This window comes from Halorussus ruber, assembly GCF_004765785.1.
GTDB classification, from domain to species: domain Archaea; phylum Halobacteriota; class Halobacteria; order Halobacteriales; family Haladaptataceae; genus Halorussus; species Halorussus ruber.
In genome coordinates this window covers 221,845-278,002 of the sequence record NZ_SBIT01000008.1, presented here as the reverse complement: position 1 = coordinate 278,002, position 56,158 = coordinate 221,845, and the positions used below count along the sequence as shown (strand labels likewise).

At 64.3% G+C, this 56,158-nt stretch carries 56 protein-coding genes and 2 tRNA genes (2 of these 58 running past the window's edge); 22 read left to right on the top strand and 36 right to left on the bottom strand.

Annotation, left to right across the window (positions count from 1 at the left end; genetic code table 11):
* The 8 genes from EPL01_RS14385 to EPL01_RS22060 all read left to right on the top strand — a co-directional run.
* Positions 1–426: the 3' portion of a Gfo/Idh/MocA family protein gene (locus EPL01_RS14385; RefSeq protein ID WP_135825968.1), read on the top strand. It extends 651 nt beyond the left edge of the window; the window shows 426 of its 1,077 coding nt (coding positions 652–1,077); its start codon lies off the left edge, out of view; the stop codon is at positions 424–426.
* Complete coding sequence (locus tag EPL01_RS14380) at positions 423–1,772, top strand: nucleotide sugar dehydrogenase (RefSeq protein ID WP_135825967.1); 1,350 nt, start codon at positions 423–425, stop codon at positions 1,770–1,772. Before EPL01_RS14385 ends, EPL01_RS14380 begins: the two co-directional genes overlap by 4 nt.
* Before the next feature lie 3 nt (positions 1,773–1,775).
* On the top strand, positions 1,776–2,210 hold the full coding sequence (locus EPL01_RS14375; RefSeq protein WP_135825966.1) for a hypothetical protein: 435 nt from the start codon (positions 1,776–1,778) through the stop codon (positions 2,208–2,210).
* Positions 2,207–3,268: a non-hydrolyzing UDP-N-acetylglucosamine 2-epimerase gene (wecB, locus tag EPL01_RS14370; protein ID WP_135825965.1), complete on the top strand. Its 1,062-nt coding sequence runs from the start codon at positions 2,207–2,209 to the stop codon at positions 3,266–3,268. The genes EPL01_RS14375 and wecB overlap by 4 nt, the downstream gene beginning before the upstream one ends.
* Positions 3,261–4,298: a polysaccharide deacetylase family protein gene (locus tag EPL01_RS14365; RefSeq protein WP_210424152.1), complete on the top strand. Its 1,038-nt coding sequence runs from the start codon at positions 3,261–3,263 to the stop codon at positions 4,296–4,298. The genes wecB and EPL01_RS14365 overlap by 8 nt, the downstream gene beginning before the upstream one ends.
* Positions 4,295–5,383, top strand: a complete 1,089-nt coding sequence (locus EPL01_RS14360) for a GNAT family N-acetyltransferase (protein ID WP_135825964.1) — start codon at positions 4,295–4,297, stop codon at positions 5,381–5,383. Before EPL01_RS14365 ends, EPL01_RS14360 begins: the two co-directional genes overlap by 4 nt.
* A 216-nt stretch (positions 5,384–5,599) precedes the next feature.
* On the top strand, positions 5,600–6,580 hold the full coding sequence (locus EPL01_RS14355) for a glycosyltransferase (RefSeq protein ID WP_135825963.1): 981 nt from the start codon (positions 5,600–5,602) through the stop codon (positions 6,578–6,580).
* A gap of 44 nt (positions 6,581–6,624) precedes the next feature.
* Positions 6,625–6,789: a hypothetical protein gene (locus tag EPL01_RS22060; protein ID WP_210424151.1), complete on the top strand. Its 165-nt coding sequence runs from the start codon at positions 6,625–6,627 to the stop codon at positions 6,787–6,789.
* A 566-nt stretch (positions 6,790–7,355) separates the two neighbouring features.
* Here the strand turns inward: EPL01_RS22060 and EPL01_RS21750 are convergent.
* Positions 7,356–7,523 carry a DUF7331 family protein gene (locus tag EPL01_RS21750; RefSeq protein ID WP_168215920.1) on the bottom strand — a complete coding sequence of 56 codons (168 nt, stop codon included), beginning with the start codon at positions 7,521–7,523 and terminating at the stop codon, positions 7,356–7,358.
* 664 nt (positions 7,524–8,187) lie between these two features.
* On the opposite strand from EPL01_RS21750, the gene EPL01_RS14350 reads away from it, so the two are divergent.
* The 4 genes from EPL01_RS14350 (at position 8,188) to EPL01_RS14335 (ending at position 13,846) form a co-directional block, all read left to right on the top strand.
* Positions 8,188–10,002, top strand: coding sequence for a hypothetical protein (locus tag EPL01_RS14350; protein WP_135825962.1), 1,815 nt, complete (start codon positions 8,188–8,190; stop codon positions 10,000–10,002).
* Between the two features lie 364 nt (positions 10,003–10,366).
* A complete protein-coding gene (locus EPL01_RS14345) occupies positions 10,367–11,833 on the top strand; it encodes a flippase (protein ID WP_135825961.1) in 1,467 nt (488 codons plus the stop codon).
* Positions 11,834–11,913: 80 nt separating this feature from the next.
* Positions 11,914–12,870 (top strand): GDP-mannose 4,6-dehydratase, encoded by a 957-nt coding sequence (locus EPL01_RS14340; protein ID WP_135825960.1) that lies wholly within the window; start codon positions 11,914–11,916, stop codon positions 12,868–12,870.
* Positions 12,871–13,084: 214 nt separating this feature from the next.
* Entirely contained in the window at positions 13,085–13,846 is a 762-nt protein-coding gene (locus tag EPL01_RS14335; RefSeq protein ID WP_135825959.1) for a helix-turn-helix transcriptional regulator, read from the top strand.
* 37 nt (positions 13,847–13,883) lie between these two features.
* Here the strand turns inward: EPL01_RS14335 and EPL01_RS14330 are convergent, their stop codons facing one another.
* The 9 genes from EPL01_RS14330 to EPL01_RS14290 form a co-directional block, all read right to left on the bottom strand.
* The gene (locus EPL01_RS14330) at positions 13,884–14,384 is read right to left on the bottom strand and encodes a hypothetical protein (RefSeq protein WP_135825958.1); all 501 of its coding nucleotides are present in this window, start codon (positions 14,382–14,384) and stop codon (positions 13,884–13,886) included.
* Positions 14,385–14,440: 56 nt separating this feature from the next.
* Entirely contained in the window at positions 14,441–15,196 is a 756-nt protein-coding gene (locus EPL01_RS14325) for a hypothetical protein (RefSeq protein WP_135825957.1), read from the bottom strand.
* The gene (locus EPL01_RS14320) at positions 15,196–15,813 is read right to left on the bottom strand and encodes a hypothetical protein (protein WP_135825956.1); all 618 of its coding nucleotides are present in this window, start codon (positions 15,811–15,813) and stop codon (positions 15,196–15,198) included. Before EPL01_RS14320 ends, EPL01_RS14325 begins: the two co-directional genes overlap by 1 nt.
* Positions 15,814–16,046: 233 nt before the next feature.
* Complete coding sequence (locus tag EPL01_RS14315; RefSeq protein WP_135825955.1) at positions 16,047–16,916, bottom strand: CheF family chemotaxis protein; 870 nt, start codon at positions 16,914–16,916, stop codon at positions 16,047–16,049.
* Between the two features lie 123 nt (positions 16,917–17,039).
* Positions 17,040–19,004: a methyl-accepting chemotaxis protein gene (locus EPL01_RS14310; RefSeq protein ID WP_135825954.1), complete on the bottom strand. Its 1,965-nt coding sequence runs from the start codon at positions 19,002–19,004 to the stop codon at positions 17,040–17,042.
* 120 nt (positions 19,005–19,124) lie between these two features.
* A complete protein-coding gene (locus tag EPL01_RS14305) occupies positions 19,125–20,345 on the bottom strand; it encodes a HEAT repeat domain-containing protein (protein ID WP_135825953.1) in 1,221 nt (406 codons plus the stop codon).
* An 85-nt stretch (positions 20,346–20,430) separates the two neighbouring features.
* Positions 20,431–21,024, bottom strand: coding sequence for an archaellin/type IV pilin N-terminal domain-containing protein (locus tag EPL01_RS14300; protein ID WP_135825952.1), 594 nt, complete (start codon positions 21,022–21,024; stop codon positions 20,431–20,433).
* 187 nt (positions 21,025–21,211) lie between these two features.
* A complete protein-coding gene (locus tag EPL01_RS14295) occupies positions 21,212–21,493 on the bottom strand; it encodes a DUF7521 family protein (protein ID WP_135825951.1) in 282 nt (93 codons plus the stop codon).
* 88 nt (positions 21,494–21,581) lie between these two features.
* Positions 21,582–21,920: an ArsR/SmtB family transcription factor gene (locus EPL01_RS14290; protein WP_135825950.1), complete on the bottom strand. Its 339-nt coding sequence runs from the start codon at positions 21,918–21,920 to the stop codon at positions 21,582–21,584.
* Between the two features lie 111 nt (positions 21,921–22,031).
* On the opposite strand from EPL01_RS14290, the gene EPL01_RS14285 reads away from it, so the two are divergent.
* A complete protein-coding gene (locus EPL01_RS14285) occupies positions 22,032–22,448 on the top strand; it encodes a chemotaxis protein CheW (RefSeq protein WP_135825949.1) in 417 nt (138 codons plus the stop codon).
* 144 nt (positions 22,449–22,592) lie between these two features.
* Here the strand turns inward: EPL01_RS14285 and glmU are convergent, their stop codons facing one another.
* Positions 22,593–23,789 (bottom strand): bifunctional sugar-1-phosphate nucleotidylyltransferase/acetyltransferase, encoded by a 1,197-nt coding sequence (gene glmU, locus EPL01_RS14280; protein ID WP_135825948.1) that lies wholly within the window; start codon positions 23,787–23,789, stop codon positions 22,593–22,595.
* Positions 23,790–24,226: 437 nt separating this feature from the next.
* On the opposite strand from glmU, the gene glmS reads away from it, so the two are divergent.
* Positions 24,227–26,050 carry a glutamine--fructose-6-phosphate transaminase (isomerizing) gene (gene glmS, locus EPL01_RS14275; protein ID WP_135825947.1) on the top strand — a complete coding sequence of 608 codons (1,824 nt, stop codon included), beginning with the start codon at positions 24,227–24,229 and terminating at the stop codon, positions 26,048–26,050.
* 78 nt (positions 26,051–26,128) lie between these two features.
* Entirely contained in the window at positions 26,129–27,076 is a 948-nt protein-coding gene (locus EPL01_RS14270) for a polysaccharide deacetylase family protein (RefSeq protein ID WP_135825946.1), read from the top strand.
* Between the two features lie 18 nt (positions 27,077–27,094).
* Here EPL01_RS14270 and EPL01_RS14265 read toward each other — a convergent pair whose 3' ends face one another.
* From EPL01_RS14265 to EPL01_RS14245, 5 genes are all read right to left on the bottom strand, one after another.
* The gene (locus EPL01_RS14265; RefSeq protein WP_135825945.1) at positions 27,095–27,430 is read right to left on the bottom strand and encodes a hypothetical protein; all 336 of its coding nucleotides are present in this window, start codon (positions 27,428–27,430) and stop codon (positions 27,095–27,097) included.
* A gap of 66 nt (positions 27,431–27,496) precedes the next feature.
* Complete coding sequence (locus EPL01_RS14260) at positions 27,497–28,336, bottom strand: BRCT domain-containing protein (protein ID WP_135825944.1); 840 nt, start codon at positions 28,334–28,336, stop codon at positions 27,497–27,499.
* A 440-nt stretch (positions 28,337–28,776) separates the two neighbouring features.
* Positions 28,777–28,864, bottom strand: a tRNA-OTHER gene (locus EPL01_RS14255).
* Between the two features lie 80 nt (positions 28,865–28,944).
* The gene (locus EPL01_RS14250) at positions 28,945–31,233 is read right to left on the bottom strand and encodes a PAS domain S-box protein (RefSeq protein WP_135825943.1); all 2,289 of its coding nucleotides are present in this window, start codon (positions 31,231–31,233) and stop codon (positions 28,945–28,947) included.
* Positions 31,234–31,375: 142 nt separating this feature from the next.
* Positions 31,376–32,230: a CheF family chemotaxis protein gene (locus EPL01_RS14245; protein ID WP_135825942.1), complete on the bottom strand. Its 855-nt coding sequence runs from the start codon at positions 32,228–32,230 to the stop codon at positions 31,376–31,378.
* Between the two features lie 138 nt (positions 32,231–32,368).
* Between EPL01_RS14245 and EPL01_RS14240 the strand changes: the two genes are divergently transcribed.
* Positions 32,369–33,397, top strand: coding sequence for a lysylphosphatidylglycerol synthase transmembrane domain-containing protein (locus EPL01_RS14240; RefSeq protein ID WP_135825941.1), 1,029 nt, complete (start codon positions 32,369–32,371; stop codon positions 33,395–33,397).
* A 26-nt stretch (positions 33,398–33,423) separates the two neighbouring features.
* On the opposite strand, the gene flaJ is transcribed toward EPL01_RS14240, so the two are convergent.
* From flaJ to EPL01_RS14165, 15 genes are all read right to left on the bottom strand, one after another.
* Complete coding sequence (flaJ, locus tag EPL01_RS14235; protein ID WP_135825940.1) at positions 33,424–35,160, bottom strand: archaellar assembly protein FlaJ; 1,737 nt, start codon at positions 35,158–35,160, stop codon at positions 33,424–33,426.
* Positions 35,161–35,370: 210 nt separating this feature from the next.
* Entirely contained in the window at positions 35,371–35,568 is a 198-nt protein-coding gene (locus EPL01_RS14230) for a hypothetical protein (protein ID WP_135825939.1), read from the bottom strand.
* 102 nt (positions 35,569–35,670) lie between these two features.
* Positions 35,671–37,464: a type II/IV secretion system ATPase subunit gene (locus EPL01_RS14225; protein ID WP_135825938.1), complete on the bottom strand. Its 1,794-nt coding sequence runs from the start codon at positions 37,462–37,464 to the stop codon at positions 35,671–35,673.
* A gap of 13 nt (positions 37,465–37,477) precedes the next feature.
* Positions 37,478–38,239, bottom strand: coding sequence for an archaellum protein ArlH (locus tag EPL01_RS14220; RefSeq protein ID WP_135825937.1), 762 nt, complete (start codon positions 38,237–38,239; stop codon positions 37,478–37,480).
* A gap of 2 nt (positions 38,240–38,241) precedes the next feature.
* Positions 38,242–38,688: an archaellum stator protein ArlG gene (locus EPL01_RS14215; RefSeq protein ID WP_135825936.1), complete on the bottom strand. Its 447-nt coding sequence runs from the start codon at positions 38,686–38,688 to the stop codon at positions 38,242–38,244.
* Complete coding sequence (locus EPL01_RS14210; RefSeq protein WP_135825935.1) at positions 38,689–39,138, bottom strand: archaellum stator protein ArlF; 450 nt, start codon at positions 39,136–39,138, stop codon at positions 38,689–38,691. It abuts the gene before it with no gap.
* The gene (locus EPL01_RS14205) at positions 39,122–40,585 is read right to left on the bottom strand and encodes a FlaD/FlaE family flagellar protein (protein ID WP_246045705.1); all 1,464 of its coding nucleotides are present in this window, start codon (positions 40,583–40,585) and stop codon (positions 39,122–39,124) included. Before EPL01_RS14205 ends, EPL01_RS14210 begins: the two co-directional genes overlap by 17 nt.
* 122 nt (positions 40,586–40,707) lie before the next feature.
* Positions 40,708–41,532 carry a CheR family methyltransferase gene (locus EPL01_RS14200; protein WP_135825934.1) on the bottom strand — a complete coding sequence of 275 codons (825 nt, stop codon included), beginning with the start codon at positions 41,530–41,532 and terminating at the stop codon, positions 40,708–40,710.
* Positions 41,529–42,080, bottom strand: a complete 552-nt coding sequence (locus tag EPL01_RS14195) for a chemotaxis protein CheD (protein ID WP_246045704.1) — start codon at positions 42,078–42,080, stop codon at positions 41,529–41,531. The genes EPL01_RS14200 and EPL01_RS14195 overlap by 4 nt, the downstream gene beginning before the upstream one ends.
* The gene (locus tag EPL01_RS14190) at positions 42,077–43,249 is read right to left on the bottom strand and encodes a chemotaxis protein CheC (protein WP_135825933.1); all 1,173 of its coding nucleotides are present in this window, start codon (positions 43,247–43,249) and stop codon (positions 42,077–42,079) included. Before EPL01_RS14190 ends, EPL01_RS14195 begins: the two co-directional genes overlap by 4 nt.
* Positions 43,250–43,628: 379 nt before the next feature.
* The gene (locus EPL01_RS14185; RefSeq protein ID WP_135825932.1) at positions 43,629–44,243 is read right to left on the bottom strand and encodes a chemotaxis protein CheC; all 615 of its coding nucleotides are present in this window, start codon (positions 44,241–44,243) and stop codon (positions 43,629–43,631) included.
* 2 nt (positions 44,244–44,245) lie between these two features.
* Positions 44,246–46,546, bottom strand: a complete 2,301-nt coding sequence (locus EPL01_RS14180) for a chemotaxis protein CheA (RefSeq protein ID WP_135825931.1) — start codon at positions 46,544–46,546, stop codon at positions 44,246–44,248.
* Between the two features lie 6 nt (positions 46,547–46,552).
* Entirely contained in the window at positions 46,553–47,590 is a 1,038-nt protein-coding gene (locus EPL01_RS14175; protein ID WP_135825930.1) for a protein-glutamate methylesterase/protein-glutamine glutaminase, read from the bottom strand.
* The gene (gene cheY, locus EPL01_RS14170; protein WP_135825929.1) at positions 47,587–47,949 is read right to left on the bottom strand and encodes a chemotaxis protein CheY; all 363 of its coding nucleotides are present in this window, start codon (positions 47,947–47,949) and stop codon (positions 47,587–47,589) included. The genes EPL01_RS14175 and cheY overlap by 4 nt, the downstream gene beginning before the upstream one ends.
* Positions 47,950–48,060: 111 nt before the next feature.
* A complete protein-coding gene (locus EPL01_RS14165) occupies positions 48,061–48,594 on the bottom strand; it encodes a chemotaxis protein CheW (protein ID WP_135825928.1) in 534 nt (177 codons plus the stop codon).
* Positions 48,595–48,662: 68 nt separating this feature from the next.
* Between EPL01_RS14165 and EPL01_RS14160 the strand changes: the two genes are divergently transcribed.
* The gene (locus tag EPL01_RS14160) at positions 48,663–48,863 is read left to right on the top strand and encodes a hypothetical protein (RefSeq protein ID WP_135825927.1); all 201 of its coding nucleotides are present in this window, start codon (positions 48,663–48,665) and stop codon (positions 48,861–48,863) included.
* A 343-nt stretch (positions 48,864–49,206) separates the two neighbouring features.
* Here EPL01_RS14160 and EPL01_RS14155 read toward each other — a convergent pair whose 3' ends face one another.
* Entirely contained in the window at positions 49,207–49,872 is a 666-nt protein-coding gene (locus tag EPL01_RS14155) for a DUF7500 family protein (RefSeq protein WP_135825926.1), read from the bottom strand.
* Positions 49,873–50,140: 268 nt separating this feature from the next.
* Between EPL01_RS14155 and EPL01_RS14150 the strand changes: the two genes are divergently transcribed.
* The 3 genes from EPL01_RS14150 (at position 50,141) to EPL01_RS14140 (ending at position 51,850) form a co-directional block, all read left to right on the top strand.
* Positions 50,141–50,362 (top strand): TrmB family transcriptional regulator, encoded by a 222-nt coding sequence (locus EPL01_RS14150; protein ID WP_135825925.1) that lies wholly within the window; start codon positions 50,141–50,143, stop codon positions 50,360–50,362.
* A gap of 325 nt (positions 50,363–50,687) precedes the next feature.
* Complete coding sequence (locus EPL01_RS14145; RefSeq protein ID WP_135825924.1) at positions 50,688–51,542, top strand: ubiquinol-cytochrome c reductase iron-sulfur subunit; 855 nt, start codon at positions 50,688–50,690, stop codon at positions 51,540–51,542.
* A 95-nt stretch (positions 51,543–51,637) separates the two neighbouring features.
* On the top strand, positions 51,638–51,850 hold the full coding sequence (locus EPL01_RS14140; protein WP_135825923.1) for a hypothetical protein: 213 nt from the start codon (positions 51,638–51,640) through the stop codon (positions 51,848–51,850).
* Positions 51,851–51,967: 117 nt separating this feature from the next.
* Here the strand turns inward: EPL01_RS14140 and EPL01_RS14135 are convergent, their stop codons facing one another.
* The 4 genes from EPL01_RS14135 to EPL01_RS14120 form a co-directional block, all read right to left on the bottom strand.
* Complete coding sequence (locus tag EPL01_RS14135) at positions 51,968–52,165, bottom strand: hypothetical protein (protein WP_135825922.1); 198 nt, start codon at positions 52,163–52,165, stop codon at positions 51,968–51,970.
* 255 nt (positions 52,166–52,420) lie between these two features.
* A tRNA-Thr gene (locus EPL01_RS14130) sits at positions 52,421–52,494 on the bottom strand.
* 19 nt (positions 52,495–52,513) lie between these two features.
* Complete coding sequence (locus EPL01_RS14125; protein WP_135825921.1) at positions 52,514–53,008, bottom strand: GNAT family N-acetyltransferase; 495 nt, start codon at positions 53,006–53,008, stop codon at positions 52,514–52,516.
* A gap of 32 nt (positions 53,009–53,040) precedes the next feature.
* Positions 53,041–54,240 carry a phosphoglycerate kinase gene (locus EPL01_RS14120; RefSeq protein ID WP_135825920.1) on the bottom strand — a complete coding sequence of 400 codons (1,200 nt, stop codon included), beginning with the start codon at positions 54,238–54,240 and terminating at the stop codon, positions 53,041–53,043.
* Between the two features lie 146 nt (positions 54,241–54,386).
* Between EPL01_RS14120 and EPL01_RS14115 the strand changes: the two genes are divergently transcribed.
* Together EPL01_RS14115 and EPL01_RS14110 are read left to right on the top strand one after the other, a co-directional pair.
* Positions 54,387–55,739, top strand: coding sequence for an ABC transporter substrate-binding protein (locus tag EPL01_RS14115; RefSeq protein ID WP_135825919.1), 1,353 nt, complete (start codon positions 54,387–54,389; stop codon positions 55,737–55,739).
* Between the two features lie 168 nt (positions 55,740–55,907).
* On the top strand, positions 55,908–56,158 hold the 5' end (the start) of the coding sequence (locus EPL01_RS14110) for an ABC transporter substrate-binding protein (RefSeq protein ID WP_135825918.1). 1,126 nt of this gene lie beyond the right edge of the window; 251 of the gene's 1,377 nt are visible here — the first part of the coding sequence; it begins with the start codon at positions 55,908–55,910; its stop codon lies off the right edge, out of view.

The following is a 56,158-nucleotide window of genomic DNA, read 5'->3' as shown; positions in this document are numbered from 1 at the left end:
GTGACCCAACAGCGGGTCCGAACGCTCTCGATTACCGCCGAGGAGTGCCGGGTCAACGTCGACTACATCGACCGGTCGGTCGAGATTCACCGCCACTCGCTGCCCGAATACATCGAGGACAACGGCGACGTGCGCTACCGCCACGAGTCCATCGTAGAGCGCCCGACGGTCCAGACCGGCGAACCGCTCAAGAACGAACTGGAAGCGTTCGTCACCGCGGCGACCGGCGAGGGCGACCCGGTGGTCTCTGGCGAGGACGGACTCAGAGTGCTGGAAGTCGCCCGAAAAATCGACCGCATCGCTGGCGGCGACGAGCAGAACACGACCGAAAGCGAGCAGGAAGCGGCTGAAGGCAAACAGGAAGCGGACGAAGACCAGCAGGAAGCGCCCGAGGACGAACAGGAAGCCGGGGTGAGCGCCCGGTGAGCCTGCAAGAAGTCGCGCATCTCTACGGCAACGACGCCCCGGCCGACGACCAGCGCGAGGCCTTCCGTTCGGGGCAGGTTCCGGTCGCGGTCTACGGCCTCGGCAAGATGGGCCTGCCCCTCGCAGCGGTCTACGCCGACGTGTCGGGCAACGTCGTGGGTGCGGACGTCGATTCGGAAGTCGTCGAGACCATCAACGCCGGGGAGTGCCACGTCAAGCGCGAACCCGGCCTGCCGGAACTCGTCGCCGAGACGGTCGCGTCCGGCGCGTTCGAGGCCACCGACGACCCCGCCGCGGCCGCCGACGACGCCGCGGTCCACGTCGTCATCGTGCCCACGCCCATCACCGACGACCACGAGGCGGACCTCTCCATCCTGCGGTCGGTCGCCGAGGACATCGGGTCTGGCCTCGACCCCGGCGACCTCGTCGTCGTGGAGTGTACCGTCCCGCCTAGAACGTGCGAGGACGTGCTTCAGCCGCTTCTGGAAGACGCCGCGGGCCACGGCGAGTTCGGACTCGCGTTCTGCCCGGAGCGGACCTCGAGCGGGCGGGCGCTCGAAGACATCCGGGGCGCGTACCCCAAGGTCGTCGGCGGCGTGGACGACGAGGCTACGCGAGTCGCAGAACTCGTCTACGGCGAAATCACCGACAACGAGGTGCTGGCCGTCTCGGACGCCACGACCGCGGAGGCCGTGAAAGTGTTCGAGGGCTTGTATCGGGACGTGAACATCGCGCTGGCCAACGAGTTGGCCACGCTGACCGACGAGATGGGCGTGGACGTCAACGAGGCCATCGAGACGGCCAACACCCAGCCGTTCTGCGACATCCACGCGCCGGGGGTCGGCGTCGGGGGCCACTGCATCCCCTACTACCCCTACTTCGTCATCAACGGGTTCGAGACCGACTCGCCCCTGCTGGAGACGGCCCGCGAGGTCAACGACTCGATGCCGTACTTTGCGGTCGAGACGCTGACCCGCGAACTCGACGCCGAGGGGAAGGACCCGGAGAACGCCACCGTAGCAATCCTCGGGCTGACCTACCGGCCCGGCGTCGAGGAGACCCGCGCCACGCCCGCCGGTCCCATCGCCGAAGACCTCCGGAATCTCGGCGCTGAGGTGCTGGCGGTCGACCCCATGCTCGACGACGCCGAGGCGTTCGACGCCGAAATGGTATCGCAGAATGAGCTTTACGACCGCGAACTCGACGCGGTGGTGCTGGTGACGCCCCACGACGAGTTCGAGACGCTCGCGTGGGACCGATTCGACCCGCTGGTGGTCGTGGACGGCCGCCAGAGCCTCGACTTGGGCGACACCGACCACCGGGTCTACACCATCGGGAGCGGGTAACCGATGTTCGCAGAGAACACCGTCGCCGCCGTGACTCGGGCCTCCTCGTCCGCGTTCTCGCTCCCGTTCCGGTGCGGGAGCGAGGCCGTCTCGCCAGAGACGGCCGGAAGCGGCGGAGAGAGCGCGGGCGAATCCGACGAAACCAGCGGCGCGGACGAAAGCAACGAATCGAATCGGGAAGAAAATGTATTCACAATCAAAACAATTACAAAAGGTAGCGAAACAATTATGAACATTGCTCGAACTGAGCGTCCGAGAGGGCGCGACTCCTCGACGGTACTGGGCGGAGCGGTGACGACCGCGCTGGCGGTCGTCTTCGACGCCGCGGAGAACGAACCCCTCCACGTGACGGGCGAGTCCGAGGAGGACCGCGGCGAAGACGAACTCGACGCCGACTCGCGCCGCGAAAGCGACGCCGAGGAGGTGAGCGGCCGATGAAGGTCCTGACCGTGGTCGGCGCGCGCCCGCAGTTCATCAAGGCCGCGGCGGTCTCCCGTGAACTCCGGCGCAACCACGACGAGGTCCTGATTCACACCGGCCAGCACTACGACGAGGAGATGTCCGACGTGTTTTTCGAGGAGCTGGGCATCCCGGAACCCGACGACAACCTCGCGGTCGGTTCCGACAGCCACGGTGCCCAGACCGCCGAGATGCTGGCCGGACTCGAAGAGCGCATCGAGGCCGAGGACCCCGACGCGGTGTTGGTCTACGGCGACACCAACTCGACGCTGGCGGCGGCTATCGCGGCCGCGAAGATGGACACCGACATCGCGCACGTCGAGGCCGGACTCCGGAGCTACAACCGGTCGATGCCCGAGGAAATCAACCGCGTGCTGACCGACCACGCCGCGGACCTGCTGTTCGCGCCCTCCCGGCGCGCTGTCGAGAACCTGCGCGAGGAGTCGGTGCCGGGCGCGGTCCACAACACCGGCGACGTGATGTACGACGCCGTCCTCTGGGCGCGCGACCGAGCCGAGGACCACTCCGATATTCTGGACGAGTTGGACCTCGAACCCAGCGAGTACGTGCTGGCGACGGTCCACCGCGCGGGCAACACCGACGACCCCGACAAACTCGCGGGCCTCCTCGACGCGCTGGCCGACGACCCCCGAGAGGTCGTCCTGCCCGCCCATCCGCGGACGATAAACCGTATGCAGGAATACGGAATCCGCGAGGACGCCGAAGAGAAGCTGACGCTCATCGACCCCGCGGGCTACCTCGACTTCGTGCGACTGCAGGACTGCGCCGACGTGGTGGCGACCGACTCGGGCGGCGTCCAGAAGGAGGCCTTTTTCCTCGACACGCCGTGCGTGACGATGCGCGAGGAGACCGAGTGGCGCGAGACCGTCGAGGCCGGGTGGAACACGCTGGTCGGCGCGGACGGCGAGGCGATTCGGCGCGCGCTGGCGACCGCCGACGCCCCCGCCGAAAAGCCCCGACCTTACGGCGACGGGGACGCCGCCGCGAACGTGACTCGCCTGCTGGACGATGCCTGAACGAGAGCCACATCAGTCGAATCCGAAGATTGCCGGTCGGCCCTCCGCCGTCGCGGACTCGGAGTTCGCGCTCCTGTTGACCCACGACGTGGACCGGCCGTACAAGTCGATTCAGTCGGCGTACCACGCCGTCGAACACCGCGATTTGAGCCAGCTGCGGGCGCTCCGGCCGAGCGTGAACCCGTGGTGGACGTTCGAGGACATCATGGAACTGGAGGAGTCGCTGGACGTGCGGTCGTCCTTTTACTTCCTGCGAGAGCGCCACCTCCTCGAACGCTCGCCGCGCGACTGGCTGAGTCCGTTCTACTGGGTCGAACACTTCGGTCGGTACAGCCTCGAAACTCCCGAGATGCTGGATTTACTGGAGCGCCTGAACGAGGGCGGATGGGAAGTCGGGCTTCACGGCTCGTACGACTCCTACGACGACAGGGACCGCCTCGAGACCGAGAAGACGATGCTGGAGCTGGCGCTGGGCGAGTCGGTGACCGGCGGTCGCCAGCACCACCTCAATCGCGGACCCGAGACGTGGGACCACCACCGCGACATCGGCCTGAAGTACGACGCCAGCCCCGGTTCCAGCGAGACGTTCGGCTTCGAGGAGTACCTTCCTTTCCGACCCTTCGACGACGAGTTCGTGGTCTTCCCGCTGACGGTGATGGAGTGCGCGCTGCCGGACCCCGGCGAGGAGTACGAGGCGGCGTGGGCCGAGTGCGAGGCGCTGCTCTCCGAGGCCGCCGAGAACGACGCCGTGATGTCTGCGCTCTGGCATCCAAGACTGTTCAACCGGACCGACTTCCCCGGCTACCGGCGACTCTACCGGCGACTCATCGAGACGGCCTTGGAGATGGGCGCGTGGGTCGGCGCACCCGCCGACTACTACGCGATGATGGACCATCCCGCCGAGGCGTCCGAGGCGGGCGACGAGGCGGAAGTCGTAGACGGCGAGAGCGCCGACAGGTGTCGCTTACGACCGGAACAGGCGGGGGATAACAAAGTGAAAACCGGCCTGAACACCGAGCCAACAGGATGAGAGTCGAGCAACTCGAACTGTCGGAGTGGGAGTCGGCGCTGCCGAGCGACGGATACGAAGTGTTCCACCGACCCGAGGCGTTGGAGGTGGTCGCGGACCACACCGACGCCGAGATGAAGCTGTTCGGCGGGTTCAAGGGCCAACAGCCCATCGCGCTGCTGCCCGTCTTCGTCCAGCGCAAGTCGGTCGGGACCGCGGTCACGTCGCCCCCGCCGAGTCTGGGCATCCCCCGGCTCGGGCCGATTCTGATGCCGACGAGCCCCAAGCGTCGCAAGCAGGAGAAAGTCAACAACGAGTTCACCGAGAAGGTCCTCCAGCAGGTCGGGACCGACCTCGACTTGGACCGGCGACTCGCGGAGGTCGGCGTCGAGTCGCCGATGGCCGAAAAGGTGGTGGACCGCCTCGACGTGGACTCGCGGCTGACCCTCTTTCGGATGGAGTGCAACGCGGCCTACGGCGACCCCCGACCCTACTCGTGGGGGAACCTCCAAGTCGAACCGAACTTTACCTACTTCCTCGACTTGGAGGGCCGGGAGGCCGAGGAGGTCAAAAAATCCTTCTCCAAGAGCTTGCGGCGAGAAATCGGCGACGCCGAGGACCTCGACGTGACCGTCGAGACCGAGGGGTTGTCGGGTGCCCGCGAAATCTATCGGGCCACCCAGCGCCGGTTCGCCGAGCAGGACGAACCCTTCGGCCTGACGTGGGAGTACGTCCGTGACCTCTTCGAGGCGCTTTCGGCCGAGGACCGCGCTCGGGCCTACGTCGCCCGCGACGGAGGCGGCGAGTACCTCTCGGGTATCACGGCGCTGTACTCGAACGACCACGCCTACTTCTGGCAGGGCGGCGCGAAGGCAATCTACGAGGGCACCGCTGTCAACAGCTTCATCCACTGGCGACTCATCGAGGACCTCGTCGAGGACCCGCCGGTCGAGTCGGTCACGAAGTACGACCTGATGGGCGCGAACACCGAGCGCCTCTGTCGGTACAAGGCGAAGTTCGGCGCGGACTTAGTGCCGTACTACGTCGTCGAATCGCCCGGTGCGGCGATGAACGTCGCCAAGCGCGCCTACAAGCTGGTTCAGTAGCTCGGGGCGGACCGGAACCAGTCCGGAACCAGTAGCTCGCGCCGGACAGACAACTTAGCCGTCTGAACTGTTTTCCGCCGATTGACGCGGCCTAACTAGTTGCGAAATCGGACAACGTTCTCCGAGTCGCTGTTCTCCGAGTTCAACCGGCCAATTACAAAGGCCGAATCGGTCTAAAGTAGCACAGAGCGGTCCGCGACGGACCCCGAGAAACTAATGCACGTTCTCAGCCTCACCGCCAACACGCCGGGCTTCTACCGGCGGGAGACCGCGGCGCTCGCCGACCTCGGTATCGAACGCACGACGCTGGAGGTACCCGGAAATCCCGACGAGGGCCGGTCTGTCGCCGACTACCTCCGGTTCGTTCCGCGGGCGGTCCGAGAGGCCGCCGGAGACTACGATCTGATTCACGCCAACTACGGCCTGACCGCGCCGATGGCGCTGGCCCAGTCGGACCTGCCGGTGGTCCTCTCGCTGTGGGGGTCGGACCTGTTGGGAGAGTTCGGCTGGCTCTCGCAGGCCTGCGCCAGGCGGGCCGACGAGGTCGTCGTGATGTCCGAGGAGATGGACGCGGAACTCGACGCCCAGAGCCACGTCGTGCCCCACGGCGTGAACGCCGAGCAGTTCCAGCCAGCGCCAAAACCCGCCGCCCGCGAGCGGGTCGGCTGGAGCCACGAGGCCCGCCACGTCCTGTTTCCCTACGCGCCGGACAGGGACGTGAAGGACTTTCCCCGGGCCGGGCGCGTGGTCGAGTCGGTCCGCGAGCGAGTCGGCGACCCCGTGGCGCTCCACCCGCTCGGCGGCGTGGACCACGAGTTGATTCCGGCGTACATGAACGCCGCCGACGCGCTCCTGCTGACCTCGCGCCGGGAGGGCCTGCCCAACTCGGTCAAGGAGGCGATGTGCTGTAACCTGCCGGTGGTGGCGACCGACGTGGGCGACGTCCGCGAGTGTCTGCGGGGCGTCTCGCCCTCGGCGATCTGCCGGACGGACGCCCAACTCGTCGACGAACTGGCCGACGTGCTGGCCGACCCCTGCCAATCGAACGGCCGGGAGGCGATTTCGGACCTGCGGGTCGAGCGCGTCGCCGAGCGCCTCGCTGCGGTCTACGAGCAGGCGGTCGGACGTGACTCGGGTGTGACCGACCGCGACGGCGCGACCGACCGCACTCGACCGACGGTCAGCGCGCTGAACTGACCCTCGGCGGGCGGTTTATCTTTCCGCGGCCCCCAGTATCGCGCATGTCCCCAGCGACCCACCGATGCACCTGCGGCGCGACCCTGCGGTACAAGCAGGACCTCCAGAAGGAGGAGGGACACACGACCCGAACGTGGAAGTGCCGAGACTGCGGGACGCCGGTTCCGGGGCAGGTCGCCGAGCGAATCAAGCATCAGCATCCGTCTTGACTTTCCGGCCCACAAGCCGGAAAGTCAGGACCCGCGGTTCGGCGGTTGCGGTTGTTCGCGGCCGCGGGCCGCGAGTTCAAGACCCGCGGTTCTGTGGTCGAGACGACCACGGACCTCGCTCGGCGAGGCAGACAACTTCCTGGCGGACTGAAAGGGCAAGCGGGGTTCGCGGTTGTCGTGAGCGAAGCGAACGACTGCTCGGCGGACGCGGTTTGTCCGCCGGTGTCCGAAGGCCGTGGTCGTCTCCGGCGGCTCTATTCTGCGCGGACGGTGCGGAGAGCGCAGAATATCCGCCGGAGTCGTTCGAAAATCGAAGATTTTCGTGATCACGAGAGCGTCGCTCTCGGACGACGACCGCGAACCGCGCGAGGGCTTTCGAGGACACTACTGCCCTGTCGGTTCCTGCGGTTCCAAGCGCGAGGGCTTTCGAAACTACAGCCTTTCCGACTCTCGCGGTCACTCTCGAAACCACGGCTCACCTACTCGAAGTCTCGACTCAGTCTGAACCCATCTCCCCAAAAAGACAACACACAGCCAACTCGACGACTGGCCGACCGACACCGAACTCAGGTCATCTCTGTGATTTCGACCGCCGCGTCGGACTTGAGCCACGCGGCGTCGTTCTGGGTGTCGTAGACGACGGTGCCGCCGCTCCCGTCGCTGAAGGCGGCGTAGCGTTCGGCGTCGATTTCGGCTTCGTCGCGGTTGTTGTCGCTCTCGTATTTTCCGGTCATGGGTTTCTGGCCGCTTACGGTCGGTAAGCGGGTATCTATGAGTAACTTACTGCCGTACCCTGATAAGGGTTAGCGAATGTCTCGTTTCCGGTGAGGGCGCAAAATACCTCCTCGGCGGCCGAGGAGCGATTCTGCGGGGCGATTCACCCACGATTCCACGGGTGTTTCGATAGCTATCGTGGTAGTCTAACGAGTGTCGAGGCAGTCTGGCGAGTGCCGAACCGGTTCGTCGGTCCGCCGCGGAGAATCAGCAAAAGTCGAGCGTCGGTCCTCGACGCGGGGCGAGCGGCGACTACTCGCAGTCGCCGCCCGCGGGATTGAGAGGTGATACAAAACATCCTATACAATTGTTTAAACTAACTATTTAATTGTTGCAGAAACCTATATATTTCCGAAGGGAGGAGCATCGCCGGGAACAGTCTGGCAGGCGCTGACTGTCGTTTTCGAGGTCGAATCGACCTTTGCCCGACCCCGAATCGACCCTCGCCTGACCCCGAATCGGCCCCGCTCCCGACGCAGAATCGACCGCTCTTCGAAACAGTCCCGCGAGCGCCTACACTCCCGTTTTCACCACCTACACCGCTTCAGGCGGCCCATAACAAAGCCCCGACGCGGGGACGTTTCGAGGTAGCGACGCGCCCGACCGGGCGCGGTTTGATTACACATGGCTTCGGACACTCACGACTCCCGTAGATGGGAGAAAGGCGCACTTCTCGTCGGTTTCGTGTCGTTGGCCGCGGCGGTACTCGTCGCGCACGGGTCGCCGCCGGAGAGCTACGAACTGTCGATTTACGCCGAGACGCCGCTTTCGTTTTGGCTCGGGACGGGCGCGGCCCTGCTGGTCGCCGTCTTCGTCGGGTTGCAGTCCGAGGGCCGACCGCGGAAGTTGGCGCTCGCGCTCGGCGGCGTCGCGGCGCTCGCCATCGCGTCGATTCCCGTCCTGCGGTCGTACTACTTCTTCGGGGCGGGCGACTCGCTGACCCACCTCGGGTGGGCCAAAGACATCGCCGCGGGCAGGATGTCGACGCTCGACCTGCTCTACCCCGGCACGCACACCATCGCGGTGTTCCTCGCCGACGCGACCGGAATGGGGCTGAACCGCGCCATCTTGGTGATGATTATGGCGTTCAACGCGGTCTTCCTCGTCTTCCTGCCGCTGGCGACGTGGCGGATGACCCAGAGCAAACTCGCGTCGGCAATCGCGGCGCTGTCGGGCTTTCTGTTCGTCCCGATAACCAACATCAGCGTCTTCCAGATGGCCCACCCGACCTCGCAGGCCATCCTCTTTCTCCCGCTGGTGCTGTTCCTGCTGGCGCGGTACCTCACTGAGGCCGACCGCGACGACCTCCTCGTGGGAACGCCCACGGGGCTGTTGATGGCCGTCTCCTCGGCCGCAATCGTGCTGATTCACCCCCAGCAGGCGCTCAACGTCCTGTTCGTCTTCGCCGCGATGCTGGGCCTCCAGGTCGTTGCGAAGTGGTGGGGAACCCGGGAAGGCGACCATCCGCTGTTGGCGCTCCAGACCGCCCTCGTCGCGGGTATCTTCCTCGTGTGGGCACCCCGCCACGAGCGGGCGTCCGGGGCGGCCAGCGCGCTGGTCAACATGATTCTGAACGGCCCGGAGGTCGGCGGTGAGGTGACCCAGCAGGCGGTCTCGCTGTCGGCCATCGGCGGGTCGTTCACGATGCTGTTCCTCAAGCTGTTCTTCGTCGCCGTCGTGTTCCTCGCGCTGGCGGGCCTGCTGGTCCTGAGCGGGTTCCTCGGCCGAATCGACGACTCGCCGGACGTTTCGGCGTTCGTCCGCTATCTCGGTCTCGGACTGGTGCCCATCGGGATGCTGTTCGTGGCGTACTTCGTCGTCAGCTACGAGAAGCTCCACTTCCGACAGCTGGGCTTCATGCTGGTGCTGGTGACGATACTCGGTGCCATCGCGCTCTCGCGGGTCGTCGAGGGCCTCTCGACTCGGTTCTCGCAGAGGAGCGCCCGGACCATGCTCGGCGTCGTGATGGTGGTCCTACTCGCGGTTTCGGTTCCCACCGTCTACCAGTCGCCGTACATGTACCAGTCGTCCAGCCACGTCACCGAGGCTCAGATGGACGGCTACGAGACCGCGGTCGAACACAAGGGTTCGGCCGCGTTCGTCGGCATCCGCGGGTCTGGCGAGCGCTGGACTGACGGCGTGCTTGGCTATCAGGAGAGTCGGAAGCGGAAGGTGGCGAGGGGAAGCCTCTACGCCAGCGAGGAGCATCCGGCGGTGGACGAGAACTTCACCGGGGAGTACATCTCACGCCACTACGAGGACCGGTATCTGGCGTACACCGACCGGGCCAAGCAGCAGGACCTCCAGGTGTACAAGGGCTTCCGGTTCGACCGACAGGGCTTCCGGTCGCTCGACTCGACGCCGGGCCTCTCTCGCGTGCAGGCCAACGGCGGCATGCAGGTCTACCTGACCGACAGCGAGACCAACAGTACGGCGTAGTCGAGCGCGACGAACCGACCTTGCGAACTCGCTTTTTTCTTTGGCGGCGTCGAGGGAGACGTTTCTCGACGGAGAGACTCGGGCTACTGTTCTCAACTCGGGCGGCGTGTCACGCCTTCCCTCGGCTCGTTCCCGATAAGCGACCCATAACAAAGCCCCATCGCCGGGAGAATGAAAGTAACCGCGCGTCGGAAGACGCGAGTTCGCCAGTCATGAATCTACGTGAATACTACTCTGCGAGACTGAGGCAACGTCTTCCTCCGGTAGAGTCCGTGCCGCGGCGACCGATGGATACGTCGCCGCGATGGTGGCCGATTCCCGGAGGAGAGGGGCGAACGGACGCACTCGCTACGAACGACTTCACATGGACCTGAAACAGTTCTCGCGGTCGTTCAAGGCGATGCTGAGCGCGCGAGTCCTCCACATGGCCGCCAGCGGCGTGCTGATGGTCGTGTTGGCTCGATTCCTGCTCACCCAAGAGCAGTACGGTCTGCTGGGCGCGGCGCTGGCGGTGATGGGCGTCGTCCAACTGTTCAGCGACCTCGGCATCGCCAAGGCCGCGGCGCGCTACATCACCGAGTACCGCGAGACGGACCCCGGACAAGTGCCACACGTCCTCCGGGCCGCGGTCGTCTACCGGCTCGCGGCCATCGGCGTCGTGGGCGGCCTGTTCGCGCTGTTGGCCGGACACGTCTCCGAGCTAATCGGGCAACCGGAACTCGGACCCCTCCTCGTGGTCGGGGCGGCCTACATCGCGGTCCACTCGATGTTCACCTTCTCGCAGGTCCTGTTTCAGGGCTACAACCAGATTACCAACAGCGCGGTCATCCGGGCCGTCGGGTCGATAAGCCGCCTCGCGCTCGCGGCGGCGTTCGTCCTGCTCATCGGCGGGGCAATCGGTGCCCTCGTGGGCTACATCGTCGGCTACGGGGTCGGCGCAGCGCTGGGGCTCGGCCTCCTCTACCGGAAGTGTTATCGGGACGCCGACCGGTCGAGTTCGCCGGAACCGGGGCTGACGCGCCGAGTCGCCCGGTACAGCATCCCGCTGACCGCGACCCGAGGAGCCAACATCCTCGACAAGCGCGTGGACACGATTCTGGTCGGCTACTTCATGAACCCGGTCGCGGTGGGCTACTACTACCTCGCCAAGCAGATTATGGGGTTCGTCCACTCGCCCGCCGCCTCGCTCGGGTTCACGCTCTCGCCCGCCTACGGCGAACACAAGGCCGACGGCGAGACCGACCACGCCGCCCAGATTTACGAGACCACGCTGAAGTACATCCTCCTGCTGTACGTCCCGGCCGCGGCGGGCATCGTCATCGTGGCCGAACCAGCCATCACGCTGGTCTTCGGCGACAAGTGGGCCGACGCCGCGCCCGTCCTACAGGTGTTCTCGGCTTACGTCGTCCTCCAAGCGGTCTCCTACGTCACGGGGGACACCCTCGACTTCCTCGGGAGGGCCCGCGAGCGGGCCATCGCCAAAGGAGGAGGGTCGGTCGCCAACTTCCTGCTCAACCTCGTGATGATTCCGGCCTTCGGCGTGGTCGGCGCGGCTGGCGCGACGGTCATCACCCACGCCGGAGTGCTGGCGGTCACGCTCTGGGTCATCCACTCGGAACTCTCGTTGGCGGTCGGGGAACTCGCGCGCCACCTCGCCGCGGTCGTCGGGGTCACGGCCGCGATGTCGATTGCGGTCGTGGCGGTCCTCGCGCAGGTCGGCGGCGCGCTCGCGGTCGTCGCCTCGATTTTCGCGGGCGTCGCGGTCTGGGGCGGCCTCTCCATCGCGGGCGGCCTGCTCGACATCCGGCGCGTCCGGACTATCCTCTCCTGACCGCAATCCCCGCTTGAGTGGCACTCATTCACACGCCTGAAAGCCCGATTTATTTGGCCTCAGGAACCGAGGAGAGTGATATGAACGACAGCGAGGAGTCGCTCGGGTCGGCGGACGGCCCGACCGTATCCGGAGAGACGGTGTTGATAACCGGCGGCGCGGGGTTCATCGGAAGCCACCTCGCCGAGGCGCTGGTCGAGGACAACGAGGTCCGCGTGCTGGACAACTTCTCTGGCGGCGCGCGGGAGAACGTGCCCGACGAAGCGGACCTAATCGAGGGCGACATCTGCGACGAGGAGACCGTCGCCGAGGCGATGGACGGCGCGAGTCTGGTCTTCCACGAGGCCGCGCTCGTCAGCGTCGAGGAGTCGGTCGAGAACCCGCCCGCGAGCAACCGCATCAACGCCGCCGCGACCGTGGACCTGCTGGAGTGCGCACGAAACGAGGATGCCCGCGTGGTGCTGGCCTCCTCGGCGGCCATCTACGGCCACCCCGACGAGGTGCCGGTCTCGGAGGGCGACTCGAAGGACCCGGCCTCGCCCTACGGCATCGACAAGCTCTCGCTCGACCACTACGCCCGGCGGTACCACGACCTCTACGGCCTCGAAACCGTCCCCCTGCGCTACTTCAACGTCTACGGCCCGCGCCAGAATCCCGAGTACAGCGCGGTCGTGAACGTCTTCTTCCAGCAGGCTCGGGACGGCCCGCTCACCATCGAAGGCGACGGGGGCCAGACCCGCGACTTCGTCCACGTCTCGGACGTAGTGCAGGCGAACCTGCTGGCCGCGACGACCGACCACGTCGGTGAACCGTTCAACGTCGGCACGGGCGAGACCGTCACGATTCGGGAACTCGCCGAGACGGTGGTCGAGGTGACGGATTCGGACTCGGAGATTACGCACGTGGACCCCCGGCCCGGCGACATCCGCCACAGCGAACCCGACATCTCGAAGGCCCGCGAGAAGTTGGGTTACGAGCCGACCGTTTCGCTGGAGGAGGGCCTGCGGGACTTGGCGGAGATAGAAGGGTTGCGCTGACTCGCCCTATTCGTTGCAGCGGAACCCACCGTAGTCCCAGACCGGCAACTCCGACACCGGCGTGCTTCGTTCCTCACAGCCAATAAATAGTACCATTATCCAAACCGTAGAATAACTATCTATATGTAGAATATTTACTGTATTTTGAAAAAGTTTACATTAAAACGCAAGGATGAAACGAAGCGAAATGATCCCCGCTGTATGTCGTGACAGGATGCGGACGTTAGCCAGACGGGCCGAACTCATGGCGGCCATCCTCGACGGCACGAGAGACCGCCGGGAACTGGCTTCACAATCTTCTGCCTCGCGCTCGACGGTGTACAGGGGACTCGACCAACTCGTCGAACACGACTTTCTGACCGAATCTGCGGGCACGTACGCGCCAACGACGTTCGGAAAACTAGTGTACCCTGAGTTCCGGCGATACATAAAGTCGTTCGGTGCTCTCGAAGATGCCAACGAACGTGGTATACTCGCGGCGATTCCCGACGACGCACCGTTTGACCAGACCGTCCTCGTCGAAGCGGAACTGACGACGCCGGACCGATGCGCGCCGACCGCGGTACTTTCGGACATCGAGACGATAGTCGCGGAAGCGAATGACCTCCGGTTTTTCACGCCTGTCGTCCTGCCGACGTTTCTCGAGTTGTACTGCCAGCAACTCTTCGACGGGAGTCTAACCGCCGAAACCGTGTTCGGAAGCGACGTGCTGGCGTGGATTCAGGAGGAACACCCGGACAAGAAACGAAGGCTCGAACGGACCGAGGCCGCGACCTTGAAGCGAACCGAACGCACGCTTCCGTACGAACTGGGAGTGACGACGGACCCGACCCAACGGATGTACTTGGTGCTGTACGGCGACCGAGGGAACATCCGAGGCGTGGTGTGTAACGACACCGACGCGGCCGTGTCGTGGGCCGAAACGGTCTATCGGGAGTACAGCACCGACGCGACGACCGTGACTCCGGAGCGGTAACCCGGTCGGCGAGCGACGACGAGTCGGGACCGTTCTATCACTCGTCAATGACGATCTCGGATGTGTCCAACAATCCCGCTCCGCGAGCCACGGAGAGGCTGCCGACAACCAACAGCACTGCCGACAGCACGTGCTTCGGTAGCAGGTCCGCTGGAACCGCGCCACCCTGATCGGTGACGCGGTAATGCGTGCCGTCCTGCTCGAGATACCTGACCGACCGAAGCCGTTCGGCGTGAGGGGACAGACCTAGGTAGACACCGCCGTCGTCAGTGCTGATCGTAACGAAGTGGACGGCCGCTATCGACACTTGGTATCGCTTCGGTTCGTACGTTTCACCCTCGAGGAGTCCCTTAGCGACCCGTCGAGTCTGGGATGGTAGCTCCTCTACCGAGGTCACATCGTCGTCCTCGTCTACTTGGTCTGCGGGGACCGACTCGGCGGTGTACGTTGGGTCTGCGACGTCCACAGTAGTGCCGACGGACGCGACACCGGCACAGAGGAAGCAGACGCCGACAACGACTAGTAGCACGCGACGCATGTCTGGGCAGTGTCTATTCGGACTCAATTTAGTTACGAAAAATTGGAACGACGGCGTCAGTTGGTGACCTCGGCCCCCGGATACCACGTCCGGGTCGGGGTCTCACAGTACACCCGCGTGCCGTTCGTGTCGTAGGTGTACTTGAGTTGACCGTTGGCTTCGAGGGTCACGTCGAACCGGTCGTACGGAGACTCGTTCTCCGCGTCGTAGTTCACGTCGGGATCTAGACTCCCGGCCTCGACCGTGTAGCGGACGCCAGCGGCATTTTCGAGCGAGTCGCTCCAGCCGACGTCCTTGTTCGGGTGCCAGCGGTCCCAGACGATTTCGCTGTACTGAGTTCCGGTGTCGTCCTTGGTCGTGTCGAGGGGGTCCTTGATTTCGATGGTGTAGGTGTCGCCGACGCCCGCAGAGAAGACGCTGTAGGAACCGCCGACAGTCGCCGAGATTTCGAGGTCCACGGACCCGTACTTGCTGTCTTCGGGCTTCGGATTGGTGATGGCGGTCGGGTAGTCGATGGGGTCGTCGTTGTTGTTGGGGTTGTCCGTCGGCAGGACGGTAACCGACAGGTCCCACCCGGTTTCGTAGATGTAGCTACCGTAACTGTTGGGATGCTCCGGCTTCTGGTCCCACCAGATGTACGAGTGCCACCGGTTCTTCCCGGCGGGCGGGATTTCGTCGAACGGGCTGTCGTTGAGTTCTCTGTCCCATCCGGTCGTTCCGTACGCGATCTCGAAGTCGGTGACGTTGCCGTACTTGTCCTCGTGAGTGCCGTAGTACTTCCCGCGGTCGAGGACGCCGTTGTCGACTACCATTATCGCTCACCTCCGTAGCTGAGAGACTGTTTACGCCGTTTCAGTGTCGTCTCGATGCGCTGCAGTGCTTCTTGCTCGGACTGATGATCCGCAACGTTAGCGAGCGCGAAGCCGATGTGCTGTGGGTTGTCGGGGTAGCCGATCGCCCCCGTGAGGTTCTGGGCGGAGTGAATGTTCACGATCAGCGGCGCACCACCGGGGCCGCTAGAGTCTTTGTTCGACTTGCCGAACTCCTCGGTTTCGAGTTCGTGGAAGATGCGGGAATTGGGATGCCCGCTTGGTGCCTCGGCGACCGTCGGGTTCTGCGGCGACACCGGAATCGTCACGTTCCGGGTCGGTTTGCCGTCCTTCTGGACGACTCCCGGAACGTTCTGGATTTGAATTCGACCCCGAAGTTCGGAGTGTGTCTCGGTGATTTTCGCCTCCGATTTGGCGTACAGGTTGAAGTACGCCGGGTCGTAGGTGTAGCCGACGTACCGGTTTACACCACCTGCGGCCGCTTCACCGAGCGTGGAGAGACCGACAGTGGAAGCACCGATTCCACCGAGAGACTGTAGCACTGGTCGTCGTCCTATCCGCTCACTTGGTTCGTTGTCGCCCGAGATGTCTCCGTTCATGTTCTCGGAACATATGATTTTACATATCTTGGATAGTTATTTTTAATTACTGAATAATAATTTAGTCCTAAAAATTATGGAAGAGTTGGTAGTTCTTCCGGGTCTTCGGATAGTTGGTAGGTCCTGCAAAACTGTGGGGGTTCGACGGTTGTGCGGCTACCGAATTTCGAACGAACACTGCAAAGCCCACCGAGAGTACTCACGCTCCCCTGCGATTCGCTCTCGTCGTGTGGTCACTTCTCGTTTATCGACTCGCTCGCAATATTACGACCGCGAGTCTTCAGACTCACTTCGCGCCGCTTTCGCACTTCCTCCAGCACGTCCACCTCCACGAGTCGCTCGAAGATACTCTCTACCTCGTCTACGTCCATGCCGAGGAAGTCCGGAATTTCGAACGACGAGACCCCCGAGTAGAGCGCCATCAGCACTTCCTTCTCGGTCTCGTCGAGTTCGACGCCGCCCTCGTTCTTGCGCTCGCCCTTCTCGAACAGCGATTCCAGCAGGGCACACCGCCGGGTCTGGCCCGAGATGTACGTCTGGACGCTGGTGTCGCCCTGAGTGTGTTCGACCTCCAGCACGGTGCGCTGCTCGCCCTTGACCGTCCGGGTCGCGCGCTCGACCGAGCCGATGTCGTCCAGTTCGATGCCGACGAACGTGCCCGAGGCGATGGCGATGTTGACCATCTCCTCGGTAATCTTGACGCGGGCCTTCTCCCAGTCGGTGTCCTGAATCACGCCCCCTTCGACCGCAGGGTGCTTGGTCAGGATCATCTTCTGGTTGAGCAGCGCCCCGTAGACCTCGGTCTCGAACTCGTCGATGTCCATGCTGGTCGCCAGCAGGACGACGTTCTTGCCGAACTCCACGCTGAGGTAGTTCGAAACCGAGGCGACCGCCTGATTCACGTCGTAGCGCCCGGTCAGCCCCTTGATCTCCGACAGCGGGATGGTGCGCTTGCCCTGATTGCCCGCCAACACGAGTCGCTTGTTCGACAGCAGGATGCGGCCGCTGGTCCACTCCGGGTCGTTCAGCTTGCGGCCCTTCTTGACGACTTGTAGGAACTTCCCCTTCGTGTCGGCAATCTTGTGTTCGCCTTCCTTGTTCATGCGTGGTGTAGCGTTCGTCGGCGCGATTCGCGTCGGCGAACCGTCGCCTCGCCTCTGGTCGAGGGGTAGCCTCGGTGTCTCCTTGGTGGTTTCGATGCGGTCATACCGGGCGGGTCGGCGAGGTTACTCGCTTCGCATGTCGTTGACCCGCGCCGAGAGTTCGTCGATGGCCTCGTTCTGCTCGCGCGTCGCCGAGACGATTTCGTCGGTGGCTTCCTCGACTTCCTGAGTCTGGTCGCGCACGTTCTCGACGGTCGCCATGACCTGCTCGACGTTGGCCGCCTGCTCGTCGTTCGCCTCCGCGACTTCGGTGACGCCGGTCGCGGCCTCCTCGACCGCGTCGGCGATTTCTTCGAGCGCGACGAGCGCGTCCTCGATTTCGTCGCCAGCGCGCTTGATTTGGTCGTTGCCCTCTTCGACCGCGATGACGGTCTCGTTGGCTTGGGCCTGGACGTCCTCGATGCGCGTGGCGATTTCCTCGGTGTGTTCGCGCGTCTCGTTTGCCAACTCTTTGACCTCGTCGGCGACGACCTCGAACCCGCTTCCGGCCTCGCCAGCGCGAGCGGCCTCGATGTTGGCGTTCAGCGCCAGCAGGTTGGTCTGGTCGGCCACCTCGGCGATGACCTCCACGACCTCCTCGATTTCGTTCATCTGAGATTCGAGTTCGGTCACGGTCTCGACCAGTTCGTCACTGCTCTTGATGACCTCCTCGGTGGCTTCACGTGCGCCCTCGCTGGATTCGAGACCGCTGTCCGCGGAGGCTTTGGCCTGCTCGGCCGCCGAGGCGACTTCGTCGGAACTGGCCGCGACCTCCTCCATGCTGGCCGAGAAGTTCTCCATCTGGGTGGCGACCTCCGAGAGCTGAGCGGTCTGTTCGTCCACGCGCTCGTCGATGACGCGGGCCGACTCGGAGGCTCGCTCGACCGAGTCTTCGAGGTCGTCGGCCTGCTCGCCGACGCGCTCGGTCAGAATCTCGAAGCGCTCGGCCATGTCGTTGACCTGTCCGACGACTTCGATGAGCGAGTCGTCCACCACGTCGTACTCATCCTCGAAGGACGCGCGGGCCGAGAGGTCGCCCATCTCCATCGCGGTCAGGGTGCCGATGAGTTCCTCGACCAGCGCGGTGATGCCCTCCTGTCTGCGGATGTCCTCGGTGCGGTCTCGAACCGTCTCCACGACCGCGATGAGTTCGCCGTCGTCGTACAGCGGCATCGCGGAGAACTCGATGCTGCGCTCGACGCCGTCGCGGTCGACCATCGTACTCTCGTCGGTGTAGAGGGTTCGCGCGCTGTCGGCTTTCTCCACGTCGAACTCGACGTGGGCCGACTCGGGAGACGCCGCGACTTTGTCGGCGAGGGTGTCGACGCGCCGCCCGTCGGGGTAGAACGCCTCGCTGACGTTCTCGGTGCCAAGCGCCTCGTCGGCGGGGACGCCCGTCAACTCTTCGAGTGCGGAGTTCCACGCCGCGACTTCATCGCGCTTCGTGTCTAGCATGAACACGGGGACGCCGATACCGTCGAGGAGGTCGTCGTCGTCCACGTTGAGTTCGTCTTCCTCGTCGTCGGCCTCACCGGCCACGTCCACCTCGTCCGGCACGCCCACTTCGTAGGCGTCGAGACCGGTCTGCATGTCGGCCATCGTCGCCGACAGCGCCGACTGGAGTTCGTCCTCGGCGCGCCGGAGCTCCTCGGCGACCGCCTCGTTGCCCGCGCCGAGGCGGTGTTCGAGTCGCTCGAACGTCTCGCCGACGAGCTCCTCGACGCCCGCCTCGTAGGTTCCGGCGAACGCCGCGGGCGACACCTCGGCGTCGACGTGGCGCTGACCGAGGTCTCCAGCGTCGGCGGCCGCGCCCTCGGGGTCGTCCAACAACTGTCCGAGGTGGACCGCTTGAGCCTGCTGGAGGTCGTCGCTCGCCTCGGCGTCTCGATACGTTTCGGAAATTTGCGATCGGGTGACAGTTCGACTCTCCGAGACCGATACGTCCTCGGTCTGCGTGCCGCCGTCGAACGTGACGTTCCGTTGCGCGTCAGCGGGGCTGTCCCCGTCTCGTAAGGTAGTTAAAATTTTCAGTAGCCTGTCCCGGACCATCTTATGCTGGAAAGAGACACCAACCGGATATAAAGTTTTACGCAAATTTCACGCGCGATAACCCGGTCCCCTCCCCGGAAGAAAGATACTCCGCTAATACTTCCTGGGATTTCGGCCCCCTTATCCCCGACCGCCGAGTTTCGACAGCGCCGAGAAGGCCCGCTTTCGGACCTCCTCGTCGTCGGTGTCGTCGATGAGCGAGTCGAGTTCCCGGCGCGCGCGCTCGCCGCCGACTTTTCCGAGGGTGAACGCCGCCTTGGCGCGCGCGCTCCCGCTGGCCTCGGGGTCTTCCAGCACCTCCAACAGCACGTCCTCGGCGACTTCCCCGCCGATTTCGGCGATACTGGTCGCGGCGAACTGCGCGGTCATCCCGTCCTTGTCGTCCAGCACCGACGCCAGCGCCCGGATTGCGGCCTCGCGGTTGTTCTCGCCAGTCACCCGTCCCAGCAACCACGCGGCGTTCCGGCGCTGGTGGGGCTGGTTGCCCTGTTCGAGGATGTCCACCAGCGAGTCCACGACGCTCCGGTGGTCGTTGGCGCTCAGTTTCTCGACCATCCGCTCGCGGAGTTCGTGGCTCTTCTGGCCCGGCGCGTTCGACAGGAGTTCGATGAGCGAGAACACCGCCGCCCGGCGGACGGTCTCGCTCTCGTCGGTCAGCATCGAGACGAGCGCGTCCAGCGGCTTGGCGCTCCCGAAGTTGCCCAGCGAGTTAGCCGCGATTCGCCTGACGGTCTCGCTCTCGTCGTCGAGGAGGTCCAACAGCGCCGCCAGCGACTCCTCGCCGCCGATGCGACCGAGCGAGTCGGCGGCCTCGCGGCGGACCTCGACGCTCTCGTCGTTCAACCGCTTGCGGAGCGCCGAAATCGCCCGCGGGTCCTCGATGCGACCGAGTGCCCGGGCCGCCCGAGCGCGGACCCGCTGGTCGGGGTCGCCGAGATGCTTGACCAGCGCCTTGGTCCCGGCCTTGTTGCCGATTCGCCCGAGCGCGTTGGCGGAGGCCATCCGGAGTTCCGGCTGGTCGGCCGACAGCGTCTCGACCAGCGCCTCGGCGCGCGCCCACTCGGCACCGTCGGTCGGTATCTCCTCGCCGGTCAGCGCCGAGACCAGTCGCTCGACCGCGTGGCGCTGGTCGAGCGCGTCGATGGCCGCGGCCCGCACGGCCTCGCTGCTGTCGTTCTGGGCGGCCGTCACCAGCGGCCCGACGACCTCCTCGTCGGATGCGTCCACCTCACCGAGGATATCGGCCGCGCGGCGGCGGACCGGCTCGCTGTTGCTGTTTGTCAACAGCGAGGTGATCTGGTCCACGTCGCCCGTCTTCTCCAGTTCGAACAGCGAAGTCACAACTGTTCGATGGAAGCGCGGCGAGAAAAAACGTGGTGTTACCGGTCCGGAATCGAGAGGAAGGTTAGTTAGCGAACTGTTCGGCCTACACCGTGACTGCGCTCTCTTGGGAGAGCGACTGCGGGACGTTGGCGCGGTAGAGGGTCACGGCACCGTACTGCGTGGTGAGCTTGAGTTTGACCTCTTCGCCCTCGTCGAGCGCGCTCGAAATCTTAGTGGCGTCCATCGTGATTTCGAAGCGGTCGTCTTGGGTGTTCAGGACCGGTTCGGAACTGTCCGAGTCCTTGATGGGGCTGACCGTGAACTCGTTGTCTTCCGTGCCGCCACCGTCCATATCGTGGACCAGCGTCTTGGCTTTCTCCGGACCGATCCACTCGATGGTAGCGGCCGAGAGGTTGATGTCGTCGGACCCGGAGCCGCGCATGACCGTCAGACTGATCTCCGTGACCTTCTCGTCGTTACCGACCTCGCCGAACGCGCTGACGACCTGCACGCGGTTCGACACCTGTGCGCTGGACTCTTCACCGGTCTGTTCGGACTTGGTCTGGAGGAATCCGGCAGTGTTGATAAGGACGCCGGCGGCGATTGCGGCGACCAGCACCATCGCAATGAACACGATGAGTGTACCGATACCCACTTGACCTCTGTCAGTTAGTCGTTCCTTGATTTTCTCTTTCATTGTCTCACGTCCTGTCCGAACGTCAATGTGACATTGACTACGGACTCTATCCGGAACGAAACGAACATGCGTAATAAATCTACGGCCGCGATTATCAGCTATGATATTGGGTCGTAGACAAGAGTGATATCGGATACGTAGCCCCTCTTCTGCGGGAACTATACGTAATTAGGAAAGTAGTTCTGGCTTACTTCTCGGCCGTGATGCTGTAGATGACGAACAGGTAGCCGACCGTCGTGATTAGGTAGTTGACCGAGAGCAGCATCCGGGTCTGCTCGAAGCGCGTCAGGAAAGCGCTGACCGTGGTTGCGAGGGCGGCGGCCACGATGAGCGTGAATCCAATCGAGAGGTGGAACATCGCCTGTCGAGACGTGCGGTGGTACGCCCGGACCGCGAGTCCGACCATCGAGAGACCGGCGGTTGCGAGAGTCAGACTGAACACGACGTACAGCAGTTCTATCGTTTGCATGGTTTCTCTGTGCTGAGAGGCCGCCCGTCCGCGAGACGTGTCCGAACCGGCGACGTTCGCCGCCTGCCGACTCCGAGGAGTACTCGACTCATTCTGCCTTGAGGTCCTGCCACACGTCGGCCAGCGAGTTGTCCACTTCGGGGCGGTCGTCGACCGACACGTCGATGTTCTCCTCGCCGAAGGCGATCTCGAGCGAATCGACGTTTCGGCGGTAGACCTTCGTCCTGCGCCCTTCGTCCGAGAACTCGCGGCCGGAGAGTTCGAGCAGGTCGGCCTCGGTGAGTTCCTCGATTCGCCGGTAGCTGGTCGCTATCGGGATTTCGAGCTCGTCGCTGAGCTCTTGGGCCGACTTGGGTTCGTTCGTGGCTCGGAGTATCTCGGCATTGTACTTGTTGCCGAGCACTCGGAGGAGTTCCACGGCCTCCATCAGTTATCGCGTTTGAAAACGTAGGTTAAAAAGGTACCGTAGCCGACCCGTCAGCTTCACCGACTGGTCGGCGTCGGAACAGTAAAGTGCTCTCCGCGGAACCCACCGAGTATGTCAGAGACCGCTGGTGACGTGCAGGTCCTCGAATTCCGACTGGAGGACCGGAACTACTGCATCGACATCGCGCACGTGGACGAAATCGTGGACAAGAAGGAACTGACACCGCTCCCGAACTCCGACCCCCGTGTCGAGGGCGTGATGGACCTCCGTGGGACCACGACGACCATCATCAATCCCAAGCGCGTGCTGGACCTCGAACAGACCGAGACCGGCGAGCGCGTGGTCGTCCTCGAGAGCGAGGACGGCGAGGAGGGCAACGTCGGGTGGCTCATCGACGCGGTGAATCAGGTCGTCAGCATCGACCCCGAGAACGTGGACAAGAGCGTCGAGAGCGGCTCGGTCCGGGGTATCGTCCGGCAGGACGACGGCTTCGTGGTCTGGGTCAAGCCCGAGGAAATCAACAACTGAGTTCGCGGTTCCGGGGCGGTACCGGCGCGCTGTCGAGGCGACACCGCCCGCAGACAAATATAGATATTTCTATCAGAGGTATTTTCGTTTCTTTAGCAATTATTCGGGTTTCTTTCGAGGTCCGCGCGACCGCTGACGCGCGCGTCAGCGGTCGCGCGAAACCGTCTCGCCCGGCGGGACGCCCGCGCCCGGCGAGAGCTTCGTCCCGACGTTGAGCGCGACGTTGATGCCGGTCTTGGCCTCGTCGCCGAGGACGACGCCGAACTTCCGGCGGCCGGTCGAGACGCGCTCGCCCTTGACGTTCAGTTTCACCGGTTCGTCGTCGTGGCGCAGGTTGGCGACGGTCGTGCCCGCGCCGAGGTTCACGTCGCGGCCCAGCAGGCTGTCGCCGACGTAGCTCAGGTGGCCCGCGGTCGCGCCCGGCATGAAGACGCTGTTTTTGACCTCGACGGAGTGGCCGATTTTGGCGTCCTCGTCCACGAGGGTCGCGCCCCGGACGTAGGCGTTCGGCCCGACGCTCGCGCCCGAGCGAATCAGCGCGGGGCCTTCGACGACGACGCCCGCGTCCACCGCCGCGCCCTCCTCGACCACGACCGGGCCGCGCAGGTCGGCGGTCTCGTGGACCGACCCCTGCACGTCGCGCTCCAACTCGCCGAGTTTCCACTCGTTTGCCTCCAGTAGCTCCCACGGCCTGCCCACGTCGAGCCACCGGTCGATTTCGACCGCCGAGACCTCGTACTCGTCTACGACTCGCGCCACCACGTCGGTAATCTCGTGTTCGCCGCGCTCGCTCTCGGGCACGTCGAGCCAGTCGCGGGCTTCCTCGGGGAAGAGATACGCGCCCGTGTTGGCGAGGTCGGTCGGCGGATCGGCGGGTTTCTCTACGATGTCGGTGATAGTGTCGCCCTCCGTCGAGAGGACGCCGTAGCTCGTGGGGTCGTCCACGCGGTGCGCGCCGACCGCCGGTCCCTCCTCGAAGAGGGCTTCGATTCCGTCGGGGTCGTAGAGGTTGTCGCCGTTGAGGACCGCGAAGGGGCCGTCGAGATACTCGGCGGCGGCCCGGACCGCGTCGGCGGTACCGGCCTGTTCCTGTTGCACTGCGTAGGTAACCGGAATCCCGGCGTACTCCTCGCCGAAGTAGTCTCGGACGACGTCGGCCTCGTAGCCCACGACGAATAGTAGTTCGTCCGCGCCCGCGCGAACAGCGGCGTCGGCGGCGTGGGCGGCCAGCGGTCGGTCGGCGGCCGGGAGCATCGGTTTCGGGAGCGACGCCGATAACGGTCGAATTCTGGTTCCCTCGCCCGCCGCGAGGACGACCGCTCGAGGAGTTTCGCTTGACATTGGGGGAAAGAGGCCGGGCGGAGACTTTGTTACCACCTGCTTGCCGGGGCGTAAGGGCGAAGTACCGTTCCGACGTGAATCGCTTCCTTCGAATCATGCGCTCCCAAAGTCTGGCGCGAATGCCAGTATGGGCGGCGGGAACTGACGTACGCTCGGTAATAAGTCCGGCCTACGTGCGACGTATTTTCTCCTACCCGGCAATCAGCGAGCGTATAACAAAGGGGTCCGGACGCAATCTGTCGAACATCACCCGCTCCCCGTGCGTCAGGGCGGTCAGGACGGTACAATGTGTGATGGACGCGAGCGCCACGAAGATAGGTGAACGTTACGCGACGAATCGCGCGACGCCGTCCGGACGAATATCGAACTACGAAGCTCCTAACCATGATAGCTACCAACCCGATGCTGGTGCGTGAGGCGGTGGAGGTGTCCCGCTGATGTGTGGAATTATCGCTCGAATCGGCGGCGACGACGACGGTGCAGTAGACGAACTGCTCACCGGCCTCGAAAACCTCGAATACCGCGGCTACGACTCGGCCGGACTGGCGATAAAGAACGGCGGCGGCCCGGAGGTCTTCAAGCGCGAGGGCGAAATCTCGCGGCTGAAAGACGCGCTGGCCGACGAGGTGCCCGACGGCGGCCTCGGCATCGGCCACACGCGATGGAGTACTCACGGCCCGCCGAGCGACGAGAACGCCCATCCCCACACCGACTGCACGGGCGACGTCGCGGTCGTTCACAACGGCATCATCGAAAACTACGACGAACTCAAATCCGAGCTACGGGCTCGGGGCCACGCCTTCGAGAGCGACACCGACACCGAGGTCATCCCGCACCTCGTCGAGGAGAAACTCGCCGAGGGAATCGACCCCGAGACCGCCTTCCGGCGGACCATCGACCAGCTCTCGGGCAGTTACGCGGTCGCCATGATAACCAAGCACGACCACGCGGTGTACGCGACCCGCCGGGGGTCGCCCCTCGTCCTCGGCGTGGACGACGGCGAGTACTTCCTCGCCAGCGACGTGCCCGCCTTCCTCGACTTCACCGACGACGTGGTGTATCTGGACGACGGCGACGTGGTCGTGGTGAAACCCGACGGCCACCGCATCTCGACGCCCGAGGGCGACGACGTAGAGCGCTCGGTCCAGACCGTCGAGTGGGACCCCGAGGACGCCGGGAAGGGCGGCTACGACCACTACATGCTCAAGGAGATTCACGAGCAACCCGCCGCGCTCCGCCAGACGCTCCGCGGGCGGGCCGACCCCGCGACCGGCGACATCAGCCTCGAAGACTTCCCGGCGGGGACCTTCGACGACGTGAGTCGAGTCCAGTTCGTCGCCTGCGGGACCTCCTACCACGCCGGACTCGTGGGAGCGCAGTACCTCGCCGACGGCGGCGTGCCCGCACAGGCCTTCCTCGCCAGCGAGTACGCGACCGGTCAACCGCCGGTAGACGAGGAGACCCTCGTCATCGGCGTGACTCAGAGCGGCGAGACCGCCGACACCCTGTCGGCGCTCCGGCGGGCGAACGCCTCGGGCGCGAGGACGCTCGCGGTGACGAACGTCGTGGGTTCGACCGCGGCCCGCGAGTGCGACGACGCGCTCTTTATCCGGGCCGGACCGGAAATCGGCGTGGCCGCGACCAAGACGTTCTCCTCGCAGGTGGTCTCGCTGGCCCTGCTGGGCGAGCGCCTCGTCCGCGACGTGACCGGGACCCGGACCGACGACGCCCGCGAGCGTCTGCAGGCCCTCTCGGACCTGCCGGGCCACGTCCAGCAGATTCTGGACTATACGAGCGCCCGCCGGGTCGCCGAGAACTACCGGGACAGCGAGGCCTACTTCTTCATCGGTCGGGGCGCGGTCCGACCGGTCGCGCTCGAAGGGGCCTTGAAGTTCAAGGAGATCTCCTACGAACACGCCGAAGGGTTCGCCGCGGGCGAGTTGAAACACGGCCCGCTGGCGCTGGTCACGTCGGAGACGCCCATCTTCGCGGTGTTCACCGGGCGTAACGACGAGAAGACCCTCGGTAACGTAAAGGAGGCCGAGGCCCGGGGCGCGCCCGTGGTCGCGGTCGCCAGCGACGGACAGGAGTCGATCCACCAGTACGCCGACCAGGTGCTGACGATTCCCGACACCCATCCCGACGTGGCGGGCGTGCTGGCCAACGTCCAGTTGCAACTGTTGTCCTACCACGCCGCCGACCTGCTCGGGCGCGCTATCGACAAGCCCAGAAACCTCGCAAAGAGCGTGACCGTCGAATAGAAACCCGCGATTACCGTGCAGAACACACCTGAACAGTCGGTCCGATTTACTCGCGGACCCGCGCATAGTAGTGATACGATGGGTTCTGTCGTACTTTCCCTCGACGCCGAACTCGCGTGGGGGTTCCACGACCACGAGAAACTGCCCGAAGACAGGGTCGAGACGGCCCGCGAGTCGTGGCTTCGACTACTGGACATGTTCGACGACTTCGAGGTACCGGCGACGTGGGCGGTCGTCGGCCACCTCCTGCTCGACTCCTGCGACGGCGAACACGCAGGCCACCCCACACACGACGGGTGGTTCGACCGCGACCCCGGCACGTGGGAAGGTCGGGACGAGACGTGGTACGGGTCGAAACTAATAGACGCTATCGAAGCGGCCGACGCCGACCACGAGGTCGGGAGCCACACCTTCTCGCACGTCGAGATGGGCCACACCACGCGAGAGGTCGCCTCGGCGGAAATCCGAGAGTGCGTCGAACTCGCCGAGGAGCGCGGTCTCTCGGTCGATTCGGTCGTCTTCCCGCGAAACTACGTGGGCCACCGCGACGTACTGGCGGCCTACGGCGTCAAGAGCTACCGGGGCAACCGACCCCGGCGGTGGTACGACCGCGGTCCGCTCGGGTCGGCCACGAAACTCCTCGGGTGGCCGACCGGCGCGGTTTCGCCGCCGCTGGTCACCCCCGCCGAGGACGAGTACGGTCTCGTCAACATCCCGGCGTCGCTGTACCTGTTCAGCTTCGAGGGGCGATTCCGGTCGGCCGCCGAGCGCGTCGGCGAGGACCCGATCGTCCGGATGGCAAAGCGCGGCATCGACCGCGCTAGCACTCGCAACGGGGTGTTTCATATGTGGCTCCACCCCAACAACCTGACCGAGGAGCGCGACTTCCAGCGACTCGAAGCCATCCTCGAACACGTCGCGGAGGTCCGCGAGACGACGCCCCTGACCGTCGAGACGATGGAGTCGATTGCGACGGACATCAAGGACGACGAACCCCTCCCGCGCGAACCAATCGGTCCTCGCTGAGCGATTTTCGGGCGTTCGCTACGCTTTTTTCGGCGCTTCGTCGGTATCGACCGGACTCGGGACCCACAGCGCCAGCCCCACTACCAGCAGAACTGCCCCTGTCGGCAGGAGGTAGACGAAGAGGACGAACTGGGTGAACCCGATTCCGAGCAGAAGCAACCCAGCGACGACGGCCAGCCCCGCCACGTCCAGCAGGAGTCCGGCGAGACCGAGATACGCCAAAATCAGCAGAATCCCGAAGAAAATCAGCCGCGTCTGCGTTCTACCGGGGGCAGAGGAGATACTGACGAGCGCGTAGGTGAACCCGAGGACCGTAATCGCTGAAAGCCCGCGGAGAGTCGTCTTCAGCGCCATCTCTCTCAGCGTTCTCCCCGATAACGTAAATAATCGGACCTCCGGGCGCGCGGCGCGGGGGCAAAATCACTCAGACGCCGCGGTCAGCGCGTCCTCCAGACCGTCGCACAGCAAGTCCCGCGCGAGGTCCTCGACGCACCGCTCCTCGTCGTCGGACAACTCCTTGAGCGCCGTGACCGCGTGCTTGGGCAGGCCGAGCGACAGCTCCTGCTTCTCGGCGAAGTCGAATCCGAAGTCCACCCGGCAGGCCTCGGCGACGAACGCCGGGACCGACTCGACGCCCTCGGTCGTCGTCACCGCCGTCTCGACCATCGCGCGGAGGTTCTCGGGGAGCGCGACTTCGACCGATTCGGTCTCGTCGGCGTCCTCCTCGGCGTCGGCCTCCAGCGATTCGCCGTCGATGACCTCCTTCAGGAGGCTCTGGGTCGATTCGGCGACCACCGCGTCGAGGGTGCGGTCGGTGCGCTTTGCCTCGATGGTCGCCAGTTGGCAGACGACCGGGTCGAGTTCGATTTCGACCGCCAGAGTGGGTTCGTCGGCGGAATCGCCTTCGGACGCTTCCATCGCCGAATCCACGTCCGGCCCGCCGTCGGCGGACGCCTCCGGCACGCCATCGACGTGGCCGAATCGCTCGGGAAAGAGCGCGTAAAACTCGGCCTCGGTCAGCGACGGGAGGTCGTGATTCGCAAAGAAAGTCAGTTTCTCGTCGCCGGGTTCGTCGCCCACCACGAGGAGGTCGCTCTCGTCCGAGATGCTGGTCGTGACCCGCGCGCCGCACTCCTCGACCAGTTCGGTGACTTCGCTCCGCGTGACCTCCGCGAGTCGCCCGGCGAACACCACCGTCTGGTCTTCGAGGTCGGCGGCGCTCCGGACCTCCGCGCCCCCGATGTCGTCGCCGCGTGCCATTTTACGTTCGCAGGATTCCTGCGAGGGAGTATATATCTTTGTAAGGCTCCTCGGGGCGGAAGGCCAGCGGGCGCGGGGCAAGCGCGAGGGAATACCGGTCGTCGCGGGGTGGCTGTCAGACCTCCGAGGAAATATCAAGTTATGTTTAGGGAATGATATTATTTCTATAGGAAATTATTTGGTTGCTTTGGAGCGAGGAGCGTGGTTGTTGCGGGGCGGGAGTCGAACTCGCAGTCGGAGCAAAGCTCCTCCCTGCTCGCAGGTTCGCTCTGCTCACCTGCGACCGCCGAGACGTTCTTGCTCGGTCGCTCGCTCGCGGCTTCGCCGCTCGCTTGCTCCCTGCGCGAGCGTGCGACTCGTCTGCTCGACTCCGCGCTATCTTCCGCTCGCGCCGTAGCTATCGCTCGGCGATGAAACGCCTCGCTGAAAAACGGCGCGAGCGGAAGGGGCGGGAGTCGAACCACGCGAAGCCTGTAAGGCTATACCATCGGACGCACCGATGGAGCTCTACCACTGAGCTACCCTTCCACGGCACACAGTCCGAGGCGGTCTCCCTTCGTTATGGACCGCCTGAACCGCCGTCGTCTACTCTTTCGAGCGCGGAACCGTCAACGTTGCGCCGCGCCGTCGCGGACCGTCACCCGCGAGAACTCGAAGCGCGCGCCCTCGCAGGCCGCCTCCTCGCTGGTACAGCAGGCATCGACCTCCCAGCCGTGCGCGTCGGCGATAGAGGCCACGATGGCGAGGCCGAACCCGGTGCCGTCCTCGTCGGTCGTAAACCCGTGGTCGAATATCTGCTCGCGGAGGTCCTCGGGGATGCCCGGCCCGTCGTCGGCCACGTAGAACCCCTCGCGGTCGTCGAGTTCCCCGACTTCGACGCGCATCGGGTCGGCGTCGTCGCCCGCGGCCTCCTCGCCGTGTTCCACCGAATTGCGGAACAGGTTTTCGAGCAGTTCCCTGAATCTGGCGTCGTCGGCCTCGACCGTCACGTCGTCGGCGAGTTCGAGCGTCGCCTCCTTCGTATCGACGGTCTCCCACGCTTCCGCGGCGGCGGCCGAGAGCGCGACCGGTTCGGTCTCGTCCACGACCTGCCCCTGTCGAGCGAGCGCCAGCAGGTCCTCGACCAGCGCGTCCATCCGTTCGAGCGACCGACCGATGGGCGGGAGGTGTTCGCTGTCGCACTCCCCGTCCACGATGTCGAACCGGCCGAGCGCGACGTTGAGCGGGTTGCGCAGGTCGTGGCTGACCACGCTGGCGAACTCCTCTAATCGCTCGTTCTGGCGAGCCAACTTTCGCTCGCGGGCCTTCTGCTCGCTGATGTCGACGTAGATGGCGAACGCCTCGGTGCCGCCGTTTCCGGCGGGCGCGGTGTGGAGCAGGAAATCCTGCTCGCCGTCGCGCGTCCGGCGGTGGACCTCCTCGCCCTCGATGCGGTAGCCCCGACTCACCTGCTCGTTGAGCGACTCGCCCTCAGCCTTGCGGTCGTCGGGCAGGATGTAGTCGTCCAGCGATTCGCCCACGATTTCGTCCGCGGTCCACCCGAACACGTCCTCGAACGCCGGGTTCGCCGACTTGCCGATGGCCTCGCCGTCCTCGATGTCGTAGCGCACGACGGCGTTGGGCAGGTTCTCGAACAGCGCGGCGAACCGGTCGCGCTCGGCCCGGAGTTCGGTCTCGGTCCGGATGCGGGCCAGCGCCTCCGAGACGTGCGCCGCCAGCAGTTCGGCGAGTTCGCGGTCGCCGCGGTCGAACCCGCCGACGTCCTTCGAGACCGCCTGAAACACAGCGAACTCGCCGAGCGGGACGGTGAGCGCCGACCGATACTCGCTCTCGGCGGGCACCACGTCGGTCTCGTGGAGGTTCTCGACGAGCGAGGACTCGCCCTCTCGGTAGGCCCGCGCCGCGAGGTTGCCCTCGGTGTCGATGGGCGTGCGCTCGTAGTAGCCGTCGGTCGAGACGACTTTCGAGACGGCCCGCGTCACCAAGTCGTCGCCCTCGACCGCGTCGACCGTGCAGAGGTCGAACGCCAGAATCTCCTCGGCGGTCTCGACCGCGAGGTCGTAAATCTCCTGCTCGGTCGTGCAGGCGACGGCGCGGGCGGCAACGTCGTGCAGCGCCTCGATTTTCTGCTTGGTGTCGCGCAGTTCCACCTGTGCCTCGCGGCGCTCGGTGATGTCTCGAAAGTAGACCGAGAGACCGTCTTCGGCGGGATAGATGCGGACCTCTAGCCACGTGCCCGGTCGAAACCCCGACTCGGCTTCGAGGGTCACCGGCTCTTGGGTCTCGAAGGCCTTCCGGTAGGCCGCGAGAAACTCGCTGTCGTCGTCCACGGCGAACGCCTCGCGGATGTCCTCGCCCAGCAAATCGTCCGACTCGCAGTCGAAGAAGTCGGCCGCGCGCTCGTTGACGTGCGTGAACCGCCAGTCGTCGTCGAGCGCGAAGAAGGCGTCCGTGATGCGCTCGAAGATGCGGCGAATCTGCTCGTCGGCCTCCTCGGCCTCGCGCTCGGCTCGATACTGGGCCACCGCGTTCTCGACGCGATTCGCCAGCACCTCGTACTGGTCGGTTCCGGTCCCCTTCTGGAGGTAGTCGGTCACGCCCGCCGAAATCGCCTCGGAGGCGATCTCCTCGCTCCCGCGGCCGGTGAACAAGACGAAGGGGAGATACGGCGCAATCGCCCGGACCTCGTCGAGGAACTCCAACCCGTCCATCTCGGGCATCTCGTAGTCGCTGACCACGCAGTCCACGGTCTCGTCGGCGACCCGGTCGAGGGCCTCCTCCGGGACCGTCTCGACCACCGTCTCGATGCGGTCGCTCGCGCGCTCCAGGTACGTCGCGGTCAGGTCCGCGATGTCCGAGTCGTCGTCCACCAGCAGGACGCGGATGGCGTTCCCCATAGTATGAAGCTTGTTACCAATCGAGTGTATAAAAATCCATAGGAGGATTTCGTTAATAAATATGATGTAAAAATCGCCGGAGCGCCGAATCGCCTCGGTCCGTCCGGGCGACCATGACAAGTCAGGTGTCGACCCACTCGAATCAGGTATTGACCGACTCGATGCGGTCGCTGACGACGAGTTGCCCGCGTGCCGTCAGCGAGAGGCCCTTCTCGCCCTCGTCTACGAGACCCTTCTCCCGCAGGTCGTTCAGAATCATCGTGACGCGACTCGAATCCACGCCGAGCGTCCCGGCGAGGTCGCCGCTCCGAGCGCCCGAGTAGATGGCGACCAGCGCCTCCATCTCGTCCTCGGAGGTGTCGATGTCCTCGGCCTCTTGGGCGAGTTCGGAGTACTCCAGTCGGAGGTAGCGCCCGAGCAGGTTGAGTTTCCGGTCGGAGTCGATGGCGAACTCCGAGGTCACCGACTGGCCCTCGTCGGCGTGGCGGACGACCAGCACCGGGCCGACCTCGCGCTTTGCCTTCTGGAAGTGGGTGACGTTAGCGAGGTTCACGGTTACGGGGTCCGAGCAGGCGAAGCCCACTTCGCCCGGTCGTATCTTGAGTTTCGCCGTCCGGAAGTTCGAACCTGTCACTCGACCACCGACCCGGGCGGGGTGTTTGACCTTCGCCTTGGTTCCGCTGAGTGCGGCCTTGAACAGGACGGTCTTGAACCGCGCGACCTCCTCGCTCCCGGCCTCCACGACCGCGACCCGGCGGCGGTCGTCCTCCCGGTAGGCGATAGTGATGGTGTCTTGGAAGAACGACTCCAACTCGCCGGGGACGTGGCCCACGTTGATGTCGAAGATGGCCGAGAGCGGGACAGTCGTCTTCGAGTCGGTGGTCGCCAACACCAGTCGCTTCCGGCTGAGGACGATTCGCCCCTTGACGGGTTCGGGCGAATCGAACGTGTCGAGGCTGAAGCGTGCGACGAAGTCTGCGATGACCTTTTCGGACATGGGTTTGGCGAGCGACGCCCGCTGTCGGCGCGTCTCTCTCTAATCGCCAATTCTCAGTAGGGGTAAATATTTTTTCGGTACTCGGTACGCCCTGCGAGCCACGAAACCTAACTGTCTCTCGGCCGTGACTTGGTGTAGATGTCCACCGAAACGTCCGGCGAGATGTTCGACCGGCGCACGACGGTCAAAGCAGTCGCCGGGTTCTTGGTGGCGGGCCTGCTGTTGTACTTCTTCGGGCGCGTCATCGGGTGGGGCGAAATCGCGGCGACGCTAAGCGGCGCGCGACCGCTCTGGCTCGGACTGGCCTGCCTCTCGACGGTGGTCTCGCTCGTCGTCTGGGCCAAGTCGTGGGACGTGATTCTCGAAACCGTGGACGTCGAGGTCCCCTTTCAGAAAATCGTCGTGACCTACTTCGCGGCCACCTTCGCCGACTACGCCACCCCGTTCGGGAAGGCGGGCGGCGGGCCGTTCATCGCCTACGTGCTGGCGGCCGACACCGAGGCCAACTATCAGGACAGCCTCGCCAGCGTCGTGACCGCCGACCTGCTCAACCTCCTCCCTTTTTTCACCTTCGCGGGACTGGGTACCCTCGCACTCCTGATACAGGGCGAGGTCCCCAGACAGGCCGAGGTTCTGGTCGGGGGCCTCGGCGCGCTCGCCGTCCTGATTCCGGTACTCATCTACGGCTCGTATCGCAAGCGAAACCTCGTGGAATCGCTCGTCGTGAAGCTCCTCTCGCCCGTCTCGAAGTACGTGGACCGAATCGACCCCGAGGGCCTGCGAGACCGCATCGACGAGTTCTACGGCTTAATCGACAGGATTGCGACCAACCGCAAGCGTCTGGCCTACACGCTGGTGTTCGCCTATCTCGGCTGGCTGTTTTTCGCCGCGCCGCTCTATCTGGCTGGGCTGACCCTCGGCGTCGGCGACCAACTCTCGCCCGTGTTAGTCCTGTTCGTCGTCCCGGCGAGTTCGCTCGCTGGCATCGTCCCCACGCCGGGCGGCGTCGGCGGCGTCGAGTTTGCCCTCGTGGGACTGCTCATCGCGTTGACGACGCTCCAAGCAGATATCGCCGCCAGCACGGCGCTGGTCTACCGCGTTGCGAGCTACTGGTTCGCGCTCGCACTCGGCGGTGTCGCGGCGTTCTTCGTCATCCACCGGTCGTAGGGGACTGACCCGACGAAATCGAACTCTCAGACGTTCAGGAACGACCCGACGACGATGCGGGTGAACACCGCGATACTGCTGGATGTCCACGTCAGCAGGACGAAGTGCATGTAGGCGTTGACCTTGTGTCCCCCGTCGGCGATGCGGACCATCAGCGACGACAGCACGGAGTTGAGCAGGATGATGATGACCAGCAGGTACTCGATGGTCGGGATGTCGTAGACGTCAGTGTGAATGATGGTCGTGATGTCGAGTTGGCTGCTGTCGAGGCCGATGGACATGCTCGACAGCACCTGAACGATTTCGAGGCCGATGAAGAACGCGAACGTCGAGGCGGCCGTAATCCCGTAGAGGACGCCGATGAGGGTGACGGTCGACTGAGCGCGGCGCTCGCGCAGTTGGAGGACCTCGTTCATGTTGCTGGAGATGAGTTCGCCCAACTGCTTGGGGTCGCCGCCCATCTGACGGCCGACGAGGAACATCTCGGAGAACTTCTGGATGAGGTACGACCGCGAGTCGGCGGTGAAGTGTCGCCACGCCATCGAGGGTTCGATGCGCATGTTGAGACGCTTGTAGAGGTCGTCGACGTTGTCGGTCAGCGCGCCGAAGTCCTTGCCGCGCAGGCTTTCGAGGACCTTGGTCGTGGTACTCTGCTTTGCGGTCTCGGTCGCGCCGAGCGCCCGGATGAAACTGGTGAACTCCTCGTCGCGCTCCTTGATGTGTTCCTCCTCGCTCCGGACGACCATGCCCGGAATCAGCAGGGGCGTCGTCGGAATCGCGGCGTAGAACGGTAGCGGAATCGAGTCGGGGTCGATGCTGGTCTGGCCCATCAGCACCAGCAGGCAGGCGACCATCGTGACGATGGTGAGCAGGAACCCGGCCGCGATTGCGATGCGGATTCGCCACTCGGCGTCGGTGGTCGTGTCCTCGGGGTGGTACCACACCGGGTCGTAGGGCGCGGTGTTGCGAATCATCACGAGGAACCCGGTCTGGACGAACGCGAACATCACGACGACGGCGCTGACCGTCATCGTCGGGTTGGTCCCAGTCAGAATCGGCAGGACGGTTGCGAACACGAGCGCGAACGTCACGGACAGGACCATCGAGAGGTAGAGGTCCTTCATCACTTCGAGGTTCTGCAGCGACCCCTCGTAAATCGTGACGTAGTTCTGAATCACCACGTCCTGTTCGGACAGCAGGAAGTCCTGAATCTCCTGTCCGGCGTTGATGGTGTAGGCCAACCGGTCGAGGAAGTCAGCGAACGGCTTGCTCGGCGACTTGTTCGCCCGGATGCGCAGGGCGTCGTCCAAACTCTGGTTCCACGTGTCCACCAGTTGAGTGATGCGGCGCATCTCCTCGGCCAGCGCGCCGTACTCTTCCTCCTCGCCGAGGGTTCGGAACACCTCGACGCGGTCGATGTTCGCGGTCGAGAGGATGGTCATGTGGGTGATGAACAGGTGGAGGCGGTCCTCGATCTCCTTGCGCTTCTGGTCGCGCAGGATTTTGGGATAGATGACCGCGACCCCGAGCGACAGCAGGCCCAGTAGCGGAATCGGCGCGGAGATGAGCAACGGGAAGTCGGTGACGACGTAGACGACGACCGTCAGCAGGAAGAACACGATGGACGGCAGGACGACGAGCGCGAGGTACCGGGAGACTGGCGTCTCCATGTGGCGGTAGGACTCGATTGTCGAGTTTGCGAACCCCGACACGAGGTCCTTCACGTCCGTCGCGTTCTCTGCGTGTTCTTCTTGGGTCGCCATGTTCCTCAGAGTCCGCTGGTGTTCGCCGGTTTACGTCCCACCATCATCCCTCTTTCCCCTTGAAATATTGGACTCCCGAACGGTAAATCATCAATGTTCTATCAAATTTGGGTGACGTACCGACTCGAATGTACGACGACGAGGACCTCAGACAGATATTCTCATTTACTTAGAATAGCTACGTATTTTTCTAAGCAATATGATTGTATTTCAGCGGCCGCTTCGGAGGACGACCCCTAGCGCGACGGAAACAGCCTTGAGAACAAGCAGAACGGAGCAGACCACCATCACGACACCGAGGAGAGACTGCACGACGGGCCACCGACCTGCGACGGTCACGACCAACGCGGCGACGACGAGCGCGACACCGACGAGCGCCCCGTAGTGGGCGCGGCGGGTTTCGGCCATATGCGACGTTTCTCCGAGGTGACGTATAAATGTTTGACGGGAGATAGTTCTCCTCGGGCGGTGGAGAGCAGGGAACCATTTCGCGAGCAGACGCTCGCCAGCTTAGTCGATGGACCGGTGAATGTCGAAGGGGAGTTCGTCCACGCCGCCGCGCTGGAAGGCCTCGATGGTCTCGTTGACCTCGTGGTAGCCCAGAATGTTCTCCTCTATCATCCGCTCCATGAGTTCGGCGCGGAAGTCGAGTTCGTTGTAGATGTCGCGGGTGTTCTCGTACCCCAGCAGGGTCGCAATCTGCTCTTCCAGCACGTAGGAGTTGTTCATGCCTTGGAAGACGATTTCGTCCTCGACGGGGTCCCAGTAGAACGACTGGCGGGTCACGACGCCACCCATCTCCTTAGAGTAGCCCTCGATTTCTTGAACCGAGGTCACGCGACGAAGCACGTCGTCGCCCTGCTTGACTCGGTTCTGGAACAGCGCCACGTCGGCGTTGTCCATGAACGTCTCGGGGATGTTGATGGGGTCCCCGGTGAAACGCTGAATCATCGAGACGATGTCGGACGCGTGGAAAGTCAGCATCACGGGGTGGCCGGTCTGGGCCGCCTGGAAGGCCATCCGACCCTCTTCGCCACGAACCTCACCCACGATGATGTAGTCCGGGCGCGAACGCAGTGCGGCCGCGACGAGGTCGAACATGTCCACGTCAGAGGAGTCTTCCCCGCCGCCCTCACGAGTCAGCAGTTGCTGCCACGTGTCGTGAGGCGGCAGGACCTCGGCGGTGTCCTCCGCGGTGTAAATCTTCGAGTCCCGCGGGATGAACGACATGATACAGTTCAGCGTCGTCGTCTTCCCGGACGCCGTCTCCCCGACCACGAAGACGGTCTGCTCGTTTTCGAGACAGAGCCAGAGGTACGCGGCCAGTTTGGGCGACAGCGTCCCCCACTTGGTAATCTGCGCCACGGAGAGGGGCGTCCCCTCGCCCTGACGGATGGTGAGGCTCGGCCCCTTCAGGCTCACGTCGTCGGAGTAGATGATGTTGATACGAGAGCCGTCGGGCAGCGTCGAGTCCACGATGGGGTCGGAGTCGGACACCGGGTCGCCGATTCGCTCGCCCATGTTTCGCAGCCAGTTGTCGAAGCGGTCGGGCGACCCGAAGTCCACGCTGGTCCCGAGCATGCCGAAGGTGCCGTGGTCCACGTACGTCTCGTGGGGACCGATGACGTGAATGTCCTCGTTCGCCGGGTCGCGCATGATGGGTTCCAGCGGGCCGAACCCGACGATGTCGCGGTTCAGCCGGTACCGGATGTTCTCGTAGGTCTGCTCGGAGACCTCGTAGGTACCGATGTTGGTGAAGTCCTTGACGACCCGCACGATGTCGTCGGTCGAGAACGTCCGGACGTTGTGCTTGAAGTCGTTGTACGAGACGTTCTTTATCCACTCCAGAATCTGCTGAGCCGAGAGGTTCTGGAGGTTCGCGCGGCCGCCGCGACCGCCGCCGCCGTCGTTGTCGTTGACCAGCACGGTGTCGTCGAGCAACTCCTCGATTCGGTCGTCGTACTCGCCCTCGTCCTGTGGCGCGGGCTTCTTGACGCTCTTTTCGAGAATCTCGCCGCGGACCTTGCCGAACAGTTCCTGCTCGGTCCCCGAGAGCTCGGGTTCGACCGCGTAGTACTCGGTGTCTTGGCCCACGTCGCCGTAGATGTGACAGTAGATGGGACCGCCCACCGGGTAGATGACGTTGGGCTTCTCGGCCTCCCACTCGTCGCTGGGCTCGTCGATGAGCCGTGGGAACTCCCCGGTGAACTGCTTGAACCGCTTCAGGTAGTCCCGGAGATGTGGTCGTCGCATCGCCACTTCCCGAAGGTCGTCCTGAATCTGTGCGGTCCCGTGCTCTGTCATGGTGGAGGCTCAGTTAGGCGACGCTACGGCTTTCGATGACGATTCCGGCGTCGGCCCGCACCGAGAACCCGATGGTGTCGCCGACCTGTTCGCCCATGCCGGCGAATCGCTTGACCGAGATGTTCCGGCGCACGTCGTTGCCGACCTCGACCATCTGCAACTCCATGAACACGTCGGCGATGGCCCGGAACGGCCCGATTGCTTCCTCGTCCACGGTCGAGGGGTCGACCGTGAGGACGATGACCTGTCCCTGCGAGACCAAATCGCGGAAGAACGAGATGATTTCGAGGGCGGCCTGTCGCTCCTCGTTCTGGCGAATCAGCGCCTCGAACTTGGGGTCGTTGCGGAGGATGGCGTCGAACGTGTCGATGACGATGACGTCGGCCTGCCACATCGCCTCGGCGTTCATCAACCGGTTGAGCAGTTCCTTCCGGTTGCCCTCGTCGTCTTCGGCCGTGGTCAACCGGCCGCCGCCGGTGTCCACGTCTGCGTGGAGGAACAGCAGTCGTTCGTCCAGCAGATGCTCCTCGATGCTGTAGGACAGCGAGTGCATCTGGTCGATGAACCCGCTGACGGTCAGTTCGGTCGAGAGGAGGGTGACCGAGTGGCCCGTCTCGCAGAGGCCGTAACTGAACCGCTGGCTCATGGCGGACTTCCCGGCCCCGTAGTCGCCCTCGATGAGGACGATGGACCCCCGGGGGATGCCGCCCCCGAGTTCGTGATTCAGTCTGTCGTGGTCTTCCAGGCCGAGCGAGTAGAGATTATCCTGACTCATGGTTAGGTTCTGAACCGCAGCACGTCGCTGTCGCCGTTCACGATGATTTTCACGCGGTGGTCGCCGCCGTTGAGCGATTGCGGTATTTCTATCTTTGCGACATTACCGTCTGCCCACGCCGAGCCGTCTACGACTGAGACGGTCACGCCTGTCTGATATCTCCCGTCTACCAATACTTCAATGTGGTCACTCGACGCATCGAGCGTCCGTGACCCCGTGTTCTTCACCAGGACCGTAATCATCCCGTCGCCATCGTCGTAGATAGCGCCACTTCCTGAGTCGCTGATGATTCGGATGTCGGTTCTGATGTCTCCGCTCACGTCCACGCTCCGTTCGCCCAACGCCGAGGAGAGCCGCTGGACGCCCTGCGTGAACGTCCCGGCGACGCTGGCGGCGACGATGAGGCTGGCGATGAACAGGATGAGATGCGAACTGGAGACGCTCGCCACTCACACCACCTCCGTCGCGGAGACGCCCGGTCCGGTCACGACCTTCACCCGCCCGGGTTCGGTCTCGACCTCGACTTCGACGCGGAACGTCTCGCCGGGGAGCCAAAGGTTAGTAGTGCTGTTTCCGTCCACTTCCGACGTCACCATTTTACTGCTCGTGGGACTGATGTAATTTCCATCTATAAGAATGTCGGTGTCATCAACCGACAGGGGTTCCGACCCCGTGTTGTTGACAGTCAGGTTCAGGTACAACTGGTTGCCCTCGTTTGCGACCTTCGTGTGGTTGAACGAGATTGCCGTGTTCTGGCGGGTCAGCTCCTCGTCGACGTTCTGTTCGTAGGCTCCGTGAACCTGCTCGAACCCGTTGCTCGCCGCGGTGTACGCGACGCCGAAGCTGATGAACATCCCGAGGAACAGGATTGCAGTCGCGCCGCTAACGCTGAATCCCATCACGCCCACCTCGAATCTGCGCACAGTGTTGGACGATTTTCCGCTGCACAGCGTCGCCGGTCAGCTGGCTCAGGAAGGTGAGGCTCTGGATGTGGTCGTCGATTTCGAGTGACGCAGGTCCGGTCTCCTCGGTATCGACCGAATCCACGTCTGCGAATCCGCTCACGAACGCCAGAAGCTCCTCCTCGACCGACTCGCTGATCCATCCGATGTCGCCGTAGTACTCGATGGAGCGCACCGCGTCCTCGGGACCGAACTCCTCGACGAGGAACTCCAGCCACTCCATCACCACGAGGTCCGAGACGTAGCCGTCCGGTAGCTCCGCGAGGTACGGATTGCCGCCCCGACCGTTCGACGCGGCGGACTTCGCGGGCTGGGTATCGGCCGGCTCCTCGAACTCGAAGTCGCCGTCTGCCGGTTCCTCGGGTTCGGTCTCGAGCGTCGGTTCCGGCTCCGGGTCTGGTTCGGGTTGGGCGTCCTCGGGTGCGCCCTCCTCTTCTTCGGCCCAGTCGGCCTCGCCGGACTCGTACTCCTCTTTGAGTTCCGCGAACGTCGAGCCACCGGCCTGCCCGCCGTCGTCGTCCGCGTCGTCGTCGGCGTCCATCTCGAGGTCGTCGCCCATCCCTTCGTCGGGCGAGTCGAAGCCGAGTCCGTCGGCCGCCTCGTCCTCGAAGTCGTCGTCCTCGAAGTCGTCGTCCGCGAACTCGTCGTCCATCTCGCCCATCTCGTCGTCTTCGTCTTCGAACTCCTCTTCTTCCTCGTCGAAGTCGTCGTCGAAGAAGCTCTCGGCCTCGGCGTCGGCGATGTCCTCGTTGAGGTCTTCTTCCTCTTCTTCCTCGTCGTCCTCGTCGAACAGGCCGAAGCCACCGTCGCCGCCGGCCTCGCCCCCGCCGAAGGCTCCGCCGCCACCACCCATGCCGCCCTGCTGGACGTCGTCCACGAACGGGTTGACGCCGCGGGTGACCATCTCGTAGATTTCCAGCAGTTTGCGGACGTTCTCCTCGGTCTCGTCCACTTTGGAGCTGATCTGCTCGTTCTCGCTCCGGACCGTGCCGACCGTCGAGGAGATTTCGGCGACTTCGTTTTCGAGTTCGTCGATTCGGTTCTCTAGCTCTTGGGTCGGTCCCGAACCCCCTTCGCCGCCCATGGCGAACTCGTCGTCGCCGCCGTCGGCCCAGTCGTCCATCCCGTCGTCCATCCCCATTCCGTCGTCCATCCCGCCGAAATCGTCGTCCATCTCGCCGCCCATGTCGCCGCCCATACCGTCGCCGCCCATACCGTCGCCGCCCATACCGTCGCCGAAGAGGTCGTCATCGCCACCGCCACCGTTGCCTTCGGCGTCGGCGCTCTCACCCTCCTCTTCGTCCATGAAATCCATGATTCCCATGCCGACCATGCCCGTCCCGAGGAGGTAAACGAACTGGTCGCTGAGACCGATAAGTTTCATTATCGACAACAGCGAACTTCCAGCACATTAATCTTCCCCCTGAGTTATCAACTCTGATACTGCCCGTCAGACGACCGTCAAATACCCACAGAGAGCTTCTGAAACCGCTTTCATGCCTCGAACTACTGGATTGATATACTATCAGATTTCCGGTATATACGGAGCCTGCGGGCGACCGGGTCGAAGGCCGGTTTGAGCGTGTCGGGGAGCGTCTCGGTCTTGCCGATGACGAGATAGCCGCCCTCCGCGAGGGACTTCGAGACGGTCTCCAGAATCGGAAGCTTGTGTTCGGCGTCGATGTAGATGAACAGGTTGCGACACACCACGAGGTCGAAGTTCGACTTGGGGTCGCCGTTGATGAGGTCGTGGCGCTCGAAGGAGACCAACTCCTTGACGGCGTCGGCGACCGCGAACTGGTCGCCCTCGCGCTCGACGTAGCGTTCGTACTCTTCGAGGGGCGCGAGCTGCTCGCCGATGTCGGTCGTGCGCGTGTTCTCGTAGACGCCCTGCCGGGCGGCCGCCAGAATCTCCTCGTCGATGTCGGTCGCGGTAATCTCGATGCTGGCGTCGTCGACCTCGGGGTCGTCCAGCGCGAGCATCGACAGCGAGTAGGGTTCCCGACCGTCAGAACACGCCGCGCTCCAGAGCCGCAGTCGGTCGCGCTCGGCCGAGAGCGTCCGCAGAACCTCGCGGACCTCCTCCCAGACCTCGGGATTTCGGAAGAAACTGGTGACGTTGACCGAGAAGGCGTCCAGCAGCGCCTCCTGCTCGCGCTCGTCCTCTCGGAGCAGTTCGTGGTACTCGGCGTACCCCTCGGCGTCGGTCCGGCGCATCCGCGAGGAGACCCGCCGGTCGAGGTACGAGTCGTCGTAGTAACTCGTGGCGAACCCGAGGTCCGTCTCGACGTAGTCGAGGAGTCGGTCGAACGCCTCGTCGTCGGGCGTCACAGGTCCTCGACCCCCTCGTGGGCGCTCGTCACGGTCAGGGTCCAGGTCTCGGGGACGACCTCCAGCGACCGCCCGTGGCCGCCGCCGACGTCCTCGGCGACTATCGCCACGCCGTGGTCGGAAAGCGCCTCGCGGGCCGACTCGACGTTGCGCTCGCCGACGCCCTCGCTGACGCCCGAGAAGTCCAGCATCCGGCTTCCGCCAGCGATTTTGGCCTCCAAGCGGTCGGGGTGTCCGCCAGCGTCTTCGACCGCGTCGACCAGTCGCTCGACGCCGCGGGCCATCGACCTGGCGGGCTTGGCCTCGGTCCCGGAGGTCGGTTCGGGGAGCATGACGTGGGCCAGTCCGGCGATTCCGGCGGGCGGGTCCGCGACCGCAACCCCGACGCAGGAGCCGAGACCGCTGGTCGTGAGTCGCGTATCGCCGGTTGCGACCGCGAGCTCCGCGACCCCGACCCGCACCCTGCCGGGGGTGTCTTCGTTCGAATCGGCATCTTCGGCCGGAGAGGTATCTTCGGTCGGGGGTTGGTGTTCAGTCGTCATGCTCATAGCGACCCTGCTTTCGTTGTTCGTTCGGCAGTCGCGTCGGGGTCCAAGTCTTCGAGCGCGGCTTGCAGGCCGCTCTTGTCCGGGATGGCGTAGATCTCGCAGTCGAACTCCCGGTCGTCCGCCCGGAGGGTCGCGTCGAACAGGAAGGCGAACGCCTGTCGCTGGCCGAGGCGCGCGACGACCGACTCCGCGACCGCCCGGCCCATGTCGTGGACGAACTGGGGCGGCGAGATGTCGATGGTCGTGTCCAAGACGTTCGCCCAGCCGTCGATGAAACTGCTGGTCATCACGTTGCCGATTTCCTTCATCGCCGAGCGCTCTCGGCCCTCGAACGATTCGACCTCGTCGGTGCCGGGCACGAGCGCGGTGACGACCTCGCGGGCCGACGCCTCGTCGAACAGGATGAGGATGTAGCCCCCGAGGACGCCCTCGAATTCGAGGACGACCCCGACGTGTTTCCGGTCGGCCAACTCGCCGGGCACGGTCTCGACCGGGACGAAACTCAACTGCGTGATGTCGACCCCGGTGTCGATGCCCGTCATCGCCGAGACGCTCTCGGAGGCGGTCCTGGCACCGGCCCCGGCCATCTCGCGGAGGGTCGTCAGCTTCTCGATAGGGATTTGTTCCTCGCCGCCGGTCAGCATCTCGCGCATCGAGTCGTCGTCGGGGAACATGTGAAACTCCACGTCCAACTCCTCGCCGACCGCGCTGACCTCGCTCCGGAAGACGAAGGCTCGCTCGCGCTCGAACCCGACCGAATCGAGGAGCTCCTCGCCGGTCCCCTCGACGTACTCGGGCGGCGTGATGTCGATGGTCGTCTCGAGGTGGTCGGCCCACCCGCCGATGAACCCGCTGGTGACGACGTTGCCGACTTCGGCGACCGCGCTCTCGTCCAACCCCTCGCCGGGAAGCAGGGTGTCCAGGAGGGTCTCCTCGCTCTCGTAGGAGAAGGTCAGCAGGCTCGTGCCGTCGATGCCGCCCTCGAAGTCGATGGCGATGCCGACGCGCTCGTCGGCGCGAGCGAGGTCGTCGGCCGACGCCAGCGTCACCTCGGTCACGTCCACCGACGCATCGATACCGGTCATCCCGGTGAGGTTCTCGGCGGCCCGCTCGGCACCCTCCTGTGCGGTTCGACTGAAGGTTCCCAGCGATTCGATGTCCACGTTCATGCTGCTGTAAGCAGGAAACCCAGCCGTTTACGGCAGGGAGGAATGCGCTTGACGATCTGTGCTATCGTGTGAATCGGTAGGCTGAAGTTCATTGTTGACATATCGATAGATGGCACGGTTGTACTGTGTCGCGCGACACGACATGAAGCCATCTTCGCCCGGTTCCTCGCCGGGTGACTTCGGCGGAGAGAGCCACACCGAGAAACCGTGTGTCGATGACTCGGCCGGAGATGGGTGCCCCCGTGACAGGGCCGCGGAACGCCTCGGATTCGAGGGTGAGAACCACCCGCTTGAGGTCCGAGGAGTCTGGTTCCGAAACCTCCGCTGTAGGACGTTCCTGCTGTGCAGGAAGCCCCGCCGTTTACGGTGGGTGAGGGTGTCACATCTCTATCTGCTTCATCAGCGAGACGAGTTCCTCCAGTTCGGGGAAGGTGTAGACTTTGACCTCCACGTCGGCCTCGCGCGCGTGGACGCGAGAGTCGAACACGAGCGCCATGTCGTCGCGCCGACTGCCGACGAGGTTGTCCACCATCTTCGACCCCGCGCCGTAGGTGAACTTCGGCGTCGAGATGTCGATGGTCGTGTTCAGGACGTTGGCCCAGCCGTCGATGAAGCCACTCGTCATGATGTTGCCGATCTCCTGGACGGCGGACCGTTCCATGTCGCTGAATCCCTTCGAGGAGGGGTCTGCGCTACCGGGGAGCATCCCTTGGGCGAGTTTCTTCGCGCTGCTCGCGCTGAACAGGAACAGGATGTAGCCGTGGGGCGGTTCGACGAGTTCGATGTGCGTGCCGACCTGCTTCTCGTGGCCGACGTGGGTCTTGATGTCGTCGATTTCGAGGAAGTTGATTTTGGTAATCTCCATCTCGGTCTCCATCCCAGTCATCTGGTTGAGATGGCTGGCGACCGTGTTGGCTCCCTCCTTGGCCATTTGGTTGAACAGGTTCAGCTTTCGAATGTCAACGTGCAAGTTTCTATCGTCACCTCGGCTCATAGTTACAGGGTCTCCACGTCGAGAATCGTCACCACGTCGCCCTCGCCGAGGACCGCGGCACCCGAGAGACCGGGGATGCCCGACAGAATGCCCTCGAACGGCTTGACGACGACCTCTTCCTGGCGGCTGACCGCGTCGCAGTGAATCGCCACCTTGCGCTCGGACTCCTTGACCCGGACCAGCATGCCGTCGCCGTTCCGAGTCTCGCCGGGGACGTTCAGCGCGTCGCCGAGGCGCACGAGGGGGTAGACCGTGTCGTCGTGGGTGACGACTTCCTCGCCCTCGACGGTCTGGACGTCCTCCATCCGGCGAATCTCGTCCACGTTCTTGATGGGGATGCCGTACTCCTCGTCGCCGGACTGGACGAACAGCACCTTGACGATGGCGACCGTGACCGGCAGCGAGAGGCTGATCGTCGTGCCCTCGCCGGGCGTGCTGTCGATGCCGATTTCCCCGTCGAGACGCGAGACGGTGTCCTGGACCACGTCCATCCCGACGCCCCGACCGCTCACGTCGGTCACTTGGTCGTTTGTCGAGAACCCGGCGTGGAAGATGAGCTTCTGGGCCTCCTCGGTGCTGAGTTTCTCGGCCTCCTCGCGGGTCATGACGCCCTTCTCGACCGCCTTCGTCCGGATGGCGTCGGGGTCGATGCCCCCGCCGTCGTCCTCGACCTCGATGGTCACGCGGTCGCGCTCTCGGAAGCCGCGAAGCCGAATCGACCCCTCGCGGGGCTTGCCCGCCGCTTCGCGCTCCTCGGGCGGTTCGATGCCGTGGTCCACCGCGTTCCGGAGCAGATGCATCAGCGGGTCGCTGATTTCGTCCAAGATGGTGCGGTCCAACTCGATGTCGGTGCCCTCCATCTCGAAGTCTATCTTCTTCTCCTGCTCGCGCGCGAGGTCACGAACTAACCGCGGGAACTTGTTGACCACCTTCTTCAAGGGCACCAGCCGCATGTCCATCACGGTGTCCTGAAGACTGGAGGTAATCTTGTCCAGCTCGTCGAGGTGGTCCTCGGCGCTGTCGAGTTGGGCCTGCTCGACCGACCGCCGGAGCTTGATTCGGCTCGTGACCAACTGCTCGACCTGTCCGTGCAGGTCGTCTAGCTGGTCGACGTCCACGCGCACCGACTGAATCTCCTCGACGCCGTCGGTGGTCGCGCCGCCGGAGTCACCCGACCCGTCGGAGTCGCTGGAACTGCTGGAGCTACTGGAACTGCCGGAGCTACTCGAACTGCTGGAGCTACTCGAACTGCCGGAACTGCTGGCGCTACCGGAGTCGGTCGCACCGTCGTCCGACTGGTCGTCGGCGTCCACCACGTCGGCGTCGGTGAAGTCGTCGCTCTCCGCGGTCGAGTCGCCGCCCGCGTCGGCCTCCGCCGAGGAGTCCTCGGTCGCGTCCGCCGTTTCCTCGGCGTCCGCGCCGTCTGCGCCGTCTACGGCCTCCGCGGCGTCCGATTCGGACGCCGCGGCCGTTTCGTCTGCCTCGTCTGTCGTGCCACTCGCGCCTGCGCCGGTCGCCTCGATGGCGTCCGCGTCGAGCGCGGTGACGACGCCGCCGTCGATTTTGCCGACCGCGGCGACGACCGACTCGACTTCGTCGGCCCCGCTGGCCGCGACGAAGGCGTCGAAGCCGTCCTCGTACTCGCCGTCGTTGATGGCGTCGACCTCCGGGACTGTGCCGAGGAGGTCCAGATTCTCCTCCAGTCCTTCGAGCGCGAACATCGCGTCCACGCCCTTCATCTGAGGGTCGCCCATGTCCACCGCGACGTGGAACACCTCGCCGTCGGCGTTCGCCAGCGCGGCGGGGTCCGAGAAGTCGTCTACCGGCACCGCGTCGAGGTCTGCGCCGGAATCAGCGTTCGCGTCGGCGTCCTCGGCGGTCGCGTCCGCGGCGTCGCTCTCGTCGGCGTTGCCCTCGCCGCCCGCGCCGCCGTTCTCGATGACGCCCCGGATTTCGGTGATGATGTCCTCGGGGTCGATGTCGGACTCGCCGTCCTCCTCGATTTGGCTCAGCGCCCGGTCGATTTCGTCCACGCCAGCGAACACGAGGTCCATGATTTCGGGCGTGACCTCCATGCGACCCTGCCGAATCTCGTCCAGCAGGTCCTCGATGGCGTGCGCGAGGTCGCTCTCGTCCTGAAAACCCATCGCGCCGAAGTTACCCTTCAGCGTGTGGGCGGTCCGGAAAATCGAGTCCATCGCGGCCTCGTCGCCGGGGTCGTCTTCGAGTTCGAGTAGCGAGTTGTTCAACTCCGTGACGTTCTCTTCGCTCTCGCGTATGAAGTCCTGTATGTAATCTTCCATGTCTTTTCACCCGTTGTCTCGAATCGTGTCGAGAATCGCCTTGCCCATCTCGTCGGCCGAATGCACTTCGTCCACGCACCCGGTCTCGATGGCTCTGGCCGGAATACCGAAGACGGAACAACTCTCTTCGTCCTGAGCGAGCGTCGCCCCGCCAGCGCCCTTGATGGCTTCGATGCCCTCGGCACCGTCCGAACCCATGCCGGTGAGGACGACGCCCGTGAGGGGACCGTCTATCTTCTCGGCGGCCGTCTCCATGGTCACGTCGATTGCCGGGCGCACGCCGTGGAGGGCCTCCTCCTGCTGGAGGCGCAGGCGAATGCGTCCGTTGCCGTAGCCCGCGACCTCCATGTGGTAGTCGCCTTTCGCCACGACGGCGTCGCCGCCCGTGATTCGCATCCCGTCGGTGGCCTCGCGCACGTCGTACTCGCTCCGACCGTCGAGTCGCTCGGCGAACCGCCCGGTGAACCCGTCGGGCATGTGCTGGACGACCAGCACGCGGAAGTTCGCCTCGGCGGGCAGACTCGACAGGACGCGCTCGACCACCCGAGGCCCGCCGGTCGAGGCCCCGATGACCAACGTCGGATTCTCGACGTAGCCGTGGTCGGCCTCGATGGCGTCGGTCGTGGTGTCCACGTCGTCGACCGACGAGGGGTCGGCTCGGGTCGCCGACTTGACCTTCTCGACCAAGGCGTCGCCGTGGGCCGAGATTTCGGTCGAGACCTCGCCGCCCGGCTTGGCGAGGAAATCGACCGCGCCCTTCTCCAAGGCCTCGAACGTCGCTTCCGCGCCGTCTTCGGTGTGGGCCGACAGCATCAACACGGGAGTCGGGTTCGTCGCCATTATCTCCTCGACGGCCTCGATGCCGTCCATGCGAGGCATCTCGACGTCCATCGTCACGACGTCGGGGTCGTGGGTCCGGACCGCCTCGACACCCTCCTCGCCGTCGTTGGCCTGCGCGACGACTTCGATGCCGCCGTCTTCGAGGATGTCGGAGATGACCGTCCGCATGAAGTGAGAGTCATCGACGACGACTGCCCGCGTCATGCTGAGATAACGTCCTCGATAGCGTCCATCACGCTCGGTTTCTGGAATGGCTTCGTGATGTAGCCGTCCGCACCGGCCTTGATGGCCGCCTTCATCTTCTCTTCCTGCCCGATACTCGTACACATGATGATGTTGGCGTCCGAGTCGGCCTCCTTGATTTCGGAGGTGGCCTCGATGCCGTCACGAATCGGCATCACGATGTCCATCATCACGAGATTGGGGTCGTGTTCCTCGTAGAGTTCGACCGCTTCGACGCCGTTCTCGGCCTCGCCCGCGATTTCGAACTCCTCTTCGAGAATCTCACGAAGTAGATTCCGCATAAACTCCGAGTCGTCTACGATTAGCACGTTCTTAGCCATGCGATAGTCACCAAGCGGTTGATTTGAAACGGGGTGAAATAAATTCTCCCCTATACTTATCACGAGCGGTACTCGTTGCGAACCGGCCGAGACTCGACTGAGTGAGCGCAGTCATTTCAGTTGGTCGATAATCGCGTCGATGTCGATCCAGACCACGAGGTCGAGGCCCTCGCCGTTGGGCTTTCGGATGATGCCCCGCGAGACGCTCTCCTGAATCCCGCGCGTGTCGAGGTCCGAGAGGTCCTCCTCGTCGTCGATTTTGTCCTCGGGGTAAGTCGTGACCTCCAGCACCTCGTCCACCCGAATCCCGATTTTCTGCTTGTCGTCGGCCCGGTCGAGGACGAGGACGTTCTGCTCGTCGCGCTCGGGCGGTTCGCCCTCGATACCGAGGAACGTCCGGGGGTTGATGATGGCGGTGGTCTCCCCGCGCAGGTCCATCACGCCGTCGATGGAGTCGGGCGTCCGGGGGATTCGCGTGACCTTCTTAATTTCCACGATGCTGTCCACCTCGTCGATTTCGACCGCGCAGTAGTCCTCGCCGAGGCGGAACTCCACGACCTGTCGGGTCTCCACGTCGCGGACCTCGGGCGAGTCGGCCGAATCGGTTCCGTCACCGGGGTCGGCGTCGGTCTGCTCTACCTCCATACTGGTCTCTCGTTGAAAACATCGAACCCCAGAATATAAAACCCGCCCTCGTCTCTCGGAGATGATAATTGGACGAGTCGGCCGCCGGTCCCCGCAAGTTCGACCGTTTCGGCACGGATTTCCCGCCGAGCGTCCCCGAGACCCGGGACGACGCCGACCGGTCGAGCGCCGCCGCGGCGTCGTTCGACGCTCCTCCCGCGCGGACGCTCGCCCGGCTGACAAGAGACAGGCGCTCGGCCGGGCTTTCCACCGGGGATGCGCTCGACTGACCAACCGCAGCAGAAGCCCGGCTGAACAAACTACCACGGGAGGAGGAAGGGGCCGCGCGGTGGCGGGCCGCAGGCCCGTGGTCGTCTGGCCGACCCCTATCCGCGCGGGCGGTGTTGAGAGCGCGGATATGTCGGCCAGCGACCGCCGGAAGACAACCCGCGTCTTCCGAGGTCTCGTTCGCTCTGCTCACGAGACCGCCACCGCGCGGGGGCCTCAAGAAGTGTTCACTGCTACGATTGTCGCCGATGCCGATTCGGTACAACGCGGTTCTAAACCACCAAGATATAACTATACACTACTAAAGAAAATGATTACACACCTCTAACAAACAAAAACCTTTCTCTAAACGTTCTCGGGCGGGAACACCATCCCGCGGTCGTCCTGCACCTTCTCCAGCAGGTCGGCGATGGAGTCGTCCGGTCCCAAGTCGTAGGACTCCAGAATCGCTTGCAGGCACGACGGCGAGTAGCGCACCCGGACGTTCGACTCTGTCAGGAGGATGCCCAGCACGTCCTCGACCGCGGTCTCGGTCGTCAACTGCTGGGCGTACCACCGCAGGAGGCTGTCGAAGACCGTCCCCACGTCGTCGGAGAACATCTGCTGGTGGCTGATGGCGTCGTCGGACTTGGCCGTGACGTGGAACCCGTAGCGGGCGCTGGTGCTGTCGAGGTCGTCTTCCAGCCACTCTTTGACCGCGCCCGAGCTGACGTTGCCCGCGTCGTCCGACTGGAGTTCGGGCGTCTGGGCGTCTGCGGGGGCCTCGGCGGGCCGCGCGTCGGCGTCGCGGGACTGCCCGCCCGCGTCTCGGCGGTCGGGCGCGGACACGTCGGGGCGGTCGTCGGTGCCGATGACGTAGCGGCCGCTGTCCAGCGAGACGACGTTCTCCTCGTCCTCGATGTCGAGCTCCTCCGGCGACAGCGCCCCGCCTTCGTCGGCGCTCGCCGTGTCGTCGGGCGTCAGCGCCGCCCGGTCGTCTGGGTCCCGCCCGTCGTCCGGCATCGGACACATTGGGAGACGGTACCGTTCGATTTCACATAAACCCACCGCCTAGGTGGCGGTCGAACCCCGCGTCGGTCGGCCGGGCCGTAGATTTCGCTCCTCGCGCTCGCTCACACTGTCGGTGATTCCGGTCGATTGACAACGACATCGTTCTGGCACCGAGAGATTGCCGACAATTTTTGCCAGCGAGCGCCAGTTGACTGAACGAACCCCGAGTTTTCGACAATCGTTGAAACAGGGATTTATTATCGTCGAACTTCTGGCTTCCACTACCGAAATGAGTGTTCAACGACCGACGACAACTGCGAGAGAACTGCCGACCGAACTCGACTCGCCGCGGGCCAAGCTGGTCTACCTCTACCTCCAGCGCGGTGGTGCCTCGATAGACGACTTGCAGTCGGACCTCGAAGTCAAGAAAATCACGCTGTACAGCATCCTGAGTACCCTTCGGGAGCGCGGATTGGTGCAGAAACAGGGCGGCCAGTTCGCGGTCGCGTAACTACTCCTCGTCCTCTTCTGGACACAGTTGCTCCGGCGTGCGCTCGTATCGAGGCGTCGCTACGAACTGCTCGATGCGTTCGCGTTCCTCATCTGAGAGAGTCATACCCGATGAGACTCACGGCAAGCGTAAAAAGACGACGGCTACTGTCAGCCAACCCGAGAACCGGCCGCGACGGCGGCGGTCCGCCGACTCGACTGCCCCGGCAACGCAACCGACCACGACGACGCTGGCCCCGACAACGCTTTTGTCGCGCAAGCCCTCTATGGCTCTGTTGGGGGTAGAATGGTAACAAATAGCATCCGTAAACGCAGGGGGGAACGCCGTGCCTGAAGACGACGACAAGTATCCGGCAGAGTCGGGTCGTCGTCGCTTCGTGAAGGGCGTCGTCGGGAGCGCCTCGCTGGCGGGACTGGGTACCGCGACCGCCGCGAGTATCAACTCCGCGACCCAGCCGACCGGCGCAGGCGGTGGGATTACGCAGTACTACGGCGTCGAGAACATCGCCGGACCCGCGCCGCGGGCGATGCCGCAGGTTCCCATCGAAATCGACTCGGAGGGGTTCCTCAAGGGACTCTGGCCGGAACCCGAGACCGTGACCGAACAAGGCCAAGAAATCACTATCGCCGAGACGCAGTTAGGTGGTATCACCTACTCCAGCGAGTGGTTCCAGTACTGCGGCGTCCAGACGTATCCCGGCGTCGAACCCGACGCAGACCAAGACAATTTCCTGCGGTACGCCTCGTCGCCGCCCTACGAGTGGCAGTCCGAGGAGGTCGAAGCGGGCGCGAAGGTCCACGTCGACGACTTCGAGGACTACCAGTCGTGGGGCAACGGCATCGGCAAGAGCGGCCTCGGCAAGCCCGCACTTGCGACGTGGCGCTCGCAGGACGTACCAGCGAGCGGGACCCTCCCGGTCCAAATCATCCGGAGCGAGCGCATCAAGCAGGCGGCCGACCAAGGCGACCAATGGCTGTCGGCCAGCACGCAGGAGGGCTTCGTCGCAAACCTGAACAAGTGTACGCACTTCTGTTGCGTGCCCGGATTCAAGTCGCTTCGAGACGCCCGCAAGTTCGGCGCGGCCGACGACATCTACTGCCAGTGCCACCAGTCGGTGTACGACCCGTTCAGCCTCGTGCAGGTGTCGTTCGTCGCGCTTCCGCGACCCAGCGAGGAGTAAACGCGACACCCGCACCGCTTCTTTCGCGGGGTTCGCGCGTCGATTTCCCCGTGTGGCAACAAACGTTTTATAGCCCCAGTTAGCATCCACCAACGTTGAAGCAAATGCTCTCCGCCGCCGTCGACCGACTCAAGCGCCTGTTCGGCTCCTCGGGGTCCGGCCCCGACGAAGGGGGCGACGCCGACGGCCGTGACGACGGCCCCGACCTCTACGAGTGCGCGGGGTGTGGGTCCGTCTTCATCTCCAAGCCCGAAGAGTGTTCGAACTGCGAGGACGACGACTTCTCGAACGTCGGGAAGTTCCAGTAGTCGCTACTTACCGCTGTTCGCTTTCGCGTGCGAAGCTATTATAATATAGTGTTTGGTTCGTAAGGCCGCCGCCCATTAGAAATAAGTACAATCTTATGCCGATTGTATCGCTTCCTTTCACAAGTCTATCCCCCTGCGAGAAGTACTCGAACCGGACGAGTCCAAAATCGCGGCGTTGCCGAGCGAGGAGAGTGCGCCCGGCGTCGAACCGCGGTTGCGTCGCAGGTCCGGTCGCCCGGAGTCGTCGAGCGGGGCAAGCGTTCGACGCGCCTCTGGCACGCGGGTCAGGCTCTCAGGCGGTTCGTGACCGCCCATCGGATTCTCATAGCAGAGATATTTAAATCCGCATCGGCGTTGCAACCGTTTCGCTTTAAGTGGTCAGTTCGACTCGGCTTCGGTCGAAGTCGAACAAGCAAGAGTCACAAATGACCGCGACAGGAAGCAAGGGGTGGATTTGAACCGGAGCCAGACGTTCTTGCTCGGTCGTTTCACTCCCTGCGCGAGCCTGCGACTGGCAGGGTTCAAATCCTACAGAAGCGAATCGGTCGCGCCGGAGTGGCGCGACCACCAAGCCAGGGGTGGGATTTGAACCCACGAACTCCCGATTACAAGTCGGGTGCTTGAACCGCCCAAGCTCCCCTGGCGCGTACCGCCACCTTCTGGCTACTCCTTTGTGAGCGTATCGCTTTCGACCGATTTTTCCAGCTCGACGCGGTGCGGAGCGTAGCCGTGGCGTCGGTAGAACCGCCGGGCGTCCTCGTTGTCGGCCATCACGTCGAGCGAGACGGCGTCTGCGCCCCGCTCGGCGAGTCGAGTCTCCGCCGCGTCGAGGAGGGCCGACCCGATGCCGTCACCGCGGCGGTCGGGTTCGACGTAGATGTTCCGGACGACGCCGCGGGTCACGTCTTGGTCGTAGCCGTCCGACTCGACGCCGAAGGTGACGAAGCCGACGATTTCGGTCCGGTCGTCCTCGCGTTTCTCACGAGCGACCAGCAGTCCGTCGCCGACCGCGTTCCGGGCGATGGCCTCGCGGACCGTCGCGCGATTGCCGTCGGCGAAGAGGTGCGAGCCGAACTCGCGCTGGCCCTCGGCGAGGTCGACCCACATGTCGGTCACCGCGTCGACGTCTCCGATGTTTCCGCGTTCGATGGCGACCATCGTCCGAATCCACTCGCTCGGGCCGGATAAACTCAGTCCCGGAGCGCCTCGACCGCGGGCAACTCCTCGCCGGTCAGCATGTTGAGCGCCGCGCCGCCGCCGGTGCTGACGTGGTCGAAGCCCTCGATGTCGAACTTCCGAATCGCGGCCGCGGTATCGCCGCCGCCGACGATGCTGTACTCGGCCTCGGTCGCGGTCTCGAAGAGGTCGCGCGTCCCGTCGGCGAACGTCTCGTCCTCGAAGACGCCCGCCGGACCGTTGAGGATGACGGTGCCCGAGTCGCGGACGACTTCGGCGTAGGCCTGCACCGTCGCCGCGCCGATGTCCATCGCGGCCTCGCCCTCCTCGGGCGGGAGGTCCTCGACCGCGAGTTCGTGGCGCTCGCCGTCTCGCTCGACCGCGAGGTCGGTCGGGAGCGTGATGCGGTCGCCGTATTCCGCCAGCAGGTCGGCCGCGCGGTCGATTTCGTCCCAGTAGCCCTGCTCGTAGACGAAGTCGGCGCTGGCGTCGCCGAGGTCGGTCTCGTCGGCCAGCAAGAAGACGTTGGCGACGACGCCGGTCGTGAGTACTCGGTCGGCCAGTCCGCGTTCGAGGACGCTCTCGACCACGGCCATCGAGTCGGGGACCTTCGCGCCGCCGATGACGTAGGTCCGGGGTTCGGGCGTACTCTCGATGTCGCCCAGCACCTCGATTTCGGCCTCCATCACGCGACCGGCGTAGCCCGGGACGCGGGAGGGGAAGCCGACGATGGAGGGCTGTGAGCGGTGGGCCGCTGCGAAGGCGTCGTTGACGTAGGCGTCGAGGGCGGGCGCGAGTTTGTCCACGAGTTCGGTCTGTCCGGCGCGCTCGGGGGAGAACTCCATGTACTCCTCGCTGTAGAAGCGCGTGTTTTCGAGGACGACGGCCTCCCCGTCACCCAGGTTCTCTACCGCGCGGCGGGCGTCGGCCGAGAACGTCGCGTCCGAGTACTCGACCGGCGCGTCGAGCATCTCGTCTAAGCGCTCGGCGTGGGGTCGGAGGTCCCTGAACTCGTCGCCGCCCGGTCGGCCCTGATGGGCGAGGAGGGCCACCCGACCGCCCCGGTCTAACAGCTCCGAGAGGGTCTCGACGTGGGCCTGCAGCCGAGCGTCGTCGGCGAGGCTCCCGTCGTCGGAGAGGGGACTGTTGATGTCGATACGCACTCCCAGCGTTGTCCCTTGGACGGCGAGGTCGTCCAGGGTCTGTATCGCCATGTACGTGTGTCCAACAGCGGGAGTCAAATATGTGTCGGGGTTGCTGACAAATAAAAATTCGTCCCCGAGTAAACTTTCAGCAGGCATGCGTTAGGTTCACACATTGCAAACTTTTTTATAGCGAGTGTGAGACATGCTGGTAGAGTATGACACGCAAGAACAAGTCGCGTCGCGCGTATCTGAAAGCGACCGGAGCGCTCGGTGCAACCGGCCTGACCGGTCTCTCGGGCTGTATCGGCAGTATTTCGGATAGCGGGGGAACGACGACCGAGGAGACGACCGAGGGGATGTCAGACGGGACGACCTCCGGAGAGGACGACAGTCAGTCTGACGACCAGAGCCAAGGCGGTGCCCCGATTACGATGGGGTCGATTCTCCCGATTACGGGGAGTCTGAGCGCCTACGGTGGCGGGATGGAGAAAGCGGTGAACCTCGCGGCCGAGCACATCAACGAGGCGGGCGGCCCCCTCGGGCGCGAAATCAAGGTGGTGAACAAAGACAGCGAGACCAAACCGGCCAAGGCGACCCAGAAGTATCGGTCGCTGGTCAACGAGGAGGGCATCGTCGGGTTCGTCGGCGCGGCCTCCAGCGGGGTGTCGGTCCCGCTGGCCCAGCAAATCGCCTCCGACCAAGTGATGCAGGTGAGCAACGCCAGCACGACGCCCGCGCTCTCGGAAATCGGCTACAACGACGACGAGTCGGTCAAGTACTTCGGTCGGACCGCGCCCAACGACGGCCAGCAGGGCATCGTGATGGGCCAGATTCTGAACGACGACGAGTACATCGGCGCGGACAAAGCCGCCTTCCTCTACGTCGACAACCCCTACGGCGAGGGGTTGGCCAAGCGGGCGAAGGAGGCTTTCGACGGCGAGACGGTCGGGATGGTCCCCTACAGCAAGAAGTCCAGCGACTACACCTCGACGCTCGACAAACTGTTCAGCAACAACCCCGACGCGGTCGGGTTCGTGGGCTACCCCGGTAACGGGAAGACCATCCTCAAGCAGTGGTCGAACGGGGGCTACGGCGGCGAGTGGGTCCTCAGCGAGGGCCTGAACGACAAAGGATTCTTCGAGGACAACAAGTCCATCACCGACGGGATGTATCTGGCCTCGCCGAGTCCGGAATCGACCAAGAGTGCCGACACGTTCGACAAGGAGATGGGCGGCCAGTCGGGGACGCTGTTCGCGCCCCACGCCTACGACGGCCTCTTCCTGCAGGCGCTGGCCATCCACAAGGCCGGAGAGGCGAGCGGGGCGGCCATCGCCGAGAACATTCGGTCCGTCTCTCGCGGTGGCACGAAAGTCTACGCCGGAGAGTTCCAGAAGGCCAAGGACCTGCTGGACAAGGGCGAGGACATCAACTATCAGGGCGCGTCGAGTCCGGTGGACATGAACGAGTCGCTCGAACCGCTCAACCGGTTCGCCATCATGCAGGTCAAGCAGGCCAAGCGCAAGGAGTTGGAGACGATTCCGCGGAGCTACTTCGAGGGCAAACTGTAGATTCTGTCTCACTTTTCGGCGGAGGCGGCTTCGTCCGACCGGACGCTCGAATCGCCCGCCGACGCGCTCTTTCTGTCGTCGCTCGCCGGACGCGCTTGAACTATCGAGGTGTTTGCCGACAAACATACACAATTGTTTATTAGTATCGCGTCGTGTTCTACGGCGGAGATGTCAGAGAAATATCGAACGACGCGGCGAGACTACGTGAAAGGCGCGACGGTCGCGGGGGTGGCCGGGTTGACTGGACTGTCAGCGTCGGCGGGTGCGCGACAGGGCGGTCCAATCCAGATGGGGTCGATTCTCCCGATTACGGGGAACCTCAGCGCCTACGGGAGCGGGATGCAGAAGGCGGTCAATCTCGCGGTGCAGGACGTCAACGACGCGGGCGGACCGCTGGGCCGGCAAATCAACATGAGCAA

Bases quoted from the DNA above. Each gene is read 5' to 3' on its own strand.
- EPL01_RS14290 (WP_135825950.1), bottom strand. From the start codon at position 21,920: ATGGAGGCCGTGGAACTCCTCCGAGTGCTCGGCAACAAGTACAATGCC.
- EPL01_RS14225 (WP_135825938.1), bottom strand. From the start codon at position 37,464: ATGACAGAGCACGGGACCGCACAGATTCAGGACGACCTTCGGGAAGTG.
- EPL01_RS14320 (WP_135825956.1), bottom strand. From the start codon at position 15,813: ATGAACGGAGACATCTCGGGCGACAACGAACCAAGTGAGCGGATAGGA.
- EPL01_RS14300 (WP_135825952.1), bottom strand. From the start codon at position 21,024: ATGAAAGAGAAAATCAAGGAACGACTAACTGACAGAGGTCAAGTGGGT.
- EPL01_RS14195 (WP_246045704.1), bottom strand. From the start codon at position 42,080: ATGAGCATGACGACTGAACACCAACCCCCGACCGAAGATACCTCTCCG.
- EPL01_RS14310 (WP_135825954.1), bottom strand. From the start codon at position 19,004: ATGGTCCGGGACAGGCTACTGAAAATTTTAACTACCTTACGAGACGGG.
- EPL01_RS14205 (WP_246045705.1), bottom strand. From the start codon at position 40,585: ATGAAACTTATCGGTCTCAGCGACCAGTTCGTTTACCTCCTCGGGACG.
- EPL01_RS14350 (WP_135825962.1), top strand. From the start codon at position 8,188: ATGGCTTCGGACACTCACGACTCCCGTAGATGGGAGAAAGGCGCACTT.
- EPL01_RS14230 (WP_135825939.1), bottom strand. From the start codon at position 35,568: ATGGCCGAAACCCGCCGCGCCCACTACGGGGCGCTCGTCGGTGTCGCG.
- glmU (WP_135825948.1), bottom strand. From the start codon at position 23,789: ATGTCAAGCGAAACTCCTCGAGCGGTCGTCCTCGCGGCGGGCGAGGGA.
- EPL01_RS14150 (WP_135825925.1), top strand. From the start codon at position 50,141: ATGAGTGTTCAACGACCGACGACAACTGCGAGAGAACTGCCGACCGAA.
- EPL01_RS14240 (WP_135825941.1), top strand. From the start codon at position 32,369: ATGTCCACCGAAACGTCCGGCGAGATGTTCGACCGGCGCACGACGGTC.
- EPL01_RS14135 (WP_135825922.1), bottom strand. From the start codon at position 52,165: ATGGGCGGTCACGAACCGCCTGAGAGCCTGACCCGCGTGCCAGAGGCG.
- glmS (WP_135825947.1), top strand. From the start codon at position 24,227: ATGTGTGGAATTATCGCTCGAATCGGCGGCGACGACGACGGTGCAGTA.
- EPL01_RS14250 (WP_135825943.1), bottom strand. From the start codon at position 31,233: ATGGGGAACGCCATCCGCGTCCTGCTGGTGGACGACGACTCGGACATC.
- EPL01_RS14345 (WP_135825961.1), top strand. From the start codon at position 10,367: ATGGACCTGAAACAGTTCTCGCGGTCGTTCAAGGCGATGCTGAGCGCG.
- EPL01_RS14260 (WP_135825944.1), bottom strand. From the start codon at position 28,336: ATGGCACGCGGCGACGACATCGGGGGCGCGGAGGTCCGGAGCGCCGCC.
- EPL01_RS14295 (WP_135825951.1), bottom strand. From the start codon at position 21,493: ATGCAAACGATAGAACTGCTGTACGTCGTGTTCAGTCTGACTCTCGCA.
- EPL01_RS14180 (WP_135825931.1), bottom strand. From the start codon at position 46,546: ATGGAAGATTACATACAGGACTTCATACGCGAGAGCGAAGAGAACGTC.
- EPL01_RS14245 (WP_135825942.1), bottom strand. From the start codon at position 32,230: ATGTCCGAAAAGGTCATCGCAGACTTCGTCGCACGCTTCAGCCTCGAC.
- EPL01_RS14120 (WP_135825920.1), bottom strand. From the start codon at position 54,240: ATGGCGATACAGACCCTGGACGACCTCGCCGTCCAAGGGACAACGCTG.
- EPL01_RS14285 (WP_135825949.1), top strand. From the start codon at position 22,032: ATGTCAGAGACCGCTGGTGACGTGCAGGTCCTCGAATTCCGACTGGAG.
- EPL01_RS14330 (WP_135825958.1), bottom strand. From the start codon at position 14,384: ATGCGTCGCGTGCTACTAGTCGTTGTCGGCGTCTGCTTCCTCTGTGCC.
- EPL01_RS14185 (WP_135825932.1), bottom strand. From the start codon at position 44,243: ATGAGCCGAGGTGACGATAGAAACTTGCACGTTGACATTCGAAAGCTG.
- EPL01_RS14190 (WP_135825933.1), bottom strand. From the start codon at position 43,249: ATGAACGTGGACATCGAATCGCTGGGAACCTTCAGTCGAACCGCACAG.
- EPL01_RS14315 (WP_135825955.1), bottom strand. From the start codon at position 16,916: ATGAACAAGGAAGGCGAACACAAGATTGCCGACACGAAGGGGAAGTTC.
- EPL01_RS14115 (WP_135825919.1), top strand. From the start codon at position 54,387: ATGACACGCAAGAACAAGTCGCGTCGCGCGTATCTGAAAGCGACCGGA.
- EPL01_RS14220 (WP_135825937.1), bottom strand. From the start codon at position 38,239: ATGAGTCAGGATAATCTCTACTCGCTCGGCCTGGAAGACCACGACAGA.
- cheY (WP_135825929.1), bottom strand. From the start codon at position 47,949: ATGGCTAAGAACGTGCTAATCGTAGACGACTCGGAGTTTATGCGGAAT.
- EPL01_RS14125 (WP_135825921.1), bottom strand. From the start codon at position 53,008: ATGGTCGCCATCGAACGCGGAAACATCGGAGACGTCGACGCGGTGACC.
- flaJ (WP_135825940.1), bottom strand. From the start codon at position 35,160: ATGGCGACCCAAGAAGAACACGCAGAGAACGCGACGGACGTGAAGGAC.
- wecB (WP_135825965.1), top strand. From the start codon at position 2,207: ATGAAGGTCCTGACCGTGGTCGGCGCGCGCCCGCAGTTCATCAAGGCC.
- EPL01_RS14175 (WP_135825930.1), bottom strand. From the start codon at position 47,590: ATGACGCGGGCAGTCGTCGTCGATGACTCTCACTTCATGCGGACGGTC.
- EPL01_RS14335 (WP_135825959.1), top strand. From the start codon at position 13,085: ATGCGGACGTTAGCCAGACGGGCCGAACTCATGGCGGCCATCCTCGAC.
- EPL01_RS14265 (WP_135825945.1), bottom strand. From the start codon at position 27,430: ATGGCGCTGAAGACGACTCTCCGCGGGCTTTCAGCGATTACGGTCCTC.
- EPL01_RS14340 (WP_135825960.1), top strand. From the start codon at position 11,914: ATGAACGACAGCGAGGAGTCGCTCGGGTCGGCGGACGGCCCGACCGTA.
- EPL01_RS14375 (WP_135825966.1), top strand. From the start codon at position 1,776: ATGTTCGCAGAGAACACCGTCGCCGCCGTGACTCGGGCCTCCTCGTCC.
- EPL01_RS14355 (WP_135825963.1), top strand. From the start codon at position 5,600: ATGCACGTTCTCAGCCTCACCGCCAACACGCCGGGCTTCTACCGGCGG.
- EPL01_RS14155 (WP_135825926.1), bottom strand. From the start codon at position 49,872: ATGTGTCCGATGCCGGACGACGGGCGGGACCCAGACGACCGGGCGGCG.
- EPL01_RS21750 (WP_168215920.1), bottom strand. From the start codon at position 7,523: ATGACCGGAAAATACGAGAGCGACAACAACCGCGACGAAGCCGAAATC.
- EPL01_RS14365 (WP_210424152.1), top strand. From the start codon at position 3,261: ATGCCTGAACGAGAGCCACATCAGTCGAATCCGAAGATTGCCGGTCGG.
- EPL01_RS22060 (WP_210424151.1), top strand. From the start codon at position 6,625: ATGTCCCCAGCGACCCACCGATGCACCTGCGGCGCGACCCTGCGGTAC.
- EPL01_RS14325 (WP_135825957.1), bottom strand. From the start codon at position 15,196: ATGGTAGTCGACAACGGCGTCCTCGACCGCGGGAAGTACTACGGCACT.
- EPL01_RS14210 (WP_135825935.1), bottom strand. From the start codon at position 39,138: ATGGGATTCAGCGTTAGCGGCGCGACTGCAATCCTGTTCCTCGGGATG.
- EPL01_RS14360 (WP_135825964.1), top strand. From the start codon at position 4,295: ATGAGAGTCGAGCAACTCGAACTGTCGGAGTGGGAGTCGGCGCTGCCG.
- EPL01_RS14165 (WP_135825928.1), bottom strand. From the start codon at position 48,594: ATGGAGGTAGAGCAGACCGACGCCGACCCCGGTGACGGAACCGATTCG.
- EPL01_RS14270 (WP_135825946.1), top strand. From the start codon at position 26,129: ATGGGTTCTGTCGTACTTTCCCTCGACGCCGAACTCGCGTGGGGGTTC.